The sequence below is a fragment of the Micromonospora sp. DT231 genome (genome assembly GCF_049847025.1).
Taxonomy (GTDB): Bacteria; Actinomycetota; Actinomycetes; order Mycobacteriales; family Micromonosporaceae; genus Micromonospora.
Map to the genome: position 1 here is coordinate 939,229 of NZ_JBNCNO010000001.1, position 55,658 is coordinate 994,886.

The 55,658-nt window shown below is 71.7% G+C and carries 54 protein-coding genes and 1 pseudogene (1 of these 55 running past the window's edge); 36 read left to right on the forward strand and 19 right to left on the reverse strand.

Annotated elements, in window-relative coordinates; translation table 11 throughout:
- On the reverse strand, positions 1-939 hold the full coding sequence (locus ACPXBU_RS04220) for an SMP-30/gluconolactonase/LRE family protein (RefSeq protein WP_425756511.1): 939 nt from the start codon (positions 937-939) through the stop codon (positions 1-3).
- Positions 940-1,099: 160 nt separating this feature from the next.
- Complete coding sequence (locus tag ACPXBU_RS04225) at positions 1,100-3,436, reverse strand: beta-L-arabinofuranosidase domain-containing protein (protein ID WP_393374498.1); 2,337 nt, start codon at positions 3,434-3,436, stop codon at positions 1,100-1,102.
- Here ACPXBU_RS04225 and ACPXBU_RS04230 point away from each other — a divergent pair.
- From ACPXBU_RS04230 to ACPXBU_RS04240, 3 genes are all read left to right on the forward strand, one after another.
- Positions 3,430-3,711 carry a hypothetical protein gene (locus tag ACPXBU_RS04230; protein WP_393374501.1) on the forward strand — a complete coding sequence of 94 codons (282 nt, stop codon included), beginning with the start codon at positions 3,430-3,432 and terminating at the stop codon, positions 3,709-3,711. The genes ACPXBU_RS04225 and ACPXBU_RS04230 overlap by 7 nt on opposite strands.
- Before the next feature lie 626 nt (positions 3,712-4,337).
- Positions 4,338-6,185, forward strand: a complete 1,848-nt coding sequence (locus tag ACPXBU_RS04235; RefSeq protein WP_393374504.1) for a family 43 glycosylhydrolase — start codon at positions 4,338-4,340, stop codon at positions 6,183-6,185.
- Between the two features lie 414 nt (positions 6,186-6,599).
- Positions 6,600-8,009: an endo-1,4-beta-xylanase gene (locus tag ACPXBU_RS04240; protein ID WP_425756514.1), complete on the forward strand. Its 1,410-nt coding sequence runs from the start codon at positions 6,600-6,602 to the stop codon at positions 8,007-8,009.
- Between the two features lie 91 nt (positions 8,010-8,100).
- Here ACPXBU_RS04240 and ACPXBU_RS04245 read toward each other — a convergent pair whose 3' ends face one another.
- From ACPXBU_RS04245 to ACPXBU_RS04255, 3 genes are all read right to left on the reverse strand, one after another.
- The gene (locus ACPXBU_RS04245) at positions 8,101-11,013 is read right to left on the reverse strand and encodes a glycosyl hydrolase (RefSeq protein WP_425756516.1); all 2,913 of its coding nucleotides are present in this window, start codon (positions 11,011-11,013) and stop codon (positions 8,101-8,103) included.
- Positions 11,014-11,169: 156 nt separating this feature from the next.
- Positions 11,170-11,577, reverse strand: a complete 408-nt coding sequence (locus ACPXBU_RS04250; protein WP_425756518.1) for an MmcQ/YjbR family DNA-binding protein — start codon at positions 11,575-11,577, stop codon at positions 11,170-11,172.
- A gap of 40 nt (positions 11,578-11,617) precedes the next feature.
- Positions 11,618-12,310, reverse strand: coding sequence for a DUF1223 domain-containing protein (locus tag ACPXBU_RS04255; RefSeq protein WP_425756520.1), 693 nt, complete (start codon positions 12,308-12,310; stop codon positions 11,618-11,620).
- Between the two features lie 128 nt (positions 12,311-12,438).
- On the opposite strand from ACPXBU_RS04255, the gene ACPXBU_RS04260 reads away from it, so the two are divergent.
- Both ACPXBU_RS04260 and ACPXBU_RS04265 read left to right on the forward strand, forming a co-directional pair.
- On the forward strand, positions 12,439-12,741 hold the full coding sequence (locus tag ACPXBU_RS04260) for a GNAT family N-acetyltransferase (protein ID WP_393374516.1): 303 nt from the start codon (positions 12,439-12,441) through the stop codon (positions 12,739-12,741).
- A 42-nt stretch (positions 12,742-12,783) separates the two neighbouring features.
- Positions 12,784-13,500 carry an isocitrate lyase/PEP mutase family protein gene (locus ACPXBU_RS04265; protein ID WP_425756523.1) on the forward strand — a complete coding sequence of 239 codons (717 nt, stop codon included), beginning with the start codon at positions 12,784-12,786 and terminating at the stop codon, positions 13,498-13,500.
- 122 nt (positions 13,501-13,622) lie between these two features.
- On the opposite strand, the gene ACPXBU_RS04270 is transcribed toward ACPXBU_RS04265, so the two are convergent.
- A complete protein-coding gene (locus ACPXBU_RS04270; RefSeq protein ID WP_393374521.1) occupies positions 13,623-14,549 on the reverse strand; it encodes a 5'-3' exonuclease in 927 nt (308 codons plus the stop codon).
- Positions 14,550-14,607: 58 nt separating this feature from the next.
- Positions 14,608-14,835 (reverse strand): hypothetical protein, encoded by a 228-nt coding sequence (locus tag ACPXBU_RS04275; RefSeq protein WP_425756525.1) that lies wholly within the window; start codon positions 14,833-14,835, stop codon positions 14,608-14,610.
- 90 nt (positions 14,836-14,925) lie between these two features.
- Between ACPXBU_RS04275 and ACPXBU_RS04280 the strand changes: the two genes are divergently transcribed.
- The gene (locus ACPXBU_RS04280; protein WP_425756527.1) at positions 14,926-15,111 is read left to right on the forward strand and encodes a hypothetical protein; all 186 of its coding nucleotides are present in this window, start codon (positions 14,926-14,928) and stop codon (positions 15,109-15,111) included.
- Between the two features lie 221 nt (positions 15,112-15,332).
- Here ACPXBU_RS04280 and ACPXBU_RS04285 read toward each other — a convergent pair whose 3' ends face one another.
- A complete protein-coding gene (locus ACPXBU_RS04285; RefSeq protein WP_393374529.1) occupies positions 15,333-16,700 on the reverse strand; it encodes a glycosyl hydrolase family 18 protein in 1,368 nt (455 codons plus the stop codon).
- Positions 16,701-16,937: 237 nt separating this feature from the next.
- Here ACPXBU_RS04285 and ACPXBU_RS04290 point away from each other — a divergent pair, with 237 nt between their 5' ends.
- Both ACPXBU_RS04290 and ACPXBU_RS04295 read left to right on the forward strand, forming a co-directional pair.
- Positions 16,938-18,080, forward strand: a complete 1,143-nt coding sequence (locus tag ACPXBU_RS04290) for an acyl-CoA dehydrogenase family protein (RefSeq protein ID WP_425756529.1) — start codon at positions 16,938-16,940, stop codon at positions 18,078-18,080.
- Between the two features lie 103 nt (positions 18,081-18,183).
- Positions 18,184-18,690, forward strand: a complete 507-nt coding sequence (locus ACPXBU_RS04295; protein ID WP_425756531.1) for an Lrp/AsnC family transcriptional regulator — start codon at positions 18,184-18,186, stop codon at positions 18,688-18,690.
- Here the strand turns inward: ACPXBU_RS04295 and ACPXBU_RS04300 are convergent.
- Complete coding sequence (locus ACPXBU_RS04300; RefSeq protein WP_393374537.1) at positions 18,620-19,231, reverse strand: histidine phosphatase family protein; 612 nt, start codon at positions 19,229-19,231, stop codon at positions 18,620-18,622. The genes ACPXBU_RS04295 and ACPXBU_RS04300 overlap by 71 nt on opposite strands.
- A 158-nt stretch (positions 19,232-19,389) precedes the next feature.
- Here ACPXBU_RS04300 and ACPXBU_RS04305 point away from each other — a divergent pair, with 158 nt between their 5' ends.
- The 3 genes from ACPXBU_RS04305 to ACPXBU_RS04315 all read left to right on the forward strand — a co-directional run bounded on the left by ACPXBU_RS04305 (position 19,390) and on the right by ACPXBU_RS04315 (position 21,020).
- Entirely contained in the window at positions 19,390-19,584 is a 195-nt protein-coding gene (locus tag ACPXBU_RS04305) for a CsbD family protein (RefSeq protein ID WP_393374539.1), read from the forward strand.
- A gap of 73 nt (positions 19,585-19,657) precedes the next feature.
- Entirely contained in the window at positions 19,658-19,999 is a 342-nt protein-coding gene (locus ACPXBU_RS04310) for a YnfA family protein (RefSeq protein ID WP_393374541.1), read from the forward strand.
- Positions 20,000-20,144: 145 nt separating this feature from the next.
- A complete protein-coding gene (locus ACPXBU_RS04315) occupies positions 20,145-21,020 on the forward strand; it encodes a polysaccharide deacetylase family protein (RefSeq protein WP_425756534.1) in 876 nt (291 codons plus the stop codon).
- Positions 21,021-21,048: 28 nt separating this feature from the next.
- Here the strand turns inward: ACPXBU_RS04315 and ACPXBU_RS04320 are convergent, their stop codons facing one another.
- A complete protein-coding gene (locus ACPXBU_RS04320; protein WP_425756536.1) occupies positions 21,049-21,993 on the reverse strand; it encodes an NADP-dependent oxidoreductase in 945 nt (314 codons plus the stop codon).
- 103 nt (positions 21,994-22,096) lie between these two features.
- Between ACPXBU_RS04320 and ACPXBU_RS04325 the strand changes: the two genes are divergently transcribed.
- From ACPXBU_RS04325 to ACPXBU_RS04335, 3 genes are all read left to right on the forward strand, one after another.
- Complete coding sequence (locus ACPXBU_RS04325; RefSeq protein WP_425756538.1) at positions 22,097-22,654, forward strand: TetR/AcrR family transcriptional regulator; 558 nt, start codon at positions 22,097-22,099, stop codon at positions 22,652-22,654.
- Positions 22,655-22,717: 63 nt separating this feature from the next.
- Entirely contained in the window at positions 22,718-23,287 is a 570-nt protein-coding gene (locus ACPXBU_RS04330) for an RNA polymerase sigma factor (RefSeq protein WP_425756540.1), read from the forward strand.
- Positions 23,284-24,345 (forward strand): hypothetical protein, encoded by a 1,062-nt coding sequence (locus ACPXBU_RS04335; protein ID WP_425756542.1) that lies wholly within the window; start codon positions 23,284-23,286, stop codon positions 24,343-24,345. Before ACPXBU_RS04330 ends, ACPXBU_RS04335 begins: the two co-directional genes overlap by 4 nt.
- 58 nt (positions 24,346-24,403) lie before the next feature.
- Here the strand turns inward: ACPXBU_RS04335 and ACPXBU_RS04340 are convergent, their stop codons facing one another.
- On the reverse strand, positions 24,404-25,795 hold the full coding sequence (locus tag ACPXBU_RS04340; RefSeq protein ID WP_425756544.1) for a KamA family radical SAM protein: 1,392 nt from the start codon (positions 25,793-25,795) through the stop codon (positions 24,404-24,406).
- A 152-nt stretch (positions 25,796-25,947) separates the two neighbouring features.
- On the opposite strand from ACPXBU_RS04340, the gene ACPXBU_RS04345 reads away from it, so the two are divergent.
- The 9 genes and pseudogenes from ACPXBU_RS04345 (at position 25,948) to ACPXBU_RS04385 (ending at position 36,269) form a co-directional block, all read left to right on the forward strand.
- Entirely contained in the window at positions 25,948-26,997 is a 1,050-nt protein-coding gene (locus tag ACPXBU_RS04345; protein WP_425756707.1) for a zinc-binding alcohol dehydrogenase, read from the forward strand.
- A 4-nt stretch (positions 26,998-27,001) separates the two neighbouring features.
- Positions 27,002-28,567, forward strand: coding sequence for an amidohydrolase (locus ACPXBU_RS04350; protein ID WP_425756546.1), 1,566 nt, complete (start codon positions 27,002-27,004; stop codon positions 28,565-28,567).
- The gene (locus ACPXBU_RS04355) at positions 28,564-30,126 is read left to right on the forward strand and encodes a lysine 5,6-aminomutase subunit alpha (RefSeq protein ID WP_425756548.1); all 1,563 of its coding nucleotides are present in this window, start codon (positions 28,564-28,566) and stop codon (positions 30,124-30,126) included. The genes ACPXBU_RS04350 and ACPXBU_RS04355 overlap by 4 nt, the downstream gene beginning before the upstream one ends.
- Positions 30,123-30,887 (forward strand): OAM dimerization domain-containing protein, encoded by a 765-nt coding sequence (locus ACPXBU_RS04360; protein ID WP_425756550.1) that lies wholly within the window; start codon positions 30,123-30,125, stop codon positions 30,885-30,887. Before ACPXBU_RS04355 ends, ACPXBU_RS04360 begins: the two co-directional genes overlap by 4 nt.
- Positions 30,884-31,291: a hotdog domain-containing protein gene (locus ACPXBU_RS04365; RefSeq protein WP_425756552.1), complete on the forward strand. Its 408-nt coding sequence runs from the start codon at positions 30,884-30,886 to the stop codon at positions 31,289-31,291. The genes ACPXBU_RS04360 and ACPXBU_RS04365 overlap by 4 nt, the downstream gene beginning before the upstream one ends.
- Before the next feature lie 40 nt (positions 31,292-31,331).
- Positions 31,332-32,669 carry a glutamate mutase L gene (locus tag ACPXBU_RS04370; protein WP_425756553.1) on the forward strand — a complete coding sequence of 446 codons (1,338 nt, stop codon included), beginning with the start codon at positions 31,332-31,334 and terminating at the stop codon, positions 32,667-32,669.
- 483 nt (positions 32,670-33,152) lie between these two features.
- Positions 33,153-34,852, forward strand: a pseudogene (lnt, locus tag ACPXBU_RS04375) (apolipoprotein N-acyltransferase).
- The gene (locus ACPXBU_RS04380; protein WP_393374578.1) at positions 34,849-35,658 is read left to right on the forward strand and encodes a polyprenol monophosphomannose synthase; all 810 of its coding nucleotides are present in this window, start codon (positions 34,849-34,851) and stop codon (positions 35,656-35,658) included. Before lnt ends, ACPXBU_RS04380 begins: the two are co-directional and overlap by 4 nt.
- Before the next feature lie 92 nt (positions 35,659-35,750).
- Complete coding sequence (locus ACPXBU_RS04385) at positions 35,751-36,269, forward strand: FxsA family protein (protein WP_393374581.1); 519 nt, start codon at positions 35,751-35,753, stop codon at positions 36,267-36,269.
- 68 nt (positions 36,270-36,337) lie between these two features.
- Here ACPXBU_RS04385 and ACPXBU_RS04390 read toward each other — a convergent pair whose 3' ends face one another.
- From ACPXBU_RS04390 to ACPXBU_RS04400, 3 genes are all read right to left on the reverse strand, one after another.
- Positions 36,338-36,679: an RNA polymerase-binding protein RbpA gene (locus ACPXBU_RS04390; RefSeq protein WP_030489777.1), complete on the reverse strand. Its 342-nt coding sequence runs from the start codon at positions 36,677-36,679 to the stop codon at positions 36,338-36,340.
- Between the two features lie 233 nt (positions 36,680-36,912).
- Positions 36,913-38,061 carry a hypothetical protein gene (locus ACPXBU_RS04395; protein ID WP_425756556.1) on the reverse strand — a complete coding sequence of 383 codons (1,149 nt, stop codon included), beginning with the start codon at positions 38,059-38,061 and terminating at the stop codon, positions 36,913-36,915.
- Between the two features lie 51 nt (positions 38,062-38,112).
- Entirely contained in the window at positions 38,113-39,567 is a 1,455-nt protein-coding gene (locus ACPXBU_RS04400; protein ID WP_425756558.1) for an MFS transporter, read from the reverse strand.
- Positions 39,568-39,630: 63 nt separating this feature from the next.
- Between ACPXBU_RS04400 and ACPXBU_RS04405 the strand changes: the two genes are divergently transcribed.
- From ACPXBU_RS04405 to ACPXBU_RS04415, 3 genes are read left to right on the forward strand one after another with little or no spacing between them, the layout of a single operon-like run.
- Positions 39,631-40,272, forward strand: coding sequence for a TetR/AcrR family transcriptional regulator (locus ACPXBU_RS04405; protein WP_425756709.1), 642 nt, complete (start codon positions 39,631-39,633; stop codon positions 40,270-40,272).
- 55 nt (positions 40,273-40,327) lie between these two features.
- Positions 40,328-41,686, forward strand: a complete 1,359-nt coding sequence (locus ACPXBU_RS04410) for a flavin-containing monooxygenase (protein WP_425756560.1) — start codon at positions 40,328-40,330, stop codon at positions 41,684-41,686.
- Positions 41,683-42,504, forward strand: coding sequence for an SDR family NAD(P)-dependent oxidoreductase (locus ACPXBU_RS04415; RefSeq protein WP_425756561.1), 822 nt, complete (start codon positions 41,683-41,685; stop codon positions 42,502-42,504). Before ACPXBU_RS04410 ends, ACPXBU_RS04415 begins: the two co-directional genes overlap by 4 nt.
- A gap of 134 nt (positions 42,505-42,638) precedes the next feature.
- Here the strand turns inward: ACPXBU_RS04415 and ACPXBU_RS04420 are convergent, their stop codons facing one another.
- Positions 42,639-43,289 carry a LysE family translocator gene (locus tag ACPXBU_RS04420; protein ID WP_425756563.1) on the reverse strand — a complete coding sequence of 217 codons (651 nt, stop codon included), beginning with the start codon at positions 43,287-43,289 and terminating at the stop codon, positions 42,639-42,641.
- Between the two features lie 227 nt (positions 43,290-43,516).
- On the opposite strand from ACPXBU_RS04420, the gene ACPXBU_RS04425 reads away from it, so the two are divergent.
- Entirely contained in the window at positions 43,517-44,002 is a 486-nt protein-coding gene (locus ACPXBU_RS04425) for a DUF1992 domain-containing protein (RefSeq protein ID WP_425756564.1), read from the forward strand.
- A 41-nt stretch (positions 44,003-44,043) separates the two neighbouring features.
- Complete coding sequence (locus ACPXBU_RS04430) at positions 44,044-44,586, forward strand: GNAT family N-acetyltransferase (RefSeq protein WP_425756566.1); 543 nt, start codon at positions 44,044-44,046, stop codon at positions 44,584-44,586.
- A 3-nt stretch (positions 44,587-44,589) separates the two neighbouring features.
- On the opposite strand, the gene ACPXBU_RS04435 is transcribed toward ACPXBU_RS04430, so the two are convergent.
- Positions 44,590-45,165: a maleylpyruvate isomerase N-terminal domain-containing protein gene (locus tag ACPXBU_RS04435; RefSeq protein WP_425756567.1), complete on the reverse strand. Its 576-nt coding sequence runs from the start codon at positions 45,163-45,165 to the stop codon at positions 44,590-44,592.
- Positions 45,166-45,278: 113 nt separating this feature from the next.
- Between ACPXBU_RS04435 and ACPXBU_RS04440 the strand changes: the two genes are divergently transcribed.
- The 3 genes from ACPXBU_RS04440 to ACPXBU_RS04450 are packed head-to-tail and all read left to right on the forward strand — an operon-like array spanning position 45,279 to position 47,842.
- The gene (locus tag ACPXBU_RS04440; RefSeq protein ID WP_425756569.1) at positions 45,279-46,256 is read left to right on the forward strand and encodes an ABC transporter ATP-binding protein; all 978 of its coding nucleotides are present in this window, start codon (positions 45,279-45,281) and stop codon (positions 46,254-46,256) included.
- Positions 46,257-46,269: 13 nt separating this feature from the next.
- Positions 46,270-47,028, forward strand: coding sequence for an ABC transporter permease (locus tag ACPXBU_RS04445; protein ID WP_425756570.1), 759 nt, complete (start codon positions 46,270-46,272; stop codon positions 47,026-47,028).
- 31 nt (positions 47,029-47,059) lie between these two features.
- Positions 47,060-47,842: an ABC transporter permease gene (locus tag ACPXBU_RS04450; RefSeq protein ID WP_425756571.1), complete on the forward strand. Its 783-nt coding sequence runs from the start codon at positions 47,060-47,062 to the stop codon at positions 47,840-47,842.
- A gap of 8 nt (positions 47,843-47,850) precedes the next feature.
- On the opposite strand, the gene ACPXBU_RS04455 is transcribed toward ACPXBU_RS04450, so the two are convergent.
- Positions 47,851-48,327 carry a hypothetical protein gene (locus ACPXBU_RS04455; protein WP_425756573.1) on the reverse strand — a complete coding sequence of 159 codons (477 nt, stop codon included), beginning with the start codon at positions 48,325-48,327 and terminating at the stop codon, positions 47,851-47,853.
- A 100-nt stretch (positions 48,328-48,427) separates the two neighbouring features.
- On the opposite strand from ACPXBU_RS04455, the gene ACPXBU_RS04460 reads away from it, so the two are divergent.
- Complete coding sequence (locus ACPXBU_RS04460; protein WP_425756574.1) at positions 48,428-49,120, forward strand: class I SAM-dependent methyltransferase; 693 nt, start codon at positions 48,428-48,430, stop codon at positions 49,118-49,120.
- Between the two features lie 45 nt (positions 49,121-49,165).
- Here ACPXBU_RS04460 and ACPXBU_RS04465 read toward each other — a convergent pair whose 3' ends face one another.
- The gene (locus ACPXBU_RS04465) at positions 49,166-49,600 is read right to left on the reverse strand and encodes a nuclear transport factor 2 family protein (RefSeq protein ID WP_425756576.1); all 435 of its coding nucleotides are present in this window, start codon (positions 49,598-49,600) and stop codon (positions 49,166-49,168) included.
- A 96-nt stretch (positions 49,601-49,696) separates the two neighbouring features.
- On the opposite strand from ACPXBU_RS04465, the gene ACPXBU_RS04470 reads away from it, so the two are divergent.
- A complete protein-coding gene (locus ACPXBU_RS04470; protein WP_425756578.1) occupies positions 49,697-50,296 on the forward strand; it encodes a TetR/AcrR family transcriptional regulator in 600 nt (199 codons plus the stop codon).
- Positions 50,297-50,375: 79 nt separating this feature from the next.
- Here ACPXBU_RS04470 and ACPXBU_RS04475 read toward each other — a convergent pair whose 3' ends face one another.
- Positions 50,376-51,239 carry an NmrA family NAD(P)-binding protein gene (locus ACPXBU_RS04475; protein WP_425756580.1) on the reverse strand — a complete coding sequence of 288 codons (864 nt, stop codon included), beginning with the start codon at positions 51,237-51,239 and terminating at the stop codon, positions 50,376-50,378.
- Positions 51,240-51,324: 85 nt separating this feature from the next.
- Between ACPXBU_RS04475 and ACPXBU_RS04480 the strand changes: the two genes are divergently transcribed.
- The 3 genes from ACPXBU_RS04480 to ACPXBU_RS04490 form a co-directional block, all read left to right on the forward strand.
- Positions 51,325-52,047 (forward strand): TetR/AcrR family transcriptional regulator, encoded by a 723-nt coding sequence (locus ACPXBU_RS04480; protein ID WP_425756582.1) that lies wholly within the window; start codon positions 51,325-51,327, stop codon positions 52,045-52,047.
- 225 nt (positions 52,048-52,272) lie between these two features.
- Positions 52,273-53,760 carry a rifampin monooxygenase gene (gene rox / locus ACPXBU_RS04485; RefSeq protein WP_425756584.1) on the forward strand — a complete coding sequence of 496 codons (1,488 nt, stop codon included), beginning with the start codon at positions 52,273-52,275 and terminating at the stop codon, positions 53,758-53,760.
- Positions 53,761-53,892: 132 nt separating this feature from the next.
- A protein-coding gene (locus ACPXBU_RS04490) for a S9 family peptidase (protein ID WP_425756586.1) crosses the window boundary here: on the forward strand, positions 53,893-55,658 show its 5' portion. Its footprint extends 130 nt past the window's final position; only the first 1,766 of its 1,896 coding nucleotides appear in the window; it begins with the start codon at positions 53,893-53,895; its stop codon lies off the right edge, out of view.

A 55,658-nucleotide genomic window follows, 5' to 3' on the forward strand; every position in this document is an offset into this window, starting at 1 on the left:
TCAGCGGGCGCGGACCGCGACGACCGTGTACGGCGTGGTCGGGGTCGGTGGCGTGGTGAAGCGGCCGTTGGGCAGGTAGAGCCGGCCCCACGCCTCGGCGACGGTGGTGGGCACGTCGAAGTTCGGGTCGGTGATGGTGCCGGTGACCGTGCCCCTGGTGCCCGCGTGGTTCAGCGTGGCCACCGCGATCTGGTTGAGGCTGTTCTGTACGACGTAGAGGGTGCGCCCGCGCAGCAGCAGCCCGTCGCCGTTGGTGAAGGTGTATCCGGGCACGTCCACGACAGTGGTCGCGCCGGTCGCCGGGTCGACGCGGTACAGCGTCCCGGTGTTGGACTGGACGACGATCAGCGCACTGCCGTCCGGTGTGGTGGCGATGCCGTTGACGTTCACGCCGGTGCCGACCTGCTGGTACGCGCCGGTCAACGCGATCGTGGTGAACCCGTCGGCGGGCGGCAGCGCGCCACCGCGACCGAGCGGCAGCCGGTAGAGCACCGGCCGGTTCGAGTCGGTGAAGTACGCGGCGTCGCGGGTCAGGACGACGTCGTTGACGAAGGTCGGGGTGGTGGCGAACTGGTATCTCGCCAGCACCTCGCCGGTGCGGGTGTCGAGGACGCGGGCGTCGCCGGCCGTGCCCCCGGCGACGAAGAGCCGGCCGCGTGCGTCGATCTTGAGGCCGAGGGACGGGGTGCCGGTGGCCGCGCCGATCGTCGTGCCCCGGCCGGTGACCAGGTCGACGCGCTGGATGGCGCCGGTGGCGCGGGAGCCGAGGTAGGCGTACCGGCCGGCGGTGGCGATGCCCTCGGGTGCGAACCCGTCGGGCAGGGCGAGGACGGTGGGCAGCCGCCCCGCGGAGTGCGCCTGTGCGGGCGCGACGGCGACGCAGGTCAGCAGGGCGGCGCTCAGGGCGCCGCCGAGCGCGGCCCGGAGGGGTCGGTTCACTGTGCTCCTTCCGGGCGGACGGCGGCACGGGCCGACAGATCCGCCACGATCACTGGGGCCAGGACCCTGCCACTGTACGACCGCTGCCGACCGCCCGCCCGGCGTCGCCGGCGCGGTCCTCGGGCGACCGCGCCGGCGACCCGGCGAGCTGGGCGGATCGTCAGGCGTTGCGGACCAGACGCCACCGGTTGTCGGCGCTGCCGTTGTCCGAATCCTGCACGGCCTGCGCACCCAGCGCGGTGGAGGCGTTCAGGATGCCGAGCAGCTTGTTGCTGTTGACGTTGCGGATCTTGTAGGTGCCGTCGCCGTTGTCGACGAGGATCCACCTGTGGTCGGCGGTGCCGTTGTCCGCCCACTGCAGGACCCGGGCGTTGTCGGCGGTGGACATGTTCTCCACACCGAGCACCTTGTTGCTGTTGGCGTTGCGGAACCGGACCGCGTTGCCGTCGGTCACGACCACCCAGTTGTGGTCGGCGGTGCCGCTGTCGCTCCACTGCACGGCCAGACCACCGTCGGCGGTGGACATGTTCTGGACACCGAGGACCAGCCCGGTGCCGACGTTGACCAGGCGGTAGCTGCCGGTGGGGCCGCCGCCGCTGCCGCTGGTGTTCCAGTAGACCGTGTAGTTGTAGCCGTGGGCGTCGTAGAAGGGGGCGAGGTTCACCGTGGACCCGTTGGCGGTGGCGGTGAACGCCAGCGAGCTGGTGCTGGTCCGGGTGATCGAGGAGACGGTGAGGGTGGGCAGGCTGCTCAGGGCCGTGTTGCCGTAGTTGCCGGCCAGCACCGTGGGGCCGTAGGTGACCGCGCCGACGTTGGCGTTGTCGTTGGCGGCCTTGACGGCGACCTGCATGGGCAGCCGCACGGTGATGGTGTCGCCCGCGGCCCAGGTACGCGTGACGGTGGCGTAGGTGCCCGGGGTGGCGGTGACGTTCTCCACGGCGCCGTTGACGGAGATCGTCGCACCGCTGGTCCAGGACGGGATCCGCACCCGGATGCTCCAGGAGCCGCTCATCGAGCCGGACAGGGTCAGCGTGGTGGTGTCACTGACCGGGAAGCTCGTGGTCTGGGTGACCGTGATGCCGCGCTGCGTCCAGTCGAGCACCGACGGCGTGAACAGGTTCACGCTCAGCGTCGTGCCGTTGTAGAAGTAGATGGAGTCCATCAACCTCGTGTTGATCTCCAGGCCGGTGCCCTGGCAGCACCAGAACGAGTTGTAGTCGGTGCTCCAGGTGCCGCCACCCCACGCCGGGCCCACACCCCGACGGCCACCCGGCCGCAGCGGGGTGAAGTAGGTGATGTGGCCGCGGCTGTCGGCCGAGTTCTGTCCGCCGATCAGGTGGTTCATCAGCGCGCGCTCGTAGTAGTCGAAGTAGTCGGCCCGGTTCGGGTCGAGCAGCCACAGCTCCCGGGTCAGTTTGAGCATGTTGTACGTGTTGCACTGCTCGCACGTGTCGTTGGTGAGGTAGCCGGCGATCGCGTTGGGCGGCCGGAAGTGCTCGGCCTGGCTGTTGCCGCCGATGACGTAGGTGTGCGCGCCGACGGTGATGTTCCACGCGTTGCTGGCGATGCTCCGGTAACGGGTGGTCCCGGTGGCCTTGAACTCCCGGGCCGCGCCGATCCACTTGGGCACCTGCGTGTTGGCGTGCTTGCCGTTGAGCTGGTCCTGGCCGGAGGCCAGCGGGTCGAAGATGCCGGCGTGGTCGAACCGCTGTGCGGTGGCGAGCCACCGGCTGTCGCCGGTCTGCTGGTAGATGTCGGCGAGCACGTCGTTCATGCCGCCGAACTCGGTGCCCAGCATCGACTGCATCTGGCTGTAGCTGAGCCGCGACGTGCGGGTGTCGACCCAGCCCGCCAGCGACAGCAGCACCGTACGGGCCTGCGTGTTGCCGATGTAGCGCCAGACGTCGAGCAGCCCGGCGAGGGTCTTGTGGATGCAGTAGTAGGGCACGTTGCCGTTGGACAGCGTCCGTGCCTCGAGGGCGTTGAAGTCGGACTCGGGGAAGCCGGAGAGGTAGCCCGCGCCGAACCCGGCGGCGCCGTTGTTCGCCTGGCACTTGGCCAGCTCGGCGACCATGTAGTTGGCCTTGTCCCGGCAGGTGGTGTCGCCCAGCACCGCGTACGCGTACGCCCACGCGCTCAGGAAGTGGCCCTGCATGTGGGTCCGGAACGGGAAGTTCGGCGCGTCCCAGCCCCCGTTGGTGGCGGCGCCGTTCGTGGACAGCCGGTGGTTGGCCCGGAAGTTGTAGAGCATCCGGTCGACGTCGACGAACCGCAGGTAGTTGAGCGTCCGCGACTGGTTGTCCATCCAGCGGCCGGAGGTCAGCCGCACCTGACCGAGGTCGAACGCGTACGCCGAGACGCCGATGTCCGCCCGGGCCGGCGGAACCACGGCGGCCGAGGCGCTGCCGCCGACGAGGGTGGAGCCGGCCGCGGAGACCACCGCGGTGGCTCCGGCGGCCTGAAGGAGGTGGCGGCGGCTGAGGGGCAGGGGTGGCATGGGAACCTCCAGGAAATTCGGTACGGGGGACGGTGCGCTACGGGGTGGCGTGCTGGTGGTCGGCGGCGCTCGAGCTGCCGCGGTGCGCGTCGGTGCTGGCGGTCGCCGGCGCGGCGTGGACGGCGCTCGGAAGGCTCGGTGCGCTGCTGGCGGTGGCAGCGGTGGACCGCGCGCTCTGGGCGAACGTGCGTCGAGTCAGCGGCACGGTAGGCGACCTTTCCGAGGCGCGGGACGGGTGGTGGGGGCCACCCGAGCGGTGGTCGGGGGCCGGCTGAGCGGCGGCGCATCGATGGCGGCGGGTCGTCAGCGGAAACACGCACGACTGTTGTGGTGACTGTGGAACTGTTGTCGCCGTGGACGCGACGGGCTGCCCGGAGGCCTATCGCGGCACATCGATGTGATCGCTAACATAGTTGGTCGTTAACACGCCCGCAACCCCTGAGTGCGTCGCGCCGACCGCCCTGGCGCGTCGATGCGACGGCAGCACGCCGTGACCCCTGGTCGGCGGCGGTCGATGGGTGCGCCGATGGTCCGGAATGGACGCGGATGGGGCTTCTGGCCACCACAAGATAACAGCGCGTAACGGGCAGCCATCGTCGAGGACCGATTGGCACCCCGTTGACGTCGGCCGCACGGCTCAGTACCTTGCATCGTAAATCTTGGATGTCGTCCTCGCTACATCCTCGCGGCGAGGTCGTTACGACGGGCCCTCCGCATCGCCCAAAAGTCCAGGTCACATGCCGAGCAGGGCATCGACGAAGACCTGTTAGCGCTAACACGGTTGCCGCCCGTGCTCCTTCGTACGCGCACGGTGCAGCCCCTTACACAGGCAACCCGGGTGGCGGTGACTCGTCGACTCGACGCGGACCTCGCGCACAGCGCACTCTCTCCGGGAGTAATCGTGAAGGTGAGAACTCGAAGCACCACCCCCACCACCCCCAGGCTCAGGCGCGCCATCGCCTGGCTGGCGAGCCTCGTCTGCGTCGTCGCACTGGTCCCCGCCAGTGCCGCGAAGGCGGACAATCCGATCGTCCAGCACGTCTACACCGCTGATCCGGCGCCGATGGTGCACAACGGTCGGGTGTACCTGTACACGGGTCACGACGAGGACGGGTCGACGTACTTCACCATGCGTGACTGGCGGGTGTTCTCGTCGGCGGACATGGTGAACTGGACCGATCACGGGTCGCCGATGAGTCTGGCGACGTTCGCGTGGGCGGATGCCAACGCGTGGGCGGGTCACGTGGTCGCGCGCAACGGGAAGTTCTACTGGTACGTGCCGGTGCGGCAGCGCTCGAACGGGCAGATGGTCATCGGCGTCGGCGTGGCGGACTCCCCGACCGGGCCGTTCCGGGACGCCCTCGGCCGCCCGTTGGTGGGCAACAACGAGATCGATCCGAACGTGTTCATCGACGATGACGGGCAGGCGTACCTGTACTGGGGTAACCCGGGCCTGTGGTACGTGCGGTTGAACGCGGACATGATCTCCTACTCGGGCAGCGCGACGCGGATTCCGTTGACGACCGCGGGTTTCGGCACGCGGACGGGGAACGCGTCCCGGCCGACCCTGTACGAGGAGGGGCCGTGGGTGTTCAAGCGCAACGGGTTGTACTACAACGTGTTCGCGGCGGAGTGTTGCTCGGAGTTCATCGGTTACTCGACGGCTCCCGGCCCGACCGGGCCGTGGACGTACCGCGGGACGATCATGCCGCGGCAGGGTGCGAGTTTCACCAATCACGCCGGGGTCGTCGACTTCAACGGTGGGTCCTACTTCTTCTACCACAACGGGGCGTTGCCCGGCGGTAGTGGTTACACCAGGTCGGTGGCCGTGGAGAAGTTCTCCTACACCTCCGCCGGGATGTTCCCGACGATCACGATGAGCACGACGGGGGCGCCGCAGGTGGGGACGCTCAACCCGTACGTGCGCCAGGAGGCCGAGACGATCGCGTGGGGCTCCGGGATCGAGACCGAGGTGTCCAGCGAGGGCGGTATGAACGTCGGGTGGATCGAGAACGGCGACTACGTCAAGGTCAAGGGCGTCGCGTTCGGCGCGGGGGCGACGTCGTTCACGGCCCGGGTCGCCTCGGGCACCAGCGGTGGGCGCATCGAGGTCCGCCTCGACAGCGCCACCGGCCCGGTGGTCGGCACCTGCACCGTGGGCGGCACCGGTGGCTGGCAGGCCTGGACCAGCACCACCTGCGCGGTCAACGGCGCCACCGGCACCCACGACCTGTACCTCCGCTTCGCCGGCGGCAGCGGCAACCTGTTGAACATCAACTGGTGGCAGTTCACCGGCACCGGCGGCAGCGCCACCGTGCTCACCAACGGTGACGTGGAGAACGGCACGACGGGCTGGGGTGTGCACGGCAGCGGAACGCTCTCCCGGAACACCGCCGTCGCCCACGGCGGCGGCGGGTCGCTGTCGATCACCGGCCGGACCGGGGCGTGGAACGGCCCCAGCCAGGACGTGACCTCGAAGCTCACCAACGGCAAGAGCTACACCACGAACGTCTGGGTACGGGCGCAGAGCGGCACGCCGTCGGCCAAGGCGACCCTGTCGCTGACCGCGAACGGCACCACGAACTACGTCCAGCTCACCCCGGCCGTGGGGGTGAACGTCAACGGCTGGACCCTGCTCACCGGCACGACGACCGTGTCGTGGAGCGGCACGCTGTCCAGCGCGATCTTCTACGTCGAGACGGCGGCGGGCACCGACAGCCTCCTCGTCGACGACGCCTCGTTCCAGTGACGCGCGCTGCCGGAGCCGTCCGCGGACGGCTCCGGCAGCACCGGGCGCCCGGCGCCACGACCGGAGCAGCCCGCCACCCGGTGGCGGATCGTTACGACTTGACGAACGGCATGTTATCGCTCACAGTCGATGGTTGAGGGCGGCCGCACCTGTGGTTCACCGGGCGAGCCTGTGGGCCGCACCTCGGAGCGTGACGTCCGCCCAGGGCATGCCGGACGTCGTGTCGGGGTCTACCACCACCGGTGCCGTGCTGGCGACTGGGCCTTCGGTCGTCCGGGTTCCGCCACCGTGAGCCGACCCCGCGGCGGCACTGGCATCGGCGTCGACATCGCCGGTGCCGATATCACCGGCTTCGCAGGAGCAGATTCGGGCGCTGCACCTCCATCACCGAACCACCACAGACAAGGAATTCGCATGAATCACAAGAGAGTCCTGCGATTGGCGGTGACCGTCGCTGCCACCGGCGCACTCGCCGCCGGAATGACGATGACGCTGACCTCCACGGCCAGTGCCGGTACGACCCTGAAGGCGTCGGCCGCCGAGAAGGGCCGTTACTTCGGTGCGGCCGTCGCGGGGCAGAAGCTCTCCGACAGCACGTATGTGACGATCCTGAACCGCGAGTTCAACAGTGTCGTGGCCGAGAACGACATGAAGTGGGACGCGACCGAGCCGCAGCAGGGTCGGTTCAACTACACGGGTGGTGACCGGCTGGTCGCGCACGCGCAGGCCAACGGCATGAGTGTGCGGGGCCACGCGCTGTTGTGGTACCAGCAGGAGCCGGGCTGGGCGCAGAACATGTCCGGCAGTGCGTTGCGCAGCGCGATGATGAACCACGTGACCCAGGTGGCGACCCACTTCAAGGGGAAGATCTACGCGTGGGACGTGGTGAACGAGGCGTTCGCCGACGGTAACAGCGGCGGGCGGCGTGACTCGAACCTGCAGCGCACCGGCAACGACTGGATCGAGGCGGCGTTCCGGGCGGCGCGGGCGGCGGATCCGGGTGCGAAGTTGTGTTACAACGACTACAACACCGACGGGATCAACGCGAAGTCGACGGGGATCTACAACATGGTGCGGGACTTCAAGTCCCGTGGCGTGCCGATCGACTGTGTGGGTTTCCAGTCGCACCTGGGCACGTCGTTGTCCAGTGACTACCAGGCCAACCTGCAGCGTTTCGCCGATCTCGGCGTGGACGTGCAGATCACCGAGCTGGACGTGATGGGCGGCGGCAACCAGGCGAACATCTTCGCCGGTGTCACCCGTGCCTGCCTGGCCGTCTCGCGGTGCACGGGCATCACCACGTGGGGTGTGCGTGACTGTGACTCGTGGCGTGGGTCGGACAACGCCCTGCTCTTCGAGTGCAACGGTAACAAGAAGGCCGCGTACACGAGCGTCCTGAACGCCCTCAACGCCGGCCCGGCCATCACCCCGTCGCCGACGACCCCGGGGCCGACGACGCCCGGGCCGACCACCCCGCCGCCCACCACGCCTCCGCCCACCACCCCGCCGCCCACGACGCCCCCGCCGGGCCCGGAGGGTTGCACGGCGTCGGTGTCACTGAACTCGTGGAACGGTGGTTTCGTGGCCAGTGTGAAGGTCACCGCCGGCTCGGCCGGCACGAACGGGTGGAACGTCAGCGTCACGCTTCCCGGTGGCGCGAGTGTCACGAACACCTGGAGTGCGACAGCCAGTGGCTCCACCGGCACGGTCCGGTTCACGAACGTCAACTACAACGGCCGGCTCGCCGCCGGCCAGGTCGCCGAGTTCGGCTTCCAGGGCACCGGCAGCGCGGCGGGCATCACGCCCACCTGCACCGCCTCCTGACCGGGCACGCCTGACCGACCCGTCCCCGTCGGCCGGTGTGCGGGACCGTTCCCCGGTCCCGCACACCGGCCGTTCGCGGTGCACGAGCAGATCAGGAGTACGGCAGCCGCAGCACCGACTGGTTGCCGATGCCCACGGTGCTGGGGTTGTTGCCGATCGCCGACCAGATCTCCACCCGGACCGTGCCGTTGCTCAACGTGCCCAACGTGCCGGTGGCCGAGGCCAGGCCGGTGTTCTGGGTGTAGTGCTCGTAGCCGGCCACCGGGTCGGTGGCGAAGTAGCGCAGTGTCTCCACCCGGTCCCAACTGCCGTTGCCGGTGAGGTCGTAGGAGATCCGTACCTGCACCCCGTTGCCGACCGCAGCCCCGGCATCCACGAACAGGTCGAACGCGGTCTGCCCGCCGGCGTAGGCGAGGTTCAGGCCGGTCGCCGTGAAGACCTGCGCGTTTGTGGGCGTACCGTCGTGGTTTCCGTTGGCGGCCGCGACAGTCGTCGTGGCCGCGCTGCCGGCGGCGCCCAACCCGCCCCCCGGCAGCAGATACCGGGTGGGACTGCCAGTCGTGGGCGGCGAGGTGGTCGGTGGGGCCGTGGTGGGCGGTGCCGTCGTGGGTGGGGCCGTGGTCGGTGGCCGGGTCGTCGGTGGGGTGGTCGTCGGCACACCGCCGGACGCGTTGCCACCACTGAAGGTGTACGCCCCGGTGGTCGCCGTCTTGCCGGCCGCCACGGTGAGACTGGTGCCGTTGGAGAACGTCACGGTGATCGGTGCGGCGGTCGGGTTCGACGCCACGTAGGTCCGCGCGCCGTTGCGGGAGAACACCGCCGACAGCGGGTGGTTGCCGGTGACAGTGGTGTCGACACTGCCCAGCGCCGCGAGGTTGCGGATCCAGTGGAAGGTGTGTGCCCGGCTCTCGCCCTCCTCCGGGGTGTAGCCGGGGTTCGCGCGGAGGTTCGCCAGCGCCGCGTCGGGGTCGCCGAGGGCCTGGAACTGCCAGAGGATGTCCTGCCACACCGTGGGTTGCCCGCCGTTGTTGCGGACCAGCTCGGCGTAGTTGGTCCGTACGTACGCCGGGTTGTTGCCCAGGTAGAGGTGCCCACCGGTGACCGGCAGCAGGTTGATGCCCTGGATCATCTCCGGTTCGCCGCTGAACCAGGTGGCGTACGCGCCGCCGTCGCCCCAGACCATGCCGACAGTGGAGTGCCCGAAGGCGGCGGGGAAGTTCTGGTCGCTGACGTCGAACCAGTACTCCTGGATGGCGGCGGCCTGGGTGGTGTAGAGGAAGACACCAGCGTCACGGACGGCGGCGTCGCCGGTGACCTGCCCCCACTGGATCAGGGCGTTGGCGAAGTTCATCCCCTCGGACGAGGACTCCTGGTTGTTGCCCGAGCCGAAGGAGCCGTGCCCGGACGCCCAGTCGTGGCCGGCGTAGATGTCGAAGTCCCGCAGGTAGGGGAAACGGGTGTCGCCGCGCTGGTAGTTGTTGGCGTCGCGGATCAGCAGGTCCACCATGCCGCCGTAGCGGCCGGCGGTGGCCCACGTCGGGTCGAACTTGGCAAGCGTGGCGGCGGCCGCGATGAAGTAGCCGTAGTGGAAGTGGTGGTCGTTGAGCTCCTGGTCGGAGCCGTACGACGCCGGGTAGCCGATCAGGGTGCCCCAGTTGTTGTCGTAGTAGAAGACCCGGCTGGTCTTACCGCTGGACGCGGTGAACCAGTCGGTGAGCGTGCTGCGGATGGCGTTCAGCGCGCTGTCGCGCGTCGTGGTGTCGTTGACCAGGTCGGCGATCTCGGCGATGCGGGCGGCCCGGCCGAGCCCCTTGCCGGTCCAGTAGGTGTCGTTGCCGCGCTGGTCCATCGGGTTCGCGCGGACGGCCGCCAGTTGGCTGGTGAGGGTGGCCAGGTCGGTTCCGCTGCCGTCGCCGACGGCCGGCAACTCCGGCACGACGCCCTGGAACCTCATGGCGGTGCGGAACTGGTTGACGCCGGTGAGCACCTTCATCCGGCCGCGCGCCGACGGGTAGGTCGGGGTGATGGCGGTGGACCCGCTCAGCGACTTCCACTGGTGCGGGTAGAGGCTGACCACGGTCTGCGTGGCGGAGCCCTCCCGGGCGGTCGTGGTGAACGCGTACGTGGTGGTCAGGCCGCTGGTCGCCGGGTTGTACGCGTACGACACCTGGGTGCCGGTCACGTGGGCGTGCGCGTACCGGCCGTAGGTCGCGGCCAGGTCGGCGCGCTCCGTCGCGCTGGACGTCGGCGGCAGCAGGGCGACGGAGAAGTAGCCCCGGCCGGCGAGGGTGGACGAGATCCGGCCGCCGGCGACGGTCCAGGTGGCGCCGCTGGGCGCGTACCCGACGTAGTCGTGACCGTTGACCCGGAAGCCGATGGTGGCGCCGCTCGCGGACCACACGTCGGGGGTGCCGGCGGTGCCGATCACCGCGTCGCCGCCGGTGGTCTGGAAGTACGCGAAGGGCAGGCCGTGGCCGATGGTGGCGCGCATGGTGCGGGTGCCGTCGCTCCAGTGTGGGCTGACGGTCCAGTCGGTCCAGCCGTCCACCTTGACCTGGGGCGCGCCGAGCCCGGCAACGCCGACCCGGAGGTCCTGCACGTAGGGGTAGTGGAACTCACCGACGCCGGTCGCGGTGCCGCTGATGGCGGGTGTGGAGTTGGCGGAGAAGCCCAGGCCGTCGGTGAAGGTGTCGTACGAGATCGGGTGGGCGTGCAGCGGTTCGCTGAAGGAACAGTCGGTGCGCTTCCACAGCAGCGAGGACCACCAGTCGTTCGTGGGGATCGGCCCGGTGGGCGCGTTGGCGGTGGCGAACTGCCGGGGGTTGCTGGACATCGCGCCGCAGCCGCTGGGGAGCGGGCCGACCGCTGTGGTGGTGTAGCTGCCGGCGCCGACGGGTGCGGCCTCGGCGGCGCGGGTGACGGGGATCGCGAGACCGCCGACGACCAGGGCCAGGGCGGTCGCGGTGGCCAGGGCCCAGCGGCGGTGGGGGACGGGAGGTGTCATGGTGCCTCCATCGCGCGCCGGGGTGCGGCAGGTGCCGCGTCCGACGCGTTGCGTCTGAATTAGGGAGAAGGTCGAGCGAGAGAGCGCTCTCACGGCAACGGTAGTGGAGCACCGAGATCCCCGTCAATGTGTCACACGCGTTGCGTGCTGATGTCGCTAACCGCCGGCGCCCGCGTCCGTCGCCACCGCCGGCAGGCCGGCGTCGTCGAGGTCGTCCAGGAGCGTCTCGGGCGCGCGCATCCGCCACGCGTCGGTCACCAGCTCACCGAGCCGATCGAGGCCGACCGCCGCCAGCCGCACCAGCACCAGGGGCAGGCCGGCGTAGCCGGGCGTGGTGAAGAAGAGATCGGGCTCGCCGAGCAGGAGCGCCTGCTTCTCGGCCTCGTCGCCGACGAACAGCACGGCGATGTCGAGTCGGATCACCCGGGGCTTTCCGGGGACGCGCTCCGGGTAGGACCAGATGAAGCCCCTGTCGGCCACCCGGAAGTCGAAGCCGTCACTGGGGATCTCCACCGTGTGCGGCAGGGCCAGCGCCACCCGGCGTACGTCGTCGGCGTCAGCCACCGAGGCCCCCCGCACCACACACGATCAGCATGTGCCGAGATTACGCGGTGGACAGGTCGACGGCGGTGGCGCCGAGGACGGCCCGGTGACCGTCCTCCTGCACGTAGCCGACCACCGAGGCCCCGCGAGGATCGAGATCGGGTGGTGTCGCCAGCTCCACCCGTCCCCGCTCGGCGCGCAGGGCCACCGACGTGAAGGCGCGGACGACGTTGTCCTGTCGCAGCGTCCGCCCGGCGTTCTCGCCTCGGGCGATCTCGCTGTCCAGGCCACGTTCCACGATCGCCACGTTCAGCACCGCGCCCTCCGGCGGTGGTGCGCTCTGGTAGTCCACCGCCACCCGCCCGCCGAGGTCCTCCGCCCGGAGCGTGACCGCCGAGGTGGCGCTCGACGCCAGGGCGGAGGCGATCGCGCCAGCCGCACGCCGCCGGTCGGATCCGACGAACTCGACGGTGCCGTTGACGACCATCTGCGGTGTGTACAGACGCCCGGTGCCGAAGGCGCGGCCGTACGCCTCCTGCCGCGCGGTGTACGCCGCGTCGGCGAAGCGGTCGGGCCAGCCCAGATCGTCCCAGTAGTCGACGTGGAATCCGAGGGCGAAGACCGGCTGCCCCCGATCCCGGGCATCGTGCTCGATCTCGGTCAGCACCTCCTCGGCGGGAGGGCAACTCGAGCAGCCCTGCGAGGTGAACATCTCCACGACGGCGAAGCCGAGGTCTGTCGACGGGGTCGTCATCTGGCGCGCCTCCTCCCGGGTCTCGACCGACGGCGCTGCGTTTCCCGTTACCGCCGGGACAATGCGCGCGGCGTCACCCGAAGCGGCCGCACGGTCAGCGGGGGCGCGGCGGGTGGTTGGATGATCGGATGCAGATCACCGTGACAGACGCGCCGGAGCGGGAGCGATTCGAGGCGCGCGACGAGGCGGGGACGACAGCCGGGTTTGTCACCTACCAGCTGACCGGAAGCATCATCGCCTACACCCACACCGAGGTCGATCCGGCGTTCGAGGGCAGGGGAGTCGGCTCGACCCTGGCCCGCGCGGTGATGGACGACGCACGCGCCAGGAAGCGGACCGTCGTGCCCATCTGTCCGTTCCTCGCCGACTGGTTGGTCAAGCACCCCGAGTACGAGGGCATCGTGGTCCGGTCGACCCGCAAGGTCAAGTAGAGTTCGGCAAGCCTGACCTGCGCATCCCTGGGGAGCCGAACGATGACAGTCGCCACCTTCCGCGCCCTGCACCACGGCCGCGCCCCCGGCGACCCGCTCGTCCTGCCCGGGCCGTGGGACGCCGGCAGCGCCCGGGTGTTCGCCGACGCCGGGTTCCCGGCGCTGGCGACGCCGAGCGCGGGGGTCGCCGCCTCGCTCGGGTACGCCGACGGCGCGACACCGGCCGACGAGATGTTCGCGGCGGTGGCCCGGATCGTCCGCGCCGTGCCCGTTCCGGTGTCCGCCGACGTCGAGGGCGGTTACGGCCTCGCCCCCGGTGAGCTGGTCGGGCGGCTCCTGGACGCCGGTGCCGTCGGCTGCAACCTGGAGGACTCCGACGGCCACGGCACGCTGAAGGATCCACGGCAACACGCCGACTGGCTGGCCGAGGTCCGGGCGGAGGCGGGCGACGCCCTCGTCATCAACGCGCGCGTCGACACGTTCCTGGTCGGGACGGGCGACCCCGCCGACGCGGTGGCACGGGCACGCCTCTACGTGGCGGCCGGCGCCGACTGCGTCTACCCGATCCTGGCGCCGCTGGCGGTGCTGCCGGTGCTGCGCGAGGGCATCGCCGGGCCGATCAACATGGCCGCCGTCCCGGACCGGGAGTCCGTGGCGGAGCTGGGCCGGCAGGGCGCGACACGCATCACCTTCGGCCCCGGCATGCAGCGTTACGCCATGGGGGCGATCGGCGACTTGGCGGCGGGCCTGCGCGCCTGAGGCCGAGCGACCGCGACGCCACCGAACGACCGCGGCCACGCCAGCGGCGGCGCGGCCTGCTCGGCGGCCGGCTGTGCTGGTCGGGCGTCGGCCGTGGCGGTCGGGCGCGGCCTGCTCGGCGGTCAGGCGTCGGCGCGGGCGGCGAGGGCGTCCACCAGGCGGCGGGTGGAGCCGGCCAGGTTCCAGCGGCCGGCGAGCTCGAGCAGCAGGTCCGGATCGGCGGGCGCGGTCGGTAGCGCGGTGGACAGCTCCGGCAGCGGCACGTCCAGCGCGACCCGGACCACCGTGGGCGCGACGGCCAGGTAGTCGCGTGCCGCGGCCAGCTTGGTGCGCAGGCCCGGTGCGAAGGACGAGTCGGAGTCGTCGAGCGCGGCCAGGATGCCGGCGATGCTGCCGTAGCGCTCGATCAGCCGGGCGGCGGTCTTCTCACCGACGCCGGCCACCCCGGGCAGCCCGTCACTGGGGTCGCCGCGCAGCGCGGCGAAGTCGGCGTACCGGTCGGCCGGCACGCCGTAGCGGGCCCGCACCGCGGCGTCGTCGCAGTCGTCGAGCTTGGCGACGCCGCGCCCGACGTAGAGCAGCCGGACCGGCCGGGCGTCGTCGATGAGCTGGAACAGGTCCCGGTCGCCGGAGACCACCTCGACCGGGCCCGGCTGGGTGACCGAGAGCGTGCCGAGCACGTCGTCGGCCTCGTAGCCGGTCGCGCCGACGGCGGTGATGCCGACCGCGGCCAGCACCTCCAGGATCATCGGCACCTGCGGGGAGAGGGTGTCCGGGACGATCTCGCCGCCCTGCGGGGCGACCCGGTGCGCCTTGTACGACGGCAACAGCTCGACCCGCCAGGCGGGCCGCCAGTCGTGGTCCAGGGCGCAGACCATCCGGTCGGCGCCGCGTCCGCGGATGAGGGTGGCCAGCATGTCGAGGAAGCCGCGCACCGCGTTGACCGGGGTGCCGTCCTCGGTGCGGGCGGCGGACTCCGGGATGCCGAAGTACGCCCGGAAGTAGAGGCTGGCTGCGTCGATCAGGAGGATCGGGGGTCGGTGTGCCACGCCGGACAGCCTGGCACAAGCCTCCGACGATCCGGGGTACGCCCGGCCGTCGGCGGTGTCAGCGCCGCTCGTCGTGCCGGTAGACGGTCGTCCGCCGGGCCAGGTGCTGCACGACGTAACTGGTGACCAGCAGCAGGATCGCGACCAGCACCTCGACCCAGGCCGCGACACCGTCGGCCACTGTGACACCGATGATCAGCAGGACCAGGCCGACGAGCGCGAGCACTCCCGCCCACAGTTGGCGGCGTCGGCGGTTCGCCGCCCGGTCCTCCTCGTTCGGTGCCACGTGATCCTCCCGGTCGGCGACGCCCGCGCGGGCCTCCCCGGATCCAGGCTATGGCCCCGTCCGCCCGTACGAACGGGAAATCACGGCCCGGTGGATCGCGACGCGCCACTGGAGGTGGCCTGGCAGGTGGGCGTGGAGTCGTTGGTCCGCCTCGACGCGCTGCCCGGCCGCATGATCGGGCGTCTCGCCCTGCTCTTCGTGGACGGCTCGTGGATCGTGCTCGGCCCGCCGGACGACGCCACCGCGCTGCGGATGGCGTCGTCGCGCGCCGCGTGATCCGCAGCGACACGGCTCGCGGCGGCCCCCGTTCGTCGGACCAGCCGCAGTCGCGCCGGGCAATGCCGGTCAGCCACGGCGGACCATCTCTCGACGGCGTGAGGCGGAGGGCACAGTGCCTGGTCGCTGTGCCTGTCGAGCTGCCCCACCAGTGGGGCCCCTGGTCGAGCACGGGGAGGTCCCCGGCTGACGCCTGGCGTCGACCGGGGACCTCGCACACGTCAGGCGGGGAGCGTCCAGCGCTGGTTGGCGCCGGCGAAGCACTCCCAGATCTGTAGCCGGGTGCCGTCGGCGGAGCTGTTGTCCGTGACGTCCAGGCACTTGTTCGACTGCGGGTTGCGCAACGTGCCGTTGGACTGCGCCTGCCACACCTGGGCGCCGCTGCCGTTGCACTCCCAGAGCTGGACCTTCGCGCCGTTGGCGGTGGAGCCGCTGGCGATGTCGGCGCACTTGCCGAGGGCCCGTAGCGTGCTGTCGCCGGCCACCGTCCAGGTCTGGGCGTTGGTGCCGTTGCAGCCGTAGAGCTGGATGGCGGCGCCGTTGGCGGTGCTGGCCGCCGCCACGTCGACGCACTTGCCGCCGAGGCCGGTGATCCGGCCGGTGCGACCGGTCGGCGGCGGGGTGGTGCCGCCCATGATGGTGTCGTACATGGCGCTGAGCAGTGAGGTCGATCCGCTGGTGTCCTGGCTCAGCTCCCAGTTCATCACGCCGCCGGCGTTGGCCAACGCCCACTGCGTCTTGCGCTTGACCGTCGGGATGCCGTTCCAGCACTGCTGCGACCCGCCGATGGTGGCGCAGTCCCGGTTGGCGTTCGCCGGGTCCAGGCCGACGATGTACGAGTAGTTGTAGTAGACCGGGCGGCTGTAGAACGGGATGCCGAGCACCGCCTTGCTGGCCGGCAGACCGCGGGCCTTCCACAGGTTGATGCTGTTGATCGACCAGTCGTAGTTGGCGTGGGGGCTGCCGCCGTCGTACGCCATGATGTTGAGCCAGTCGACCTGGTTGAAGACGGCGGTCTGGACGCCCTGCACGCTGCCGCCCTCGGAGACCACGGCGGCGGTGAGCAGCTTGCCGCGGCTGTGCAGGGCGCCGCCGAGCTGCGTCATGAGCGCCGTGTAGTTGTTGGCCGAGGCGCCGGGGTCGGGGTACTCCCAGTCCATGTCGACGCCGTCGAGGTTGTACTGGTTGACGAAGTTGACCAGGTTGTTGACGAAATTGGTCCGGCTACCGGAGTTCGCCGCCAGGGCTTCGAAGGCCGAGTCGTTGCCGTCGTTCCAGCCGCCGACCGCGATCGAGACCTTGACGTTGTTGGCGTGTCCCTGCGAGACCAGCGAGGAGAGCCGAGCACCGTCGACCCCCTGCAGGCTGCCGTCGCTGTTGGGCAGGATGAAGGCGTAGTTGATGTGGGTGAGCTTGTTGTACTGGATCGTGTTGATGTTGCCGGCCCAGGAGGGCATGTAGCCGACGCTCTTGAAGTTGTTCGGCAGCACCACGGCCTGCGCGGCGGTGGAGGTGACGGTGAGGGTGGCGCCGGCGGTGGCCAGCGCGAGGAGGCCGGCGGCGAGGACGCGGCGCAGTGGTGAGGACATCGGGGGCCTTCCCGTGGGCGGGGGACGACACCCGCCCGCGCGGGTTGTCGCGGGCGGGCGGTGCGGGACGCAGGAACGGGTGGGCCTCGAGGCAGCCAAATCTTAAAGAGTGTTAACTGTCCGCGTCAATCAACGCCTGTGGATTTCCCCGGCAGCGGTACCAATATGGGGGTTTACCCAAACGACCGTTAAGCTTGTGCAACGGCTCACCACCACCCCCACGGAGCTCATCGCGCTATGACTGTCGACCGGATCCTCCCCACCGACGAGGCCCACGACCTGCTGGGTCTCGCCACCGAGCTCGCCGATCGCGAGCTCGCCCCGAACGCCGCCGCCTTCGAGGAGCGCGCCGAGTTCCCCCGTGGCGTGCTCCGGACCCTCGGCCGCGCCGGCCTGCTCGGCCTGCCCTACCCCGAGGAGTACGGCGGCGCGGCCCAGCCCTACGAGGTGTACCTGCAGGTGCTGGAGATCCTGGCCAGTCGCTGGCTCGCGGTCGCCGAGGCGGTCAGCGTGCACACCCTGTCCTGCTACCCGCTGTTCGCGTTCGGCAGCGACGAGCAGCGCAAGCTGCTGCCGGACCTGATCGGCGGCGAGCTGCTGGGCGCGTACTGCCTCTCCGAGCCGCAGGGTGGCTCGGACGCGGCCGCGCTGAGCACGCGGGCGGTTCGGGACGGGGACGCGTACGCGGTGTCCGGCACCAAGGCGTGGATCACCCACGCGGGGACCGCCGACTTCTACAACATCTTCTGCCGCACCGGAGGTCCCGGGCCGAAGGGGATCTCCTGCCTGCTCGCCGACGCGGGCACGGTCGGCATCAACCCGCAGGCGGCGGAGCGGACGATGGGTCTGCGCGCCTCGCCGGTGGCGCAGATCGTCTTCGACGAGGCGCGGGTGCCGGTGGACCGGCTGATCGGCGACGAGGGCGCCGGCTTCACCATCGCCATGTCCGCACTGGACTCGGGTCGCCTGGGCATCGCCGCCTGCGCGGTGGGGCTGGCCCAGGCAGCCCTGGACTACGCGGTGTCCTACGCCCGGGAGCGGCAGCAGTTCGGCAGGTCCATCATCGACTTCCAGGGGCTCGGTTTCCTCCTCGCGGACGCGGCCACCCAGATCTCCGCCGCCCGCGCGTTGACCCTCGCCGCGGCCCGGCTGCGCGACGCCGGCCGCCCGTACGCGATCGAGGCGGCCAAGGCGAAGCTCTTCGCCACCGACGTGGCGATGCGGGTGACCACCGACGCGGTGCAGGTGCTCGGCGGCGCCGGCTACGTGGCCGATCATCCGGTGGAGCGGTACATGCGCGAGGCCAAGGTGTTGCAGATCGTGGAGGGCACCAACCAGATCCAGCGAATGGTGATCTCCCGGGCGCTGGCGAAGGGCTGAGCGGGTCGACGAGCGGTGCGGGGCGGTCCGCGGTGAACCTGTCGCGGCCGTCCCGGCGGGTACCTCGTCGCCGTCGGGCGGTTTTCCCGGTAGGTTGCACGCCGTGGAGGAGATCGACCGCGCTATCGTCGCCGCGCTGACCGCCGACGGCCGACTGTCGTACACCGACCTGGCCGAGAAGGTGGGGTTGTCGGTGTCCGCCGTGCACCAGCGGGTGCGCCGGCTGGAGCAGCGCGGGGTGATCAAGGGGTACGCCGCGCGGGTGTCGTTCGAGGCGCTGGACCTGCCGCTGACCGCGTTCGTGGCGATCCGCCCGTTCGACCCGTCGCAGCCGGACGACGCGCCGGAGCGGCTGGCGCACCTGCCCGAGATCGACTCCTGCTACTCGGTGGCGGGGGAGGACTTCTACCTGTTGTTGGTGCGGGTGGCCGGCCCCACCGACCTGGAGCGGGTGCTGCAGGAGATCCGCACGTCGGCGAACGTGACGACCCGGACGACGGTGGTGCTGTCCACCCCGTACGAGAACCGGCCTCCGAAGATCAGCGCGGCGGCACCGAGTCGGTCGCGGTCCCGGGCGCCGGAGGAGCCGGCTGGTTCCACCGCAGGATGACCTGCCGGCCGTGCTCGTGACCGAGCGCGCTGACCGTGGCGGTGTCCAGGCGCAGTCGTCCGCCGGCGGACGGGGGCAGGCCGATCCAGCGGGCTCCGAGCACGCGCAGGCTGTGCGCGTGGCCGACAAGCGCGACGGTGCCCCGGTCGAGCAGTGGGGTGACCCGCTCCAGCACCCGGTCGAGCCGTTCGCCGACCTGCGCGGGTGACTCACCGCCGGGGCAGCCGTCGGTCCAGATGTTCCAGTGCGGCTGGTCGGCGTGGATGTCGACGGTCGTGCGGCCCTCGTACTCACCGTAGTTCCACTCGCTGAGGTCCTCGTCGACCCCGTCGACGGTGAGCCCGGCCAGCTGCGCGGTGCGCAGCGCCCGGGAGCGGGGGCTGGACAGCACCGTCGCGAACCGCCGGCCGGCGAGGAACGCCGCGAGGGTGCGGGCCTGTCGCTCGCCGTCGGGGGTCAGCTCGAGGTCGGTGTACGAGGTGTGCCGGAGGCTGGCGCTCCAGGTGGTCTCGCCGTGCCGGATCAGCAGGAGCTCTCCCATGGGGCCCAGTTAACCACCGGGCCAGCTCCCGCCGGGCCACCCTCCCTCAACCTATCTTCCTAGGATGCCTTACCGGGTGTGCCGACCAGCACCGCCGGTTTCGGCACCCGGAGACCGGGCACACGTGCGGGGACCGATCGCCAGACCGAGGAGGCGCGATGAGCTTCACCGAGAAGGCACGGAACAAGGTCGAGCAGATGGCCGGCGCCGCACGTGAGCGCGTCGGCGACATGACCGACAACGAGCGGATGCGTGGCGAGGGCGCCAGCCAGGAGAGCGACGCGCGCGCCAAGCAGGCCGGTCAGAACGTCAAGGACGCCGGTCGCAACGTGAAGGACTCCTTCACGAAGTGACCTGAGCGGTCCACGGGTCCCCGGGCGCACCGTCGCCCGGGGACCCGTCGTGTGCTGCGGCTACGGTCGTGCGGTGACGGTGCTTCGTTCGCTTGTGTTGTTCGTGCTGGCCGCGGTGGCCGAGATCGGCGGCGCCTGGCTGGTCTGGCAGGGCTGGCGGGAGCAGCGTGGGCTGTGGTGGATCGCCGCGGGCGTGGTGGCGCTGGGCTGTTACGGCTTCGTCGCCACGTTCCAGCCGGACGCGAACTTCGGCCGGATCCTGGCGGCGTACGGCGGGGTGTTCGTGGCCGGCTCGTTGGGCTGGGCGATGCTCGTCGACGGCTTCCGCCCGGATCGGTGGGACCTGACCGGCGCGGCCCTGTGCCTGCTGGGCGTCGCGGTCATCATGTACGCCCCGCGTGGCGCCTCCGGGTGAGGTCCCGGCGGCCCTCATTCCGCGATCTCGCGCTTACTGTCCCGGCGTAAGGCATTCCGCGCGTCTCGCCGACCGAAAGCTCCGACGGTCAACGGGCCGGCTTGCGGGACGGTGAGCGTTCTTCGCTTCTGCGATGATCGGCGGCGTGAATCGACCTCGGCTTCGTTTCCTGTGGGGCGTCCTGGTGGCGGTGGCTGTGCTCGGCAGCGCGGCGTGTGCGACTACCCGGGCGTCGTCGCCGGACGGGCCCGCCTTCGTCGGATCGTCCGCCACCACGGCCGCCCCGTCGGTAAGCGCCACCGCGGCGCCGAGGGCGTCGACAGTCCCGGGGGCGACGCGGGTGGGGACCCGGGCGCGGGTGGTCGATCACGGCCCGCGCACCGGGGACAAGGTGGCACTGACCTTCGACGCGGACATGACCGACGGGATGCTGGCCAGTCTGCGTGCCGGCAAGGTGAAGTCGTACGCCAACCTGCGCATCCTCGACCTGCTGGAGCGGGACAAGGTGGCGGCCACGTTCTTCCTGACCGGCAAGTGGGTGCAGCGGTATCCGGACGTGACCCGGCGGATCGCCGGCAACCCGCGGTTCGAGTTGGCCAACCACACCTACGGGCATGCGGCGTTCACAGGTGACTGCTACGACCTGCCCTTGCTGCCGGTGGACGAGTTGGCCGGGGACGTGGCGAAGACGTTCGAGGTGATCAAGCCGTACGGGGGTCGGCAGACCCGCTACTTCCGCTTTCCGGGGCTCTGCCACGACGCGGCGACGCTTGACGCCCTGGCGCCGCTGGGTGTGACGGTCGTCGACGGGGACGTGGTCAGCGGTGATCCCTTTGCGACCGCGTGGAAACCGCTGGTGCGGGCGGTCTTGGACCACGTCCGCCCCGGCTCGGTGGTGATCATGCACGTGACCGAGGCGAACGCCGCCATGACCGACGAGGCGTTGCCGCACATCCTGGAAGGGCTACGCGAGCGAGGGCTGGAGCCGGCGCCGTTGTCCGAGGTGCTGGCCGGCGCCTGAGGCCCGGGAGGGTTGTGCTGGTCGCGGGTCAGCTCTCGTATGCGTCGTCGACGATCATGACGATCTTGCCGCGGGGGGACCCGTGTTCGGCCGTGTCATGGGCATCTGTCGCTTTCTGGATGGGGAAGGCGGCTTCGATCGGCACCGTGAAGCGGCCTTCGGTGAACAGATCGGCGGCGGTGCGCAGGCCGTGCCGGCCGTCGGGTTCACCGGCGAGTTGTCCCATGGACAGGCGGACGCCGTGTGTGGGGGCGGTGAAGTCGGCCAGGGTCACCACCGCTGCCGGGTCGCCGGTCAGGTTGAGCAACTCCGTCAGGGACCCGGCGCCTGCGACATCCAGTGCGCGGTCCACCCGACCCGCGCCCAGGGCGTTGACCCGGTCTGCGAGGCCGTCTCCGTACGTGACAGGTGTCGCCCCGAGTTGGCGGAGGAAGGCGTGGTTGTCGGGGCGGGCGGTGCCGATGACCCGGATGCCACGGGCTGCGGCGAGTTGGACGGCGACACTGCCCACTCCACCTGCGGCGCCGTCGATCAGGAGGGTCATGCCCGGTTGGGGTGCCAGCAGGTCGAGGGCCCGGGTGGCGGTCTCGGCGCTGGTGCCCGCCGCGCCGGCTTGTGCCCACGGCATGGCGGCCGGCTTGTGTGCCCAGAGTTGCAGTACCGCGAACTGTGCGCTCGCTCCGCCGAGTTTCGCTAGTTCGACGACACCGAAGACGTGGTCGCCGATGGCCACGCCGTCGACGCCGTGGCCGATCTCGTCGACGACTCCGGCCACGTCGACGCCGGGAATGTGTGGCAGTGGGAGTCGGGCGCTCATCGGGGTGCGGCCGGACCGAAGACCGACGTCGACCGGGGAAACACCGGCGGCCTGTACGCGGACGCGGATCTGGCCGGGGCCGGGACGGGGCGCGTCGGCGGTGCCGAGGTGGAGCACGTCCGGGCCGCCGAATCTGTCGAACTGTACTGCGAACATCAGTGGCTCCTCTGCCTCGATGAGGTGGTCGTAGCCGTACTGTAGGTCGGAAACGGAGCAGCTGTTCCGCTGTGGGGTCAAGTGAGAGGAAGGTCGGTGGAGGATGCCTCAGAAGCCGCGTGCCGACGCCCGTTCCAATCGTGAGCGGGTCGTGGTGGCAGCACGGGAGACGTTCGCCGCGGCCGGGCTTGAGGCACCCATGCGTGAGGTGGCCCGGCGGGCGGGGGTCGGTGTGGCTACCCTCTACCGGCATTTCCCGACCCGCGCCGAGTTGGTCACCACGGTTCTCACTGACCGTGTGCAAGCGTGCGGTGTGCAGATGCGCCACGCCCTGGACGATCCTGATCCGTGGCGGGCGCTGTCCGGCACGATCGTCGAGTTCGCCGACCGGCAGGTTCACGACCAGGCGCTCAACGAGGCATTGCTGGGTTCGGGGGAGTTGAGCGCCGCCTTTCGCGACGAACGGCGGGAACACAGCCGGGCGTTGGACGTGCTGGTTGACCGGGCGAGGGCGGCGGGTGTGCTCCGCGACGGCGTTGACGTCGACGATGTCCGGGCCGGTCTGCTGGCCATCGCGTCGCTGCGGCGGTTGCCGCCGACGGCGGCCGCCCGCGTGGTCGGCAGGGTCACCGGCCTCGTCCTCGCCGGGATCCGTGCCTGACTCGTGGTCGGTCCGCCACGAGTGGCCTGTCACGGTTGAGGTTCGACCGGACATGGAGTGAACGTGAGCTCCGGCATTGAGTACGACGAGGACCGCTTCCGGCGCGTCTACCTTGAGCACTTCGAGCCGCTGTTGGCGTACGCGCTGAGGCGTGTCGCGCATCCCGAGGACGCGGCCGATGTCGTCGCGGAGACCTTCCTGGTCGCCTGGCGGCGCAGGCATGACATTCCGGCCGACGATGAGGCTCGGCTCTGGCTGTACGGGGTGGCCCGGCGGGTGTTGGCCAATCATCGGCGGGGCGGGGTTCGCCGCCAGCGGCTGGGTGAACGGCTGCGTGAGCACATCGCCGTCGCGGTCGCCGCCGATCCGGGCAGTGAGGTGCCCGAGCGGCTCACTGTCCGGGCGGCGTTGGCGGGTCTGGGTGAGCTGGACCGTGAGGTGTTGATGCTCACCGTGTGGGAGGGCTTGCAGCCGCGCGAGGTGGCCGCGGTCCTCGGGGTCGGTCCCGCCGTGGTGCGGACACGGCTGTCGCGTGCGCGAGCCAGGCTGCGGGAGATGGTCGGTGACGACCTCGGGCCGCCTGGACATGTACTTGACGTGCTGACCGCAGCGACCCGGAAGGAGCAGAGATGACCGAGGAACATGTTGACCGGCTGGTTCGGGAGGCCGATCCCGCTCGGCTGGGCCTCGTCGGGCAGCTCGACGGGGTGAAGCAGACCCTGCTGGGGGAGATCATGTCCGAGTCGACGCTCGGTCGGTTCGTGGAACCACCCCGACGGCAACCGAGAGTGCGTCGCTTTGCTGGCGTGGCGGCGGTGGTCGTGGTCCTTGCCGGCGTCCTGGCCGTCTCTGTTCTGCCGGGTGAGCCCGAAGAGGTCGGGGAGGTGGCTGCCGCTCCCAGCGCCGGTGCTCCGGTCGTCTACTCGCCGGTGGCGATGCGGGCTGCGGAGAAGAATCCGCGGCTGCTGATCAACCGGCCCGGCTGGAAGGCGACCAACGTGTCCGGGTTCACCGAGGAGGCGGGCACCATCACCTTCCGCAACGGTGGACGCGAGTTGGAGTTCGACTGGTATCCGGCTGACGGTTACGCCGACCGTTACGCCGACCGGCTCCACGACAGTCGTCCGAAGGCTGTGCAGGTCGATGGCTGGCCGGGTGACCTGTTCGAGTATTCCGCCAGCGACTTCGAGGTGTTGCTCCGTCCCCGTGACGGGGTCTTCGTCGAGTTGCAGACCGGGGGTGACTGGTCCCGGAAGGAGTTCGCCCGGGTCCTCGCCAATGTGGTCCGGGCGGATGCGCGTACGTGGTTGGGTGCGCTTCCGCCGGAGATCGTCATTCCCGAGCGGGCGTTGGCGCGGGCGGGGGAGGTGCTGGCGGATGTGCCGCTCCCGCCGGGCTTCGACGTCGCGACCCTGGTTGATGTCGGCATCAACGATCCCTACCACTTCGGTGCGGCTGTGACGTCGCGGGTGGGTTGCGGGTGGATCGCGGAGTGGCAGCGGGCGAGGGCGAGCGGGGACGAGGCCGGGGTGCGGCGGGCCGCCGACGCGTTGCGGGGCAGTCACGGGTGGCGGGTGCTGCGGGACATGGACGAGGCTGGCGACTGGCCGGAGGTGTTCTGGGAGTACGCCGACGAGATCGCGGCCGGGACGTTGCGGGCCGGCTATTCGCAGGGTCTGGGCTGCGCCTGATTGGGGAGTGCGCGACACCCCCGGGAATCGTCTCCCCGGGGGTGTCGTCGTCGGTGGGTCAGTCGTCGCGGTGGTCGGTCCACCACTGCTGGCCGTCGGCGGGGAGGGTGTCGATCGGGTCGTAGTAGGCGTAGCGCTTGTTGAGCGCCTCCAGGTCGGCGGACTCGATGGAGGTGCGGTAGTTCTTGGTCCAGTAGGAGATGCCGCGTTCGCGGTCGTAGTCGGTGAGCATGTGTACCCAGCGTTTGCCGACGAAGGGGACGTCGCAGACGATGCGGGGGGTGGCGTAGCCGGGGAGGTAGCCCATGATGTCGTGCTGGAGTTGTTGGGCGTGCCAGACCGGGACGCGCCAGTGTTCGGCGTTGGGGATCATGTCGCACATGTAGAAGTAGTACGGCAGGATCCCGGCTTCGCCCTGGAGCGCGAAGCAGAGGTCGAGCAGTTCCGGGGTGGTGGCGTTGACGCCGCGCATGAGGACGCCCTGGTTGCGGACGTCGCGGACGCCGACGTCGAGGGCTGTCTGGGCGGCCTTGGCGACCAGTGGGGTGAGGGACTGGGCGTGGTTGACGTGGGTGTGGATGGCGAGGTTGACGCCGCGGCGGGCGGCGGTGCGGGCGACGCGTTCGAGGCCCTGGACGACGTCGGGTTGCAGCCAGTGTTGGGGGAGGCCCATGAGGGCCTTGGTGGCGAGGCGGATGTCGCGGACCGTCTCCAGTTCCAGCAGGCGCATGAGGTAGGACTCGAGGTTGCGCCAGGGGACGTTGGCGACGTCGCCGCCGGAGACGACGACGTCGCGGACGCCGGGGTGGGCCTTGAGGTAGGCGATGTGGGCGTCGTAGCGGTCGACGGGCTTGAGGGTGAGTTTGAGTTTGTCGACGGTGGGGGTGGAGTTGCCGACGAGGTCCATGCGGGTGCAGTGCCCGCAGTATTGCGGGCAGGTGGAGAGCAGTTCGGCGAGGACCTTCGTGGGGTAGCGGTGGGTGAGGCCTTCGGCGACCCACATGTCGTGCTCGTGGAGGCTGTCGCGGCTGGCGTAGGGGTGTGAGGGCCAGTCGGTGCGTCGGTCGGAGGCGACCGGGATCATGTAGCGGCGGATGGGGTCGGCGAGCAGCGCCTCGGTGGTGGGGGTCGCGAACGGCACCATCGTGTTGATCATTTGTGGTGGCACCAGCATGGACATGGTGGCCAGGGCGAGCTGGTCGGCCTCGAGGTCGGCGTAGAAGGTGTCGTCGACGAGGTCGCCGAGGACGGCGCGTAGCTGCTTGATGTTCTTGACGCAGTTGACGCGTTGCCACTGGGCGGATTCCCACTGGTCGCGGGTGATGTTTCGCCAGCCGGGGAAGCGGGTCCAGTCGGGTTCGACCAGGGGGCGGCGGTGGTATTCGTAGGGCTGCCCGGTGGTCGGTGTGGCGACCGGGTCGTGACGGGGGTGCGGGATGGTCTGGGTCACGGCCCCTCCTCGGTGGTGCTGCTGATCGACGGGCCCGAAGGCTACTGGAAAATATTCGGTACAGAAACTAGTCTGCCGTAAGTTTTCCCGTTACGCGAGCCTTGACCGGGGCTTCGGGCGGCTGGGCAGGGGAGGTCGGCGTGACGTCACCGGTGGGACTGCACCGCGTCGTACAACCGGCGGGGGTGCTGCCGCAGGCGGCTTGGCGGCTGGACGCGTCGGCGGCGATCGCGCCGAACGAGGTGCGGATCCGGGTGCGGCGGCTCAACCTGGACGCGGCGAGCTTCCGGCAGTTGTCGGAGAAGCACGGTGGCGACGGTGACGCGGTGCGCGCCGAGGTGCTGGAGATCATCTCCACGCGGGGGAAGATGCAGAACCCGGTGACCGGGTCGGGTGGGATGCTGATCGGCACGGTCGAGGAGGCCGGTCGGCGCTCCCCGCTCGGGCTGAGGGCGGGCCAGCTGGTCGCCACCCTGGTGTCGTTGACGTTGACCCCGCTGGTGATCACCGACGGGCTGGCCCGGTGGGACGGGCGCAGCGAGCAGGTGCCCTGTGACGGGTGGGCGATCCTGTTCGCGCGCTCCATCGCCGCGGTGCTGCCCGACGACGAGGACCCGCAGTTGTCCCTGGCGGTGCTTGACGTGTGCGGGGCGCCCGCGTTGACCGCGCGGGTGGTGTCGCGTTGTGTCGAGGAGCGTCGGCGCAGCGGTGATCCGACGCCGGTGCGGGTCGCGGTGATCGGCGGGGCGGGCAAGAGCGGGTCGCTGTCGCTCGCGGCGGCGCGACGTGCGGGTGCCGCGCGTACCGTCGGGGTGGTGCCGGTGGCGGCGGAGCGCGACGCGCTGACGGCGGTCGGCCTGGCGTCGGTGGTGGCGTTGGCCGACGCGCGGGACCCGGTGGGGTTGTCCACGGCGGTGACCACCGCGTTGGGGGCTCCGGCGGACGTCACGGTGGTGTGCGTGGACGTGCCGGGGTGTGAGCACGGGGCGGTGTTGGCCACCGCGGACGGCGGCACGGTGATCTTTTTCTCGATGGCGACGAGCTTCTCCGCGGCGGCGTTGGGCGCGGAGGGGTTGGCCGCGGACGTGACGATGCTGGTGGGCAACGGGTACGTGCCGGGGCACGCGGAGTTGGCGCTGGGCCTGTTGCGGGCCGAGCCGGGGGTGCGTCAGCTGTTCACGGCGCGGATCGCGGCAGACTGAGGCCATGACGAACCCCTCGACGTTGTACCGCGGCGGCGTGCTGCACTGTCCCGCCGACCCGAGCGCCACCGCGCTGCTGGTGTCCGGTGGGCGGATCACCTGGTTGGGGACCGACGGTGACGCGCCGTCGGCCGATCAGGTGGTGGATCTGGGTGGGGCATTGGTGACGCCGGCGTTCGTCGACGCGCACGTGCACGCCACCGACACCGGGTTGGCGTTGTCCGGGCTGGATCTGGCCGGGGTGCGCTCGGCGGGGCAGTTGCTGGACGCGGTGGCCGGGTTCGCGGCGGGTCTGCCGGCGGACGCGGTGGTGCTGGGGCACGGCTGGGACGAGTCGGGCTGGTCGGACGCGACGGTGCCGGACGCGGCGGCGGTGGGCCGGGCGGCGGGTGGGCGGCAGGTGTATCTGTCGCAGGCGTCGTTGCATTCGGCGTTGGTGTCGTCGGCGTTGCTGGCGGCGCTTCCCGAGGTGGTCGAGGCGCCCGGTTACGACGCGTCGGGGTGGTTGCGTCGCGACGCGCATCACGTGGTGCGGGCGGCGGCGCAGGGGTCGGTGAGTCGGGCGCAGCGGGTCGCCGCGCAGCGGGTGGCGCTGTCGCACGCGGCGTCGTTGGGGATCGCGGCGGTGCACGAGTGTGGTGGGCCGGAGATCTCCGACGAGGAGGACTTCACCGGTCTGTTGGGCATCTCGGGTGCGGGGTTGCCGGAGGTGTACGGGTACTGGGGTGAGTTGGGTGGCGCGGCGCGGGCCCGGGAGTTGGGTGCGGTGGGCGCCGGTGGTGACCTGTTCGCCGATGGCGCGTTGGGGTCGCGGACGGCGCACGTGTCGCAGCCGTACGGCGATGGTGGCGGGTGTGGGCACGGGTATCTGACGGCGGAGCAGGTGCGTGATCATCTGCTGGACTGCGCGGCGCACGGTGTGCAGGGCGGGTTCCACGCGATCGGTGACGCGGCGATCGGCACGGTGCTCGACGGTTTCGCGGGCGCGGCGCGGACGTTGGGTGTGGAGCGGCTGCGGGCTGCCCGGCACCGCATCGAGCATGCGGAGATCATGAACAAGCGGTTGATCGCCGGGTTCGTGGAGTACGGGGTGGTGGCGAGCATGCAACCGGCGTTCGACAGGTTGTGGGGTGGTGCGGGTCGGATGTACGAGTCGCGGTTGGGGTTGGACCGGTCGTTGGAGTCGAACCCGGTGGGTGCGATGCACTCGGTGGGGGTGGCGTTGGCGTTCGGGTCGGACTCACCGGTGACGCCGCTGGATCCGTGGGGGTCGGTGCGGGCGGCGGCGGCGCACCACAACCCGGCGCAGCGGATGAGTGTGCGGGCGGCGTTCGCGGCGCACACGCGTGGTGGGTGGCGGGCGGTGCACCTGGACGTGGAGGGAGTCCTCGCGTTGGGCGCGCCGGCGACGTTCGCGGTGTGGTCGACGCCGGCGGGGGTGGAGCGGGGTCTGCCGGTGTTGCTGGCCGAGGACCCGGAGCAGCGGGGTCCGGACGATCCGACGCCGTTGCCGGTGTGTCGGCGTCTGGTGCTGCGCGGTGAGGTCATCTACGAGGAGGGGTCATCGTGACCGGAAAGCTTGATCTTGATCCGGTGCTGGTGGCGCGGGCGCGGGAGTTGGCGCGTCGGGCCGGGCAGCCGGTGGTGGACCTGGCGCGCAGCCACACCACGGTGTCGGTGGAGCGGGCGGTGCTGCGGTTGGCCGGGGTGACCGGTGCCGACCCGGACGGCATTCCGTGGGTGAACCGGCTCGTCGACGCGGTCGCCGCGGACGTGGGGTTGGGTCACGGTGTGGCGGTGCCGGTGTTCGACGCGCTGGTGCGTGAGGGCAGCACCGATGTGACGTTGCTGGCGCAGAAGGCCGCCGCCGGGTCGGTGCGGTTCACCCAGCCCACCGGGCGGGCGGCGACGGCGGCCCGGTCGGCGGCGCGTCGGGCGGTCGGCGCGGGTATTCGGCGCATCGACCGGCGGCGGGCCGAGCGGGATCGGCTCGTCAAGCGTCACGGTGACCCGAAACAGCGGCCGTGGATCTACCTGATCGTGGCGACCGGGGACATCTACGAGGACATTCCGCAGGCGCAGGCGGCGGCGCGGGCGGGCGCGGACGTGATCGCGGTGATCCGTTCCACCGGGCAGTCGCTGCTGGACTACGTGCCCGAGGGCGCGACCCGGGAGGGGTTCGCCGGCACGTACGCCACGCAGGAGAACTTCCGGCTGATGCGGGCGGCGTTGGACGAGTCGTCGAGGGAGGTGGGCCGCTACGTGCGGTTGACCAACTACGCGTCCGGGTTGTGCATGCCGGAGATGGCGACCCTGGCCGGGTTGGAACGCCTGGACATGATGTTGAACGACTCGATGTACGGGATCCTGTTCCGCGACATCAACCCGGTGCGCACGTTCGTCGACCAGCGGTTCTCCCGGCAGGTGCACGCCCGCGCGGGGATCATCATCAACACCGGTGAGGACAACTACCTGACCACCGCGGACGCGGTGGACGAGGCGCACACGGTGACGGTGTCGCAGTTGCTCAACGAGTTCTTCGCGCACGAGGCGGGGTTGGCGGACTGGCAGTTGGGGTTGGGGCACGCGTTCGAGATCAATCCGGAGGTGCCGGAGTCGTTCCGGTTGGAGTTGGCCCACGCCCTGCTGGCGCGGGAGTTGTTCCCGGACGCGCCGTTGAAGTGGATGCCGCCGACGAAGCACATGACAGGTGACGTGTTCCGGGGCAACCTGCTCGACGGGTTCTTCAACCTGGCCGGGGCGCTGACCGGTCAGGGCATCCTGCTGGTGGGGATGATGACCGAGGCGGTGGTGACGCCGTGGTTGTCCGACCGGGACATCGCGTTGCAGAACGTGCGCTACGTGTTGGGTGCGGCCGGCGGGTTGCACGAGGACTTCGTGCCCGCGCCGGGCGGGTTCATCCGTCGCCGCGCCAACCAGGTCCTCGGTGAGGCCCTGGACCTGTTGGAGCGCATCGGGGAGCAGACGTTGCTCACGGCGATCGCCGAGGGCACGTTCGGGATCATGAAGCGGCCGGCGGACCGGGGTAAGGGCCTGGCCGGGGTCGCCGCGCACGAGGCGGACTACTGCAACCCGGCCACCGACATCCTGGAAGGGGACGCGGCATGAGCGCCGCCGACGCCGCGAAGCAGATCGTGCGGCCGTACGGGGACACCACAGGTGACGGGATGGTGCAGGTGTCGTTCACCCTGCCGGTGGTCCACGACAAGCGGGCCGAGGGTGCGGCGGTGCAGTTGGCCAACAAGATGGGCATCGACCCGGCGATGGTGGTGCACGCGAAACCGATGGGCGACGGGTTCACGTTCTTCGTGGTCTACGGGCGGGTCAACCACCTGGTCGACCTCAATGCCGTGCAGGTGGTGGAACGCGACTTCGCGTTGCTGTCGGCCAAGGACGTCAACACGGTGATCAAGCAGCGGTTGCGGCGCAAGCTGTCGGTGGTCGGGGCGTGCATCGGCACCGACGCGCACACCGTGGGCATCGACGCGATCCTCAACGTCAAGGGCATCGCGGGGGAGAAGGGCCTGGAGTACTACCGGGAGTTGAAGGTCACCAACATGGGTGCGCAGGTCAGCGTGCCGGAGTTGGTGGAGACCGCCCGGGTGGAGAAGGCCGACGCGGTGCTGGTGTCGCAGGTGGTCACCCAACGCGACGCGCACCTGCACAACACCCGGGAGATGTCCGCGGCGTTCCGGGAGGCGATGCCGGCGGGGCGGCGGCCGCTGCTGATCGTCGGTGGTCCCCGGTTCGACGAGTCGATGACCGACGAGTTGGGCGTGGACCGCATCTTCGGTCGCGGCACCACGCCCGGCGAGGTGGCCAGCTACCTCGTGCACGCCCTGATCACGCAGCGGAAGGTGACAGCATGACCGACGCACGGCTCGGGTTGACGGTGACGCACCGGCGGTATGTGCCGTACGCGCACGCCCACTACGCCGGCAACCTCGTCGACGGGGCGTACGCCCTCGGACTGTTCGGTGACGTCGCCACCGAAGTGTGCATCCGCACCGACTCCGACGAGGGCCTGTTCGCGGGGTACTCCGACGTGCGGTTCCACGCGCCCGTCCGCGCCGGGGACGTCGTCGAGGTCACCGCCCGGGTGTCGCGGGTCGGCTCCCGCAGCCGCACCCTGGAGCTGAGCTGCGCGGTGGTGTGCCGGGGCCGTCCGGAGCGCTCCGAGTCCGCCGCCGAGGTCCTCGACCCGCCGATCGTGGCGGTCACCGCGACCGGCACCGTGGTCGTTCCCGCCGCCAGCGTGAGTCGCGAGGAGTGAGCCGGGGTTGCGAGCCCCGCAGTCGCGAACAGGGAAACCCGTGAGCCTGGCGGTCTGCGCGGACGTCGGGTCGACGTACACCAAGGCGGCGGTGGTGGACCTGGCCGCCGGTGTGCTGGTGGGTGCGGCGGCCGCGCCGACCACGGTGCGTACCGATGTGCTGCACGGTCTGGACGCCGCGGTCGCGGCGGCGACCGACGGGCTGGGGGTGCGTGACGCGCCGTGGTACGTGTGCTCGTCGGCCGGTGGTGGGCTGCGGTTGGCCGTGATCGGGTACGAGCCGCTGGTCACCGCGCAGGCGGGCCGGCGGGTCGGGTTGTCCGCCGGTGCGCACGTGGTGCACGTGGCGGCCGGTCGGCTCGGCGCGGCGGATCTGACGGCGCTGCGGGCGGCCCGGTGCGACGTGGTGCTGCTCGTCGGCGGCACCGACGGCGGTGACGCCGAGACGATCACCCACAACGCGACCCGGCTGGCCCGCGCCCGGTGGCGGGTGCCGGTGGTGTACGCGGGCAACGGCGACGTCCGCGAGGAGTTGACCGGGCTGCTGCGTGACGCCGGAGTGCCGGTCACCGACGCCGACAATGTCCTGCCCCGCATCGGGGTGCTCGCCCCGGCGTCGGCGCGGGCGGCGATCCGGGCGGTGTTCCTGCGTCACGTCATCGGCGGTAAGCGGTTGTCGAGGGGCGCCCGGTTCGCGCGGCTGGTGCGGGCGGCCACCCCGGATGTGGTGCTCACCGGTGTGGAGGTGCTCGCCGACGCCCTCGGCGGTGACCTCGCCGTGGTCGACGTGGGTGGCGCCACCACCGACGTGTACTCGGTGCTCACCCCCGACGAGCGGGCCAGCGGGCCGGGGCGGGAGGTCGCCGGGAACCTGTGGCGGGCCCGCACCGTGGAGGGTGACCTGGGCATGCGGTGGAGCGCCCCCGGAGTTGTGCGGGCCGCCGTCGAGGAGCGGCTGCTCAGCGCGGACGAGGCCGACGAGCTGGGCGTCGCCGCGGCGCGTCGGGCTGCCGATCCGGCGTTGCTGGCCGTGGACGACGCCGAACGGGCCGTGGACGCCCGCATCGCCACCCTCGCGGCGACGGTGGCGTTGCGCCGGCACGCCCGGGGCGCCGGCACCGGTGAACGGTCCGGGCGGGACCTGCGTGACGTGCGGCTGCTCGTGGGTTCCGGGGGAGTGTTGCGGCACGCGCCGACGGACACGTCCGGGCGGGTGTTGGCGGCGGTCCTGGCCGACCACGGCGGTGGGTGGGCGTTGCCCCGCGCCGCCGCGGCGGTCGTCGACGTCGACTATGTGCTGGCCGCCGGGGGGTTGCTCGCCGAGGAGCACCGGGCGGCGGCGGGGGCGCTGCTGCGCCACCATCTGCGCACGCATTGAGACTCGCCGACCCGACACGCCGTGGCGCAACACACGACAGGCCGGGGTGGGTTGACAAGCGACGGGGGTCGGCACGTACCGTCTTTGAGTCCTACCACGGGAAGCGGCTGTTGTTCGCTTCGTCCTCTCGTCCGCTGGCCGAGCGACATTTTTCAGCGTCATCGTCGCGGCGGCCAGGTCCAGCGGGCGGGGGTCGGCGGGGCGGCGCGAACCGGCCGCGGTTACCGGTGTACGGGCAGGGTGAGGTGCACGGCCAGTAGACAACGGCCCGGCGGGGGCAGCCAGTCCACGTCCGGTCGGTCCGAAGGTCGTCGTGCCCCATTCTCGCCACACCGGCCGGGAAGGGCCTGGGAGCATCGGGGCGCGGCGCGAGCCGCGCCCCGATTTCATGTCCGCTGGGCGGTGTGTGCCCGCCGGCCCGATGCGGCCGGTTCGCAGGCCAGCCAGGTAGCCTTCGCCCGTGATCGAGGTGAAGCGGTGACGATTCTGGACCGGGAAGACGCGCACAGCCCGGCAGCGCTGCCCCGACCGGTCGGCACCGGCCGGCCGCTGCCGCTGACCGTCGCCGTGCCGCTGGCCGTGGCCGCCGGGCTGGCCCTGCTGGTGGCGTTTCCCCCGTACGGGGTGTGGCCGCTGGCACCGGTCGGGGTGGCGTTGCTGGCCGCCGCCGCACACCGGCGGCGGTTGCGCGCCGGCGCCGGGGTGGGCTTCCTGACCGGGGTGACGCTGTTCGCCCCGCTGCTGGCCTGGACCAACCTGCACACCGGTTACCTGCCGTGGGTGCTGCTGTCGTTGCTGCAGGCCGGTTACCTGGCGGTGCTCGGCGTGGCCACCGCCTGGGTGTCGCCGCTGGCCGACCGGGTCCGCTGGGCGTGGCCGGTGCTGACCGGGCTGCTGTGGGTGGGGCAGGAGGCGCTGCGCGACCGCACCCCGTTCGGTGGGTTCCCGTGGGGTCGGTTGGCGTTCAGCCAGGACTCCTCCCCGCTGCTGCGCCTGGCCGCGCTGGGCGGCGCCCCGCTGGTGACCTTCACGACGGCGCTCGTCGGCGGGTTGCTGGTCACCGCCGGGTGGCGGGCCTGGGCGACAGCCCGGCACACCCCGCCCGCTGAGGGCACCCAGGACGCCGACGGCCCGCAGGGGGTCACCGCCGGGCGGCGGTGGGCGCCGGTGGCCGTACCGGCCGTTGTGGCCCTCGCGCTGACCCTCGCCGGGCTGCTCGTGCCGGTAGCCACCGCCGGGTCCGGCGCCACCGCCACCGTGGCCATCGTGCAGGGCAACGTGCCGCGGCTGGGCCTGGACTTCAACGCCCAACGGCAGGCGGTGCTCAACAACCACGCCGACGCCACCGTCGAGTTGGCCGCGCGGGTCGCCGCCGGCCAGGAACGTCAACCCGACCTGGTGGTGTGGCCGGAGAACTCCAGCGACATCGACCCGCTGCGCAACCCGGCCGCCGGGGCGCGGATCTCCCAGGCCGCCGACGCGGTCCGCGCGCCGATCCTGGTCGGCGCGGTGCTGCTCGGCCCCGGCCCCGGGCAGGTCCGCAACGCCGGCATCCTGTGGCGGCCCGGCACCGGCGCCGACCTGAGCCAGCTCTACACCAAACGCCACCCGGTGCCGTTCGCCGAGTACGTGCCGCTGCGCGACATCGCCCGGAGGGTCAGCAAGCAGGTCGACCTGATCCGCAGCGACTTCGTGCCCGGAAGCACCCCGGGCGTGGTACGCGCCGGCCCCGTCGTGCTCGGTGACGTGATCTGCTTCGAGGTCGCCTACGACCACGTGGTCCGCGACACCGTCACCGGAGGCGCGCAACTGCTGGTGGTGCAGACCAACAACGCCACCTTCAACGTGGCGGAGGCCCGCCAGCAGATGGCCATGGTGCGGCTGCGGGCGGTGGAGCACGGCCGGCCGGCGTTGATGGCCTCCACGGTCGGGGTGTCCGGGTTCGTCGCACCCGACGGGCGGGTAAGCGATGCCACCGGGTTCAACACCCGGGAGGTCGTGGTGCGGCAGTTGCGGCTCGACGACGGGCGTACCCTCGCCACCCGCCTCGGCTGGTGGCCGGAGGTGACGTTCGCCGCGCTGGCCGTGGCGGCCCTGGTCGGCGCGGCGGTGCTGCGCCGGCGGCAGCGGGTCATGCCCGGATAGCAACAGCCGGTACGCCGGCGGGAGCGGAGGAACCGTGATCCAGGCGACCGATACGATCCGACGCCCGGACGAGGTGCCGGGTGTGGGCCGGGTGCTGGTGGTGATCCCCACCTACAACGAGGCCGACAACATCGCCGCGATCGTGGGTCGGGTCCGGCGTGCCGTTCCGGCGGTGCGGATCCTCATCGCCGACGACAACAGCCCCGACGGCACCGGCGCGATCGCCGACGCCCTCGCCGACGGCGACGCGCACGTGCAGGTGCTGCACCGCCAGGGCAAGCAGGGCCTCGGCGCGGCGTACCTGGCGGGGTTCGGGTGGGCGCGCGACCGCGACTACCAGGCGGTCGTGGAGATGGACGCCGACGGCTCACACGCGCCGGAGGACCTGCCGGCGCTGCTCGACGCCGCCCGCGACGCCGACGTGGTGATCGGGTCGCGGTGGACCAGCGGCGCGCGGGTGCTCAACTGGCCGCTGCGGCGGCTGCTGCTGTCGCGCGGCGGCAACCTGTACGCGCGCCTCGCCCTGGGCATGCCCGTCTCGGACGCCACCGGCGGTTACCGGGTGTACCGGATCAGCGCGTTGGACGCCATCGACCTGGGGTCGGTGACGTCGCAGGGTTACTCGTTCCAGGTGGAGTTGTCCCGGCTGGCGCACCGGGCCGGGGTGCGGATCGTGGAGGTGCCGATCACCTTCGCCGAACGCGAACGCGGGGACAGCAAGATGAGCCCGCGGATCGTGGCCGAGGCGCTGTGGCGGATCACCGCGTGGGGTGTGCAGGACCGGCGGCAGGCGGTACGCCGTGGCCTGCACGGCACGTCCACCGGTCAGGCGCGGTGGCCCTGAGGCGCCGCAGGCGCGGTGGCCGTGAGCGGGGCCGTGTCATGCTGGATGAGCGGGACACGTCCGTGGTGTCGCGGGAATGGCGATGAGGTGAGATGCGCCGAGGACTGAGGTTCGTGCCGTTGGCCCTGTTGCTGACGGTGGTGCTGGAGTTGGTGGTGTTCGTCGGGGTCGGGCGGGCGCTGGGGTTCGGGGCGGCGGTGCTGCTGGTGTTCGCCGCGTCCCTGGTGGGCCTGGTGTTGCTGCGCCGGGAGGGGATGCGCGCCTGGCGTGGTTTCCGCTCCGCGGCGGCGGCCGGGCAGCCACCGGGTGGGCAGGTGACCGACGGGCTCGTGGGTCTGGGCGGGGCCCTGTTGCTGGCGGCGCCCGGTCTGGTCAGCGGGTTGATCGGGTTGCTGCTGCTGGTGCCTCCGGTGCGTCGACTGGCCCGCGCCGGGGTGCGACACGCCACGGAGCGACGGGTGTCGTCGATGGTCGCCGGTGACCTGTTCGGCCCCCGCACGGTGCGGGTGCGCCAGGGTGCGCCGCAACCGACCCCGCAGCCGCAGCAGCCCGTGGTGGTCGACGGCGGTCGGGCCATCGAGGGCGAGATCATCGAGCCCGGTCGCCAGTAGGCCGCGCACCGCACGCAGACACGACAACGCCCCCGGGGATGACCCCGGGGGCGTTGGTGTCGTGTGACTCAGGCGCGGCCGCGGCGGGTCCGCACCTCCTGCAGGCGCTCCTCGAGGATGTCCTCGAGCTCGGCGATCGAGCGCCGCTCCAGCAGCATGTCCCAGTGGGTACGCGGCGGCTTGGCCTTCTTCTGCTCCGGCTCGTTGCCGTCGACGAGTCGGGCGACGCTGCCGTCGAACTTGCATTCCCAGGTCATCGGGACCTCGGCGTCGACGGCGAACGGCACCTCGAACTGATGGCCCTTGGCGCAGAGGTACTCGCGGGTCTGACGCGGCGCGAGCTCCGTGTTGCGGTCGGATTCGTAGCTCACCGCGCCAAGGCGGCTTCCGCGCAGCATACGCTCGCCCATGATCGACTTCCCCTCGTTCGTGGTGCTGGTCTTCTGGGTGTAACGGCGCGTTCCCGTCGAGCCATTCCCGCCCGAGGGCGTGAGGCGTCCACGGGTGGGCCGCGACCAAGGGTAGCCGGCCGGGACGCGCACCCGGCCAGGTGATCCCCAGGCCTGTCGCAACGGGGACGTGGTTCCGCTGCCACCGGGGAGGTTAACCGCCCGGGGGCCGCGGAAGTTGCGCCCCGGCCGGCTCAACCGGTCGGCGGCGGCGAGCCGAGCCGGGCCAGCGCCACCGCCAGGTCGCTGACCTGGTCACCGAGTTGCGCCACCCGCCGCTGGGCCAGGTCCCGGTCGCCGATGGCGGCGTCGAGTCGTACCGTCAGGGCGGTGACCTGGCCCTCGGCGGTGGCCGCCGCCTGCCGGGCCGCGGTCAGCTCGGCGGTGAGCGTGTCGCGCTGGGCGGCGGTGGCGGTCAGCTCCGCGCGAAGGCGCGCCGCCGCCTCCGCGACCTCCTGCCGGGCGTCGTCGACCTGGCGGGCGGCGACCTGGGCGCGGTCGCGGGCCCGGTCGGCCTGCTCCCGGGCGCGGGTGGCGTCGGCGGCCTCGGCGCGGGCGCGCGCGGCGTCGGCGCGGGCCTGCTCGATCTGGCGGCGCACGTCCTGCACCTCGGCCTGCCACCGCCCGGCCCGCTCGGTCGCGTCGGCGGCGACCCGGGTGGCCCGCTCGGCGTCGGCGCGGGCCGCGTCGCGTTCACCGGTCAGGTCGGCCACCCGCTGCCGCTCGGCGTCGAGGTGCGTGCGCAGGTCCCGCACCTCGACGCGGGCCTGGTCCCGGTCGCGTTCGGCCTGGGCGCGCAACGCCTCGGCGGCGCTGACGTCGTGGCGCGCCTGGTCGCGGGCGGCCTCGGCGTGCCGCGCCCGCTCGTCGGCCGCGGTGGCCTGCTGGCGCTCCTGCTCGGCGCGCCGCCGGGCCTCGTCGGCGTCGGCGAGAGCCGTGCGGGCCTGCTCCCGGGCACGCGCCGCGTCGGCGGCGGCGGTCTCGGCGTCGTCGCGGGCCTCGTCGCGTTCGGTCTGCGCCGCCGCGACCTCGGTGGCGGCCTCCGCGCGGGCCTGCGCGATCTGGCGCTGCACACCCACCGGGGACAACTCGGCGTGCAGGGACTCGGTCAACGTCTCGACGATCTGGTCGAGGCGGTCCACCGCCTCCCAGGTGCGGGCCACCTGCCCCGGCAGGCCGGGGGCGTTGCGGTGGCGCATCCGGCTGTTACGGGAGGCGCGCTGACAGGCGCCGTCGTTGTCCCGGCAGTACCGAAACGGTCGGCCCGCGCCGACACGCTGCGGCACCGGCTGTCCACAGTGGGCGCACGGGCGGGTCTCGGTGGTGGTGGGCTGGGCGTCCATCGAGGTGGCAGTCTAGTGCCGGGCGGTGACGCCCGACGCACCGCGGCGGGGTCAGCTCGCGGCCCGGGCGCTCGCGTCCAGGGTGTAGCGGCGTTGCAGCAGCAGCGCCGCGAGCATCGCCACCGCCGGCAGCACCCCGAAGCCGTAGCGGACCGCCGCCAGCGCCGCGTCCGGCTGCGTCGGCGACGCACCGGCCGTCGAGGCCACGAAACCGCCAACGGCCAGGCACAGCGCGTACGCGTACGGACCCAGGGCCGCGCCGGTGGCCTCGGTGGCCGTCCACACCCCGGTGTAGGTGCCGGCGCCTGTCGCCCCGCCGGTGCCGTCGGCGGCGGCGGTGCGGTCGGCGGCGGCGGTGCGGTCGGCGGCGGCGGTGCCCTCGCCCGTCGCGGTGCCGGCGGCGGTCGCGGGGCGGTCGGCGGCGGCGCGGATCACGTCGGGCAGCATCGAGAAGGGCAGCAGTTGCATACCGGCGAACGCCAGCCCGAGCACCGCCACCGCGCCGATCAGCACCGGCAGGCCGGCCGGGCGGCCCACCGCGAGCACCAGCGAGCCGAGGGCGAACGCGCCCTGCGCGCCGAGCAACGCCCGCTGCTTGCCGACCCGGCGGGCCGCCACCAGCCAGAGCGGGGTCACCAGCAGCGCCGGCGCCACGAACGCGGCCACCAGCACCGTGGTCAGACCGGGCGCGCGCAGTTCGTACTCGGCGTAGTAGGGCACCCCGGCGAGCACCAGGTGGGTGGCGGTGGACATGGCCAGGTACGCGGTCACCAGCCAGCGGAACTGTCGGTCGCGCAGCGCGGTGCGCAGTGCCCGCCACCCGCCGTGCCCCGCTCGGGTGGGGTCCGCCGCGCCACCGCGCAGCCGGGCGATGCCGGCGACACCGACGAGCATGGCGGCCAGCATGCCGACGGCGAGGACCAGGCCCATCCGCTGGTAGCCGCCCCGGGTCGCGGCGTCGCCGCCGGTGAGCAGCGGGGCCAGCAATCCGGACAGCAGGATGCCCAGGGTCAGCACGACCATCCGGAACGCCATCAGCCGGGTGCGTTCGTCATAGCCGATCCGCAGGTCGGCCGGGGTGGCCAGGTAGGGGACCTGGTAGGCGGCGAAGAGCAGGTTGCCGGCGACGAAGAACACCGCCACCCACGCGGCCGCCGGCGCGCCGGTCAGCCCGCCGGGCACCGCGAAGAGCGCGGCGAACGCGATCGGCAGGGCGCAGCCGAGTAGGAGCAGGCGACGCCTGTCGCCACGGCGGTTCTGCTCGACGTCGGCGCGGTGGCCCACCCAGGGGTGCAGCAGCACGTCGGCGATCTTCGGCAGCAGCAGCGCGAGGCCGGCCACCCACGGCCCGACCGCCAGCACGTCGGTGAGGAAGTACAGCAGCAGCAGGCCGGGCACCGTCACCCAGACACCCATGCCGAGCGAGCCGGCCGCGAAGCCCGCCAGGGGGCCACGGGCGAGTGTCGCGTCGGTGGCGGCCACGGGCCGCCGGTCGAGCCCGGTCATCGCCGCATCCCCTCGGTAATCCAACGGTTGCTGGATTCTAGGGGCAGAATGGCGGCCATGACCATGCCCCGACGCCGTCCCGGTCGGCCCCGCCGCGACGAGACCCGGCCGACCCGCGAGGTGGTGCTCACCGCGGCGACCGCGCTGTTCGCCGAGCGTGGTTTCGACGCCGTCGGGCTGCGGGAGGTCGCCGCCGCCGCCGGGGTCGACGTCGCCACGGTCGCGCACCACACGGGTACGAAGGCGGCGCTCTACGACGCCTGCTTCGCCCGGGTCTTCACGGCCGAGCGGGAGGTGCTCACCGAGGCCGCCGAGCAGGCCCGCGCCGCTCTCGACGCCGGGCCGGACGCGGCCCGGCGCGCCCTGCACGACCTGGTCGACGTCTTCGTCGACTTCCTCGAGGACCGCCCGGAGACCACTGCGCTGTGGCTGCGGCGCTGGCTCGAACCGCAGCGGCACGCCGAGCTGGACAAACGCTACGCCGAGCCGTTGTACCGGCTGGTCGCGGAGTTGCTCACCGCCGCCGCGGCGGCCGGGGCGCTGACCGAGCCGACCCCGCACATCACCGTCCGCAGCCTGGTCTGGGCGACGCACGGGCACGTGGTGGCGCTGGCCGCGGGCGCGCCGGGTGCGCGGGAGCGGCGCGAGTTCCGGGCGTTCGTGCACCGCCTGCTCGACGGCCTGTACGGGGCGGCGCGCACTTGACGGGTGGCCGCCGTCCGACGATTATCCATCAGACGTTGGATTAGTGGGGGCGGCGATGGGTGTACCACCCAGGGTGGCGGTGATCGGCGCCGGCGCGGCCGGGCTCGCCGCCGTCAAGGCACTGCGCGACGCCGCGGTGCCGGTGCTCGGCTTCGAGGCCGCCGAGCAGGTCGGTGGCCTCTGGGTGTACGGGGCACCCGACTCGCCCGCGTACCGCACGCTGCACCTGAACACCAGCCGGGGCCGCACCGAGTTCGCCGACCACCCGATGCCCACCGACTGGCCCGACTACCCCGACCACCGCCGGGTCGCCGGCTACCTCGCCGACTACGCCGACCGTTTCGGGCTGGGCGAGGACATCCGGCTGCGGCACACCGTCGAGCGGGTCACCCAGGACGCGGCCGGCACCTGGACGGTGGTCGCGAACGGACCGGACGGGCCGGTCACCGTCACCGTCGATGCCGTGGTCGTCGCCAACGGGCACAACCGGGTGCCCCGGCTTCCCGATCCGTCGTACCCGGGCACCAGCACCGCCGAGCAGCTGCACAGCCACGACTACCGCGGCCCGGAGCAGTTGGCCGGCCGGCGGGTCCTGGTCGTCGGCGGCGGCAACTCCGCGATGGACATCGCGGTGGACGCCTCGTACACCGCCAGTCGTACCCTGCTCTCGCTGCGCCGCGGCGTCTGGGTGGTGCCGAAATACCTGCTGGGCCGCCCCTCGGACACCCTGAACGGGGCGCTGGCCCGCCGGCTGCCGTGGCGACTGCGCCAACGCATCAGCCAGGCGACGCTGAGCGCCACCGTCGGCAGTCCCGCCCGCTACGGGCTGCCCGCGCCGACGCACGGCTTCCTGCAGGACCATCCGACGCTCTCCGACGGGCTGCTGTCGCGGCTGACCCACGGCGACGTCGAGGCCCGACCCGGCGTCGCCGCCCTCGACGGGGACCGGGTCGAGTTCACCGACGGCCGCAGCGACAGCGTCGACCTGATCATCTGGTGCACCGGCTACCGGGTGGCGATCCCGTTCCTCGACCCGGCGCTGCTCGGCGGTGGCGCCGACAGCCTGCCGCTGTACCGGCACGTGTTCCACACCGACGCCCCGGGCCTGACCTTCGTGGGGCTCATGCAGTCCACCGGGTCGGCGTTCCCCCTGGTGGAGGCGCAGGCCAAGGTGATCGCCGCGCACCTCGCCGGCCGGTACGCGCTGCCGGACGCCGACCGACAGCGAGCCGTGTGCCGAGCCGAGTTGCGGGCCGCGACCGCCCGGTGGGGCCAGCGCCGCCCGGCGATGCGCGTGGACTTCGACGTCTACCTGGCCGAACTGGCCCGCGAACTGGCCGCCGGAACCCGCCGCGCCCGTGCCGGTGCGGCCGGTCCGTCCGGCGCGGCCTCCTCGGTCGGGGTACGGCCGTGACGGGTCGGTTGGCCGGCCGTCGGGTGTTGCTGACCGGCGCGAGCGGCACCTTCGGCCGGCATCTCGGCACGGCGTTCACCGCCGCCGGCGCTCAGGTGGTGGGGCTCGACCTGCACGCGCGCCCCGACGGCGACCTGCCGGTGCTCGGCTGCGACCTGACCGACCCGGACGCCGTGGCGCCGGCGGTGCGCGCCGCGGTCGACCGACTCGGCGGCCTCGACCTGCTGATCAACAACGCCGGTGTCGGTGGCCCCGCCCCCGCCGAGCTGCCACCCGACGAGGTGGTCCGCCGGCAACTGGAGGTCAACCTGCTCGCCGCCTGGCGGACCACCGCCGCGGCGCTGCCACCGCTGCTCACCGCGCGCGGACGGGTCATCTTCGTGGCCAGTCGGATGGCGGTGCTGCCCCTGCCGCTCGCCGCCGCGTACGGGGTCAGCAAACGCGCCCTGGTCGCGTACGCCGACGCGCTGCGCCACGAGGTGGGCACGCACGTCGGGGTGAGCGTGGTCTACCCGAGCATGGTCGTCTCACCCATCCACCACAGCACCGCCGAGGCAGGCCTGTCCCTGCGCGGGGTGTCCCGGCCCGAGCCCGTCGAGGGGGTGGTCGCGGCGATCCTGCGTACCGCCACCGCCCGGCGGGCGCCTCGCGACGTGGCGACCACGACGCGCGGTCGGCTGGAGATGGCCGTCGGCCGGCACGCGCCCGCGCTCGCCGATCGGCTGGTCCGTCGTACCCTCGCCGCCCGGCTCGCCGCCGGCGACCTGGACGCCGCGCCGCTGGCCGCCGGGATGGTCCGTCGCCACCGGGGGCGGTGAGGTTCCGCGCGACGGTCCGGCGCCCCCGGCGGCGACGCGGTTCGGCGGTCTGGCGTCACCCGACCGTGGTGCGGTTGCGCGGTGGGGGCGCGGAAAGGGTCCGCCGTTACCGGGGCGGTGATCCTCCGGTCCGCTCAGGGCGCGGCGACCGCCGCGCGGGAACGGTCGGCGGCGATCCGGACGGCCAGCGCCGCGAGGGCCGTACCGGTCACCCACCGCTGCACCCGCAGCCACCCCGGTCGGCGGGCGAAGAACCCGGCCAGCGCGCCCGCGCTGAGCACGATGAGCGCGTTGACGCTCAGCGCCACGGCGATCTGGGTCAGCCCGAGCAGCAGGCTCTGCATCGCCACGTGCCCCCGCGCCGGGTCGATGAACTGCGGCAGCAGCGACACGTAGAGGATCGCGATCTTCGGGTTCAGCAGGTTGGTGACCAGGCCCATGGTGAACAGCCGTCGGGGCGGATCCGGAGGCAGCGGCGCGGGTGTGAACGGCGAGTGACCGCCCGGACGCAGCGTCCGCCAGGCCAGCCACAGCAGGTAACCGGCACCGGCCAGCTTCACCACCGCGTAGAGGGTCGGCACCAGCACGAAGACGGTGGCCAGGCCGGCGACCGCCGCCGCCAGGTACACCCCGAAACCGGCCGCCACCCCGAGCAGTGAGATCAGCCCGGCCCGGCGGCCCTGCGCCACCGAGCGGGACACCAGGTAGACCATGTTCGGGCCGGGTGTGAGGACCAGCCCCAACCCGACGAGCGCGATGCCCAGCAGTGCCCCCGTGCTCACCATGACGATTCCCCCCCCGTTCGGCAGCCCCGCACCGACCGTAGGCCGAGATGAGCACGCTGGCCGAGAGCCACCTGGATGATGGTGGCCCCGAATCCGGTCAGCCGGGCCGAAACCCCCCGGTCGATCGCCGCCGGGAATGGTCACCGTCGTGGGCGCGCTGACCCCCTACGAGCGCGTGTCGCCGTCCGGAGGCGGCGCGTTACGGTGGCCAGGGGAGGTGCCGCAGGGTGACCGAGGCGTGGGAAGCGGCCGTGGAGGCGCAGATCCGGGGAGCCGTGCAACGCGGCGAGTTCGACGACCTGCCCGGCATGGGCAAGCCGATCCCCGGCCGGGGAGCACCGTACGACGAGTCGTGGTGGATCAAGAGCTTCCTGGAGCGGGAGGCGCTGCCCAGCGACCTGCTCCTACCCACCCCGTTGCAACTGCGCCGACGCGTCGAGCAGGTCCCCGACGAGGTTCGCGACCTGCCCACCGAACAGGCCGTCCGCGACTTCGTGGGGCAGTTGAACGCGCAGATCGTGGCGTGGCTGCGCAACCCCGACGGCCCCCGCGTGGCGGTGCGTCCGGTGAACACCGACGAGGTGGTCCGCCGCTGGCGCGCCGAGCACGCCCCGCCCAGCGTCCCGACGCCGAAGACCGACCGGGCGACAGTCGTCGCGCCACACCGGCCTCGTCGTGCCTGGTGGTTGCCCTGGCGTCGCCGCTCGCGCTGACCCGTCTGCTCGGCCGTGCCCGGCACCGGCAGACTGTGCCGATGGTGATCGACCGACGGACGTCCACTATCTCCTCGATGTCGGGCCTCGCCCTGCGGCCCTGGGCGGACGACGACCTGGACGCCCTGCTGGACGCGTACCGGGACCCGGTGTTGCGCCGATGGACCCGGCTGCCGGTGACCAACCCGGCCGAGGGCCGGCAGTGGCTCCAGCGAGTGCGCGAGGACTGGGACGCCGGACGGCGGTACAGCTTCGCGGTCCTCGAGGACGACGCGGACGGTCCACGGCTGGTGGCGAACGTGGTGCTCAAGAGAGCCAGCGAGGATTGGCCCGCGCCCGAGGTGGGTTACTGGACCGCGTCGTGGGCGCGCGGGCGCGGCGTCGCCCCGGGGGCGGTCACCGCGCTCAGCCGATGGGCGTTCGACACGTTCCCCGCGCTGGAGCGCCTCGACCTGCTGCACCAGGTGGACAACGTGGCGTCCTGCCGGGTGGCGCAGAAGAGTGGCTACGTGTTCCAGGAGGTGCTGCCGGCCCGGCCGCCCTTTCCGCTGGACGGTCACCGGCACTCGCTGCGTGTCGGGTAGGGCTCAGCCCAGCGCCGCCTGCCACGTCCACGAGGTGCGTCGTGCCCGGCCGGGCAGGTCACCGCGGCCGGTCATCCACAGCAGGACCTCGGGCGCGACACCCTCCGGGGCGTTCGGGAAGAGTCGCCGCAGCACCGCCGCGCTCAACCGCTGCGGCGGCTGCCAGGGCACACCGAGACCGACGGTGATGTCGTGGGTGTGCAGCAGGGTCTCGGCCACCCCCATCGCGGCGAAGCCGGCCGGGTCGCAGGGACCCCAGTGCCAGGCCCGCGTGTCGGGCGGGGCGGCGTCGACGGCGGCGGCGAGCAGCCCGGCGCAGGCGCGCGCGACGGTGAGGGTCTGCGCCGGGCTGGCGTCGGGGGAGACCCGCAGGTCGTACGGCAGGTAGCCGTCCTCCGGGCGGCCGGTGACCTGGCCGGCGTACGCCAGCAGGTCGTGCGCGATGTGCGCGGCGGTGGTCCAACAGCTCCAGGTCAGCGGGCCGGCGGGCACGGACCAGTCGCGCTCGTGGTGGGGGTGCAACACCCGGGTCATCTCGTCGGCCGCCTGGAGCAGGTCGGCGCCGGTCACCGCTGGCATCCGGCGACTCTCGCAGGGCCGGTCGAGCGAGACAAGCGAGATCATCGCCGCATCGAAATTTTCAGTGACGTGCTCGAATCTTGCAGTGTGCTGTTTATTTTCCGTAGGCTGCCATGATGATCGAGCAGCCCATGGTCCAGGCCAGACAGTTGACAAAGGTCTATCCGCGGCGTGGGTCCACAGCGGAGTTCCACGCGGTCGACGGCATCGACTTCGAGGTCCAGCGGGGGGAGTCCTTCGGGCTGCTCGGGCCCAACGGCGCCGGCAAGTCCACCACCATGCGGATGATCGCCGCGACGTCGCCGATCAGCGGCGGCAGCCTGCGCGTGCTCGGGATGGACCCGACGCGACAGGGGCCGGAGATCCGCGCCCGGTTGGGCGTCGTGACGCAGGACGACTACCTGGACAACGAGCTGACCGTCCGGGAGAACCTGCACATCTACGGGCGGTACTTCAGCCTGCCGCGGGCCGTCATCCGGGACCGCGCGACCCGACTGCTGGATTTCGCCCAGCTTCGGGAAAAGGCCGGCGACCAAGTCGAGACGCTCTCCGGCGGTATGCGCCGACGGCTGACCATCGCCCGTTCCCTGATCAACGAACCCGACATCCTGCTCCTCGACGAGCCCACCACAGGTCTCGACCCGCAAGCCCGGCACATCCTGTGGGACCGGCTCTTCCAGCTCAAGCAGGACGGCGTCACGCTCATCCTCACCACGCACTACATGGACGAGGCCGAGCAGCTCTGCGATCGGCTCATCGTCGTCGACCACGGCCGGATCGTCGCGCAGGGCTCCCCTCGGGACCTGATCACCAGGTATGCCACCCGGGAGGTCCTGGAACTGCGGTTCCGTCTCGACGAACGAGACACCGTCACGGAGAAGCTGCGGACATCCGCCCTGGCCACCGGCGGCAACGAGACCGACGGCCGCGTCGAGTCGCTTCCCGACCGGGTGCTCGTCTACACCGCCGACGGCGAGGCCGCCCTCGCCGCGGTGCACGCCATGTCGCTCACGCCGCTCACCGCACTGGTCCGTCGCGCCACGTTGGAGGACGTGTTCCTCACGCTCACCGGCCGATCGCTCGTCGAGTAGCAGGGGAGACCACGTGTTGCACGCATTCGGATACTGGATGGTCCGCTACCGACGCACCTGGCGCGGCTCGATCGTGCTCAACGTCCTGAACCCGCTGCTGTTCCTCATCGGCATCGGCGCCGGACTGGGCGCCCTCGTCGACGACAACGCGCCGGCCCAGATCGCCGGCGTCTCCTACGCGGCGTTCTTCGCCCCGGGCATGCTGGCCGCCGCGGCGATGCAGAACGCGTTCCTGGAGGCGTCCGGGGGAGTCGCCCGGGCCGCGGGTTTCGGGGCGTACCGCAGCGCCACCCCGACGCCACTGGCCCCGGAGCAACTCGCTGCCGGGCACCTGCTCTTCATCACCTTCCGGGTGCTCATCGCCAGCGCCGCCTTCATCGTGGTGATGGCCGCGTTCGGACTGATCGAGGGTTGGTGGGTGCTCGGCGCCCTGCTCGGCGCGACACTGACCGGTGTCGCGTTCGCGGCGCCGGCCGCCGCGTGGGCGGTCGGGGTACGCAAACTACGCCACATCGACACGGTGTTCCGCTTCGTCATCATGCCGCTCTACATGTTCTCCGGCACGTTCTTCGCCGTCTCCCAGCTACCGGAGTGGATCCGCCCGGTGTCCTACCTGCTGCCGCTGTGGCACGGGGTGGAACTGTGCCGCACCCTCAGCCTCGGCACGGCGACGATCACCGGCAGCGGCGTCCACATCGCCTACCTGCTGACGCTCGCGGTCGGCGGCTTCCTGGTCGCCCGGGTCACCTACCGCCGAAGGCTGCACCCGTGACGGCCCACCCACCGAGCCCTGTGGAGACAGCATGAGCACCGTCGTCGTACCCGGCTGGACAAGACGCCGCGCGCTCGCGCTCATCGAACGCAACTTCATGATCTACCGTCGGTCGATCACGCCGCTGCTCAACGCGCTCGTCGAGCCGATCCTGTACCTGCTGTCGATCGGCGTCGGCGTCGGGCTGCTCGTCGGCACCGTTCCCGGCGTCGAGGTCCCGTACGCCGTCTACGTGGCCCCGGCGATCCTGGCCACGACCGCGATGAACACCGCGTTCAACCAAACCAGCTTCGGCGTCTTCACCAGGATGAGGATCGAGAAGACCTACCAGGCGATCCTGCCGACACCGCTGTCCGTCACCGACATCGCCGTCGGCGAGGTCACCAGCGCGATGATCAACGCGTTGCTGACGACGATCGGCTTCCTCACCCTCATGGCGGTCGGTGGGCTGGTCACCTCGGCCTGGGTGCTGCTGGCCCTCCCCGCGTCGGTGCTCATCGCGTACGCGTTCGCCGCGGGCGGGTTGGCCGTCACGACGTACCTGCGCGACTTCTCCGACTTCCAGTACATCCAACTCTTCATGCTGCCGATGTACCTGTTCGCGACGACGTTCTACCCCCTGTCGGTCTATCCGGCGGCGGTGCGGCCCCTGATCCAGGCGCTGCCGCTCTACCACAGCATCGAGCTGGTTCGCGAACCGGCGTTGGGCCGGCTCGGCTGGGACCTGCTGATCCCGGTGGTCTACCTGCTCGCCTTCGGCTCGATCGCGATGATCGTCGCCACCCGTCGGATGACCCGGATGATGCTGCGCTGAGCGGACCGTTACCGCCTTGCGTCGGTCGGGTCGTCCGCGGCGAAGTCGCGGATGGCAGCGCGGATGGCCTCGCCGTACGCGTCGGCCGGCAGGTACGCCAGGTGTTCGCCGGCTCGGGCGAGGTGCTCGCGGGCCTGGGCGGGGTTGCCCAGACGTCGGTGGCAGTCGGCCAGGTTGAGATGCAGCGACGGCAGGAACGCCTGGACCTGGAGCGAGGACAGGTAGCGCTGGGCGCGCTCGTCGGTCAGGTCGGACACCGCGGCCAGGGCGCGTTCGTCCCAGGTCAGCTCCGCCTCGGTGGTGTCCTGGAGATCGGCGAGGTAGTGGGCGAGGGTGCAGCGGTGGAAGGCGTCGCCGGTGGGGCCGATCTCGTCCCACAACGCGGTGAGAGCGTCGCGGGCGGGGCCCTTCTGCCCTGATCGGCCGAGCTGCACCGCCTCGCCGATGCGGGTCATCGTCGGGTCGGGTGTCGGTTGGTCGTCCATGCCGCCGATGTTCGGGCCTCGACCCGGTCGAGGGTCAAATCACCCGCGCCCTGGTCGATCTCGGTTGCGTCCCGCGCCGGCGGCCGGGCACGCTGCCCTGATGCCCGCAGCCCACGCGTATCACGACCAGGCCGGTGACATCTTCGCGGCGCACGCCGCCGACGGACCGCACAACGCCTACACGGACCGGCCGGCCATGCTGACGCTCGCCGGCGACGTCGCCGGTCTGCGGATCCTGGACGCCGGCTGCGGCGGCGGCCACTACGCGGCCGAGTTGGTCGGCCGGGGAGCCGAGGTGGTGGCGGTGGACGGCAGCGCGACGCTGGTCCGGCACGCCCGGGCCCTGCTCGGCGACCGCGCCGAGGTCCAGCGGCACGACCTGGACGCCCCGCTGGAGTTCGCAACCGACGCGTCGTTCGACGGAGTCGTCTGCGCGCTGGTGCTGCATCACCTGACCGACCGTGCCCGGTTCCTCGGCGAGGTACGGCGGGTGCTGCGGCCCGGCGGCTGGTTCCTGCTGTCGACGACACATCCGACGTCGGACTGGCGGTACTTCGGCGGATCGTACTTCGACGAGAGCTGGGTCGAGTTCCCCATGGCCGACGGGATCACCATGCGCTTCCAGCGGACGACCCTCGAGTCGCTGGTGACCGAGGTGCTCGACGCCGGGTTCGTGCTCGAGCGGCTGGTCGAGCCGAGGGCGGTCGAGACGCTGCGCGCTGTCAACCCGGAGCGCTACGAGCGGCTGACCGAACGCCCGAGCTTCGTCGCCCTGCGCCTGCGCCGCCACTAACGATGCTCATCGCGGCACGTACGCCCAACGGCGGCTCGGTCTGCATCAGACGACCCTGCCGGCCGGTCGGGCCGTGACGCTGGCCAGCGCCTCGACCACGGGGAGGGGGTTGACGTAGTCGCGATAGGACAGGATCTGACCGTCGCGGACTCGAATGACCGCGATCACCGTCTGCTCGAACGGCTCGCCCGTGGCGACGACGCTGCCGTACGCCTCGTACTCCACGATGATGACCTCGGGGTCGGTGGTCTCGTGCAGCAGCACGTTGCGGTATTCGTCGAACGTGACGAAGGCGCCGGCTGTCTCGGTGAGATGACGGCGCACCTCCGCACGCCCCCGCAGACGGCCGGGCACGCCTGGCGGACGGTACGGCCACTCGATGTATCCGTCCGGCGCCATCAATTCCACGAATGTCTCGATGTCGACCTCGCGGCCGGCCCGCAGGACCCTCTCGACGACCGTGCGGGACGACAATGTCATCGCGACCTCCCAGGTGGCCAGCGTCGGTTGAACAGGCGTTGATTGAACGAGCGTAGAACGAACGGGCGGACCGGTCAACGACCGTAGAATGACCGGGTGACCGAACCGAGCGCCCGGTTGACGCGAGCCCAGCAACGCCGCCAGACCGAAGACAGCATCCTGACGGCGGCCCGGCAGATGTTCGCCGAACTCGGCTTCGAGCGCACCACGATCCGTGCCGTGGCCAGGGCGGCCGGGGTCGACGCCGGCCTGGTGATGCACTACTACGGCACCAAGGACAACCTCTTCTCCCGCGCCGCCGAACTGCCCGCCGACGAGTTGCCCAGCGGCGGCGGTGAGGAGATCGTCGACGTCCTGCTCGCCTCGCTCGCCAGCCGCCTGGACGGCGAACCGGTCGCCTCACTCGCGGTCCTGCGTTCCATGCTCACCAACAGCGACGCCGCCGAGCGGTACCGGGCCGCTGCCGAGCCCCAGCTCAGCCAGATCACCACCGCGATCCCCACCGCGGACGCCGCGCTGCGCGCCAGCCTGCTCAGCGCGATCGTCCACGGCGTGATCATCGAGCGTTACCTGCTGCGACTCGGCCGACTCGCGGACGCCGCACCCGATGAGATCATCGAGCTGCTTCGTCCGTGCTTCCAGACGTTGGCCACCGCCGAGGTGCCGCCGCCGGTTCGGCCCGCCGACGCGAGTTGAGCCGCGACCCCGAGGGGTACGGTCGCTGCCCGGCCGACCACGGGAGGGTGAGGCCGGGTCGTCGAGCCTGAGCCGCCTCTCAATCCCTGGCGGCGATGGCCGTGAGCACCGAACGGGCGGACGTCGGACGGTGACCGATGAGGGCCTCCAGTGTCGGGTCGGTGACGGCGAACTCGCCACGGCGAGCCGCGCGGTACATGCCGAGGGTGAAGTCGGCCGCCGCCGCGGGCATGCCACCTGCGATGGCAGTGGCCCGCCACTCCTCGTCATCCACGACGACGCGCCTGATGGTGCGGCCCGTAACGGTGCTGAGGATGCCCGCGACCGCCTCGAGGTCGAGCATGTCCGGCGCGGTCAGCGGAGCCGTGACCCCGTCGAGCGCCCCGTCCTCGGTGAGGGCGATGGCGGCGGCCTCGGCGAGGTCGGCGTGCGCGGTCCAGGAGACCGGGCCGTCCGTCGGCGCCGCGAGCACGCCGGTCTCCAGGGCCGCGCCGATGGCGAAGCTGAGCGTGCTCGCGTAGAAGCCGTTGCGCAGGGCGGTGAAGGGAACACCCAACCCGGCTAGATGCTCCTCGGTCTCGGCATGCGTGAGCTGGGCGGGGAAGAGTGAATCCTTCGCCGCCGCCTGGTGACTGGTGTACAGGACGCGCGAGGCCCCCGCGGCGTGGGCGGCGTCGATGGCGGCGCGGTTCGCGACGGCCGCGCCGCCGCCCCGAATGGCGGCGGACACGACGAGGACCTTCTCGGCGCCCTCGAAGGCGTGTCGCAGCGTGGTCGGGTCGGTGAAGTCTCCGGCCCGGACCCGTACGCCGCGCGCGGCGAGACCCGCGGCCTTGGTCACGTCGCGCACGCTGACGCCCACGGTTTCGGCGGGCACCCGCTCGAGCAGCCGAGCGACGATCTGGGAGCCGAGCTGACCGGTGGCACCGGTGATGACGAACATGATTGACACTCCCTGTTATCGACGTTATCGCCGTTACGTTAGCAGCGATACTCCGACGATAACAAGTTGCTGTTAGCATTGGTTCATGACTGCGGCGCAGGACACGGCATCCCGGGACGACGTGCGGCTCGGCATCGTCACGGCGGCCAGCCAGCTGCTGCGGGAGAAGGGCGCGAACGCGGTGACGACGCGAGCCGTCGCCCAGGCGGCGGGTGTGCAGGCGCCCACCATCTATCGCCTCTTCGGTGACAAGAACGGCCTGATCGATGCCGTCGCGGAACACGTCATGGCCACCTACGTCGCCGCCAAATCCGCGGTGGTGCGGGCCGCCGAGGGCGATCCGGTAGCGGACCTGCGGCTCGGATGGCGGGTGCACATCGAGTTCGGCCTGGCGAACCCCGAGCTGTACGCGCTCATCGGCGCCCGGGGGACTGGCGGGCCGTCACCGGCGACGGCTGCCGGCATCGAGGTGCTGCGCACCCGCGTCCGGCGACTGGCCGCGGCCGGCCTGTTGGGTGTCGACGAGCGGCGCGCACTCATGATGATCCACGCCGCTGGCAACGGAACCATCCTCGCCCTCCTGGCGACACCCCCGCAGGAGCGCGACAGTGGTCTGGGCGACGCCATGTTCGACGCCGTGCTCAGCAGCATCCTCGTGAGCACGCCGGCGACACCCGACACGACAGTGAGCGCGGTGGCGGTCACCTTCGCCACGGTGGTACCCGACCTTCCGGGGCTCAGCGACGCCGAACGCGCGCTCATGACCGAGTGGCTCCACCGGTCGCTGACCGCGCCGCAGACCGCCTGACCGCGACCTGCGGGCCGGTTCCGAGGTGGGCACGTGGCGGGAAAAGCACTGGACGAGCTGATGCGCGGCTTGTAGTTTTCGGCTGACCGTGACACCACCCGAGGAGGTGAGACCCATGACCGCTGTACCGAAGTGGGTGCTCCCCCTCCCGTCATGGCCGGGCGACTGACATAGGTGTCGCCGGGAGCGCCTCGCCAACCACGGCACTCCCGAAGGGCAACACCTATGCGTTCCGCGCACATCACCGCCGAGCAGCCGTCCCACGACCGGGCCGATCACCCGCCCCGCCCCTTCGATGTGATCATCGTCGGGTGTGGACCCACGGGCGCCATGCTGGCCGCCGAACTACGGCTGCACGAGGTGCGGGTACTCGTTCTGGAGAAGGAAACCGAACCCGCGTCGTTCGTACGCATCGTCGGTCTGCACATGCGCAGCCTCGAGCTGATGGCGATGCGGGGACTGCTGGATCGAGTCCTCCCGCATGGCCGCCGCCGGCCGGCCGCCGGCTTCTTCGCCGCCATCGCCAAACCCGCGCCCGAGGGCCTGGACTCCGCGTACGCCTATCTATTGGGCATCCGGCAGCCGGTCATCGTGAACGTGCTCGAAGAACGCGCGCTCGAACTGGGCGCGCAGGTCCGGCGCGGGTGCGCGGTCACCGGCGTGCAGCAGGACGACGAGGGGGTGACAGTCCTGCTGGCCGACGGGCAGCGGTTGCGGTCGCGCTATCTCGTCGGCTGTGACGGACCGCGCAGCACCGTACGCAAACTGCTCGGTGTCGGCTTCCCCGGTGAGCCCGCACGCACCGAGACCCTGATGGGCGAGATGAAGGTGGGCATGCCCCCGGAGGAGGTCGCCGCCACGGTGGCCGCACTCCGCGAGCCTCCACAACGATTCTGGCTCCGGCCCTTCGGGGAAGGGGTCTACAGCGTGCTGGTCCCCGCCGCGGGAGTCAGCGACCGCACGCAACCACCCACCCTTGAGGATTTCAAACACCAGTTGCGCAGCGTCGCCGGCACCGATTTCGGCGTCCACTCCCCGCGGTGGTTGTCCCGCTTCGGCGATGCCACCCGGCTCGCCGAACGGTATCGGGTCGGGCGTGTGCTTCTGGCCGGCGACGCGGCGCACATCCACCCACCCATCGGCGGACAGGGCCTCAACCTGGGCGTCCAGGACGCGGTCAACCTGGGCTGGAAACTGGCCGGGCGCATCCGCGGCTGGGCGCCGGATGACCTGCTGGACACCTACCAGGCCGAACGCCGTCCGGTCGCCGAGGACGTGCTGGACAACACGCGCGCCCAGACCGAGCTGCTGTCCACCGAACCCGGTGCACGGGCCGTGCGCAGACTGCTCACCGAACTGATGGACTTCAACGAGGTCAACCGTTACCTGCTGGAGAAGATCACCGCTGTCGGCATCCGCTACGACTTCGGGGCGGGCCCCGATCTGCTCGGCCGCCGGATGCGCGACATCGCCGTGCGACAGGGCAATCTCTACGGCCTCCTGCATCGCGGTCGCGGCCTGCTGCTGGACCGCACCGAACGCCTCGCGGTCGACGGCTGGTCAGACCGGGTCGACCACCTCGCGGATCCGACCGCCGACCTCGATGCTCCGGGCGTCCTGATCCGACCCGACGGTCACGTCGCCTGGATCGGCGACGACCAACAGGACCTCGACCGCCACCTTTCGCACTGGTTCGGCACGCCCACCCACTGACGTCGACGCGTCCTGATCGACTCGGGTTTCACGACGTCGGGGTGTCGCAGCGTTGCGGACACCCCGATGTCAGTGACCTCGCGGCGAGGATCCCGCACCGGATCGATCCCGTGACGCTGGCAGACTTGTCGCGTGACAGGTCTGACCGCCGAGCTCGTGGTCGACGGTCGTGCCCCGCGGAACCCGGCACTCGCCCCGAACGGGCGCCGGCTCTGCTACGTCCTGACACCCCTCAGCCGGACCGGCGACCACCTCGACACCGCACTCTGGCTCGTCGACACCGACGGCGCCGTCGCGCCGCGCCGGGCGACCGCCGACACCGCAACGGAGTCCCGGCCACGGTGGTCGGCCGACTCGGCGACGCTGTTCTTCCTGTCCGACCGCAGCGACCGTGGCACCTCACAGCTGCACGCGCTCACCCTCGCCAACGGCACGGTCACCACGTTGACCGGCTGGCAGGCCGGCGTCATCGACCACCTGCCGCTCACCGACCCCCACCTGGTCGCGCTGCTCGCCGAGGACGAACCCACCGCGCAGGACGCGAGCCGCGCCCGGGACCGCGACGACGCCATCGTCGTCGGCGAGCGCGAACCGCGAGCCCGGATTCGGCTGCTCGACCTGCGCACCGGCCGGATCACCACCCCGCACGTGTTCGGTGACCGGCACGTCGTGGAACTGCGGCAACGTCCCGACGGCGGGCCGCTGGCCGTGCTGACCAGAGCCACCACCGACAACGACCACGGCCCACGCAGCGGCCACCTGCACCTGCTCGACCCCGCGACCGGGACCGTCCAGGACCTCGGACCTGTCGAAGCCGACGCACAGTCGCTGGCCTGGTGGCCGGGCGAGGACGGCTGGCACCTCGGTTACCTGGCGCTCACCCCGCCGGGTCTGCAGGCCGGCACCGCCGTGTTCGACCTGGCCGTGGAGAACCGCGTCCTGCGCAACCGCACCGCTGGTCTCTCGATGTGCCCCACCGAACTCGGCCAGACCGACGGCGCCCCGCTGGTGGTGTTCGCCGACGGCCTGAACGCGACCCTGGCCCGGCTCGACGCCACCGACCTCACGATCCTGTCGCAGCACCCCGGACGCCTCGACACCCTCACCGCCACCCCTGCCGGTGACGGCATCGCCGTCCTCACCGGCGGCCGCTACCAACCGCCGGACGTCCACGTCGGACCGCCAACCGGGCCGCTGCGGAGAATCACCACCACCCGCCCGGAACTGGACGGCATCGCGCTCGGCACGCAACAACCGCTGGCCTACCGCGCCGCCGACGGCCTCGACCTGGACGGCTTGCTCGTCCTGCCGGTCGGACGAACCGCCTCGGACGGCCCGTTCCCGCTTGTCACGATCGTGCACGGCGGCCCGTACGACCGCTACGCCGACAGTTGCCAGGTGTTCTGGTTTCCCAGCGCGCAGTGGCTGGCCGCCGCTGGCCACGCGGTGTTCCTGCCCAACCCGCGCGGTGGTCAGGGCCATGGTCACCAGTTCGCCGCGAGCGTCGCCGGCCGGGTCGGACAACAGGAGTGGACCGACATCCTGACCGGAATCGACCTGCTCGTCGCCGAGGGCATCGCCGACCCGGACCGGCTGGGCATCGCCGGTTGGAGCCACGGCGGCTTCCTGTCCGCCTGGGCCGTCAGCCAGACCGGCCGCTTCCGCGCCGCGCTGGTCGGCGCCGGCGTCGTCGACTGGGGCATGTTGGCAGCGACCGGGGAGAACGGCCAGTTCGAAGCCGCGCTCGGCGGCAGCACCGGCTGGTCCGGCATCGGACCACACCCCCACGACGCGGTCAGCCCGATCTCCTTCGCCAGCCGCATCCGCACCCCGGTGCTCATCCTGCACGGCGCCGAGGACACGAACGTTCCCCTCGGACAGGCCGTGTACCTCCACCG

Bases quoted from the DNA above. Each gene is read 5' to 3' on its own strand.
- ACPXBU_RS04225 (WP_393374498.1), bottom strand. From the start codon at position 3,436: ATGCCACCCCTGCCCCTCAGCCGCCGCCACCTCCTTCAGGCCGCCGGA.
- ACPXBU_RS04240 (WP_425756514.1), top strand. From the start codon at position 6,600: ATGAATCACAAGAGAGTCCTGCGATTGGCGGTGACCGTCGCTGCCACC.
- ACPXBU_RS04245 (WP_425756516.1), bottom strand. From the start codon at position 11,013: ATGACACCTCCCGTCCCCCACCGCCGCTGGGCCCTGGCCACCGCGACC.
- ACPXBU_RS04255 (WP_425756520.1), bottom strand. From the start codon at position 12,310: ATGACGACCCCGTCGACAGACCTCGGCTTCGCCGTCGTGGAGATGTTC.
- ACPXBU_RS04260 (WP_393374516.1), top strand. From the start codon at position 12,439: ATGCAGATCACCGTGACAGACGCGCCGGAGCGGGAGCGATTCGAGGCG.
- ACPXBU_RS04265 (WP_425756523.1), top strand. From the start codon at position 12,784: ATGACAGTCGCCACCTTCCGCGCCCTGCACCACGGCCGCGCCCCCGGC.
- ACPXBU_RS04285 (WP_393374529.1), bottom strand. From the start codon at position 16,700: ATGTCCTCACCACTGCGCCGCGTCCTCGCCGCCGGCCTCCTCGCGCTG.
- ACPXBU_RS04290 (WP_425756529.1), top strand. From the start codon at position 16,938: ATGACTGTCGACCGGATCCTCCCCACCGACGAGGCCCACGACCTGCTG.
- ACPXBU_RS04300 (WP_393374537.1), bottom strand. From the start codon at position 19,231: ATGGGAGAGCTCCTGCTGATCCGGCACGGCGAGACCACCTGGAGCGCC.
- ACPXBU_RS04305 (WP_393374539.1), top strand. From the start codon at position 19,390: ATGAGCTTCACCGAGAAGGCACGGAACAAGGTCGAGCAGATGGCCGGC.
- ACPXBU_RS04320 (WP_425756536.1), bottom strand. From the start codon at position 21,993: ATGTTCGCAGTACAGTTCGACAGATTCGGCGGCCCGGACGTGCTCCAC.
- ACPXBU_RS04325 (WP_425756538.1), top strand. From the start codon at position 22,097: ATGCCTCAGAAGCCGCGTGCCGACGCCCGTTCCAATCGTGAGCGGGTC.
- ACPXBU_RS04335 (WP_425756542.1), top strand. From the start codon at position 23,284: ATGACCGAGGAACATGTTGACCGGCTGGTTCGGGAGGCCGATCCCGCT.
- ACPXBU_RS04350 (WP_425756546.1), top strand. From the start codon at position 27,002: ATGACGAACCCCTCGACGTTGTACCGCGGCGGCGTGCTGCACTGTCCC.
- ACPXBU_RS04360 (WP_425756550.1), top strand. From the start codon at position 30,123: ATGAGCGCCGCCGACGCCGCGAAGCAGATCGTGCGGCCGTACGGGGAC.
- ACPXBU_RS04365 (WP_425756552.1), top strand. From the start codon at position 30,884: ATGACCGACGCACGGCTCGGGTTGACGGTGACGCACCGGCGGTATGTG.
- ACPXBU_RS04385 (WP_393374581.1), top strand. From the start codon at position 35,751: ATGCGCCGAGGACTGAGGTTCGTGCCGTTGGCCCTGTTGCTGACGGTG.
- ACPXBU_RS04390 (WP_030489777.1), bottom strand. From the start codon at position 36,679: ATGGGCGAGCGTATGCTGCGCGGAAGCCGCCTTGGCGCGGTGAGCTAC.
- ACPXBU_RS04395 (WP_425756556.1), bottom strand. From the start codon at position 38,061: ATGGACGCCCAGCCCACCACCACCGAGACCCGCCCGTGCGCCCACTGT.
- ACPXBU_RS04400 (WP_425756558.1), bottom strand. From the start codon at position 39,567: ATGACCGGGCTCGACCGGCGGCCCGTGGCCGCCACCGACGCGACACTC.
- ACPXBU_RS04405 (WP_425756709.1), top strand. From the start codon at position 39,631: ATGCCCCGACGCCGTCCCGGTCGGCCCCGCCGCGACGAGACCCGGCCG.
- ACPXBU_RS04410 (WP_425756560.1), top strand. From the start codon at position 40,328: ATGGGTGTACCACCCAGGGTGGCGGTGATCGGCGCCGGCGCGGCCGGG.
- ACPXBU_RS04420 (WP_425756563.1), bottom strand. From the start codon at position 43,289: ATGGTGAGCACGGGGGCACTGCTGGGCATCGCGCTCGTCGGGTTGGGG.
- ACPXBU_RS04430 (WP_425756566.1), top strand. From the start codon at position 44,044: ATGGTGATCGACCGACGGACGTCCACTATCTCCTCGATGTCGGGCCTC.
- ACPXBU_RS04435 (WP_425756567.1), bottom strand. From the start codon at position 45,165: ATGCCAGCGGTGACCGGCGCCGACCTGCTCCAGGCGGCCGACGAGATG.
- ACPXBU_RS04440 (WP_425756569.1), top strand. From the start codon at position 45,279: ATGATGATCGAGCAGCCCATGGTCCAGGCCAGACAGTTGACAAAGGTC.
- ACPXBU_RS04450 (WP_425756571.1), top strand. From the start codon at position 47,060: ATGAGCACCGTCGTCGTACCCGGCTGGACAAGACGCCGCGCGCTCGCG.
- ACPXBU_RS04455 (WP_425756573.1), bottom strand. From the start codon at position 48,327: ATGGACGACCAACCGACACCCGACCCGACGATGACCCGCATCGGCGAG.
- ACPXBU_RS04460 (WP_425756574.1), top strand. From the start codon at position 48,428: ATGCCCGCAGCCCACGCGTATCACGACCAGGCCGGTGACATCTTCGCG.
- ACPXBU_RS04465 (WP_425756576.1), bottom strand. From the start codon at position 49,600: ATGACATTGTCGTCCCGCACGGTCGTCGAGAGGGTCCTGCGGGCCGGC.
- ACPXBU_RS04475 (WP_425756580.1), bottom strand. From the start codon at position 51,239: ATGTTCGTCATCACCGGTGCCACCGGTCAGCTCGGCTCCCAGATCGTC.
- ACPXBU_RS04480 (WP_425756582.1), top strand. From the start codon at position 51,325: ATGACTGCGGCGCAGGACACGGCATCCCGGGACGACGTGCGGCTCGGC.
- rox (WP_425756584.1), top strand. From the start codon at position 52,273: ATGCGTTCCGCGCACATCACCGCCGAGCAGCCGTCCCACGACCGGGCC.